This window comes from Luteimonas saliphila (genome assembly GCF_016774335.1).
Classification (GTDB): Bacteria; Pseudomonadota; Gammaproteobacteria; order Xanthomonadales; family Xanthomonadaceae; genus Luteimonas; species Luteimonas saliphila.
The window spans coordinates 1-57,671 of the sequence record NZ_JAETWA010000006.1; the positions used below are offsets into that span (position 1 = coordinate 1).

47 protein-coding genes and 4 tRNA genes (1 of these 51 running past the window's edge) are annotated in these 57,671 nt (G+C 68.7%); 38 read left to right on the forward strand and 13 right to left on the reverse strand.

The genetic code is table 11. The annotated features are described in order from the left end of the window. Positions 1–230 precede the first annotated feature (230 nt). The gene (locus JMO03_RS00230) at positions 231–884 is read left to right on the forward strand and encodes a phosphoribosylanthranilate isomerase (RefSeq protein ID WP_202839045.1); all 654 of its coding nucleotides are present in this window, start codon (positions 231–233) and stop codon (positions 882–884) included. A 3-nt stretch (positions 885–887) separates the two neighbouring features. Here the strand turns inward: JMO03_RS00230 and JMO03_RS00235 are convergent, their stop codons facing one another. Beyond that, positions 888–1,784 (reverse strand): LysR family transcriptional regulator, encoded by an 897-nt coding sequence (locus JMO03_RS00235; protein WP_425491748.1) that lies wholly within the window; start codon positions 1,782–1,784, stop codon positions 888–890. A gap of 94 nt (positions 1,785–1,878) precedes the next feature. Here JMO03_RS00235 and trpB point away from each other — a divergent pair, with 94 nt between their 5' ends. From trpB to JMO03_RS00260, 5 genes are all read left to right on the forward strand, one after another. Beyond that, positions 1,879–3,096, forward strand: a complete 1,218-nt coding sequence (gene trpB, locus JMO03_RS00240) for a tryptophan synthase subunit beta (protein WP_202839047.1) — start codon at positions 1,879–1,881, stop codon at positions 3,094–3,096. 86 nt (positions 3,097–3,182) lie between these two features. Then, positions 3,183–3,983 (forward strand): tryptophan synthase subunit alpha, encoded by an 801-nt coding sequence (trpA, locus tag JMO03_RS00245; RefSeq protein ID WP_202839049.1) that lies wholly within the window; start codon positions 3,183–3,185, stop codon positions 3,981–3,983. Between the two features lie 219 nt (positions 3,984–4,202). Further along, positions 4,203–5,084 carry an acetyl-CoA carboxylase, carboxyltransferase subunit beta gene (gene accD, locus JMO03_RS00250; RefSeq protein ID WP_202839051.1) on the forward strand — a complete coding sequence of 294 codons (882 nt, stop codon included), beginning with the start codon at positions 4,203–4,205 and terminating at the stop codon, positions 5,082–5,084. After that, entirely contained in the window at positions 5,081–6,448 is a 1,368-nt protein-coding gene (gene glmM, locus JMO03_RS00255) for a phosphoglucosamine mutase (protein ID WP_202839053.1), read from the forward strand. Before accD ends, glmM begins: the two co-directional genes overlap by 4 nt. A gap of 83 nt (positions 6,449–6,531) precedes the next feature. Then, positions 6,532–7,470, forward strand: coding sequence for an isopenicillin N synthase family dioxygenase (locus JMO03_RS00260; RefSeq protein ID WP_202839055.1), 939 nt, complete (start codon positions 6,532–6,534; stop codon positions 7,468–7,470). A gap of 151 nt (positions 7,471–7,621) precedes the next feature. Here JMO03_RS00260 and JMO03_RS00265 read toward each other — a convergent pair whose 3' ends face one another. From JMO03_RS00265 to JMO03_RS00275, 3 genes are all read right to left on the reverse strand, one after another. Beyond that, on the reverse strand, positions 7,622–7,909 hold the full coding sequence (locus tag JMO03_RS00265; protein WP_202839057.1) for a hypothetical protein: 288 nt from the start codon (positions 7,907–7,909) through the stop codon (positions 7,622–7,624). 155 nt (positions 7,910–8,064) lie between these two features. Further along, a complete protein-coding gene (locus JMO03_RS00270) occupies positions 8,065–9,243 on the reverse strand; it encodes a trypsin-like peptidase domain-containing protein (RefSeq protein WP_202839059.1) in 1,179 nt (392 codons plus the stop codon). A gap of 310 nt (positions 9,244–9,553) precedes the next feature. After that, a complete protein-coding gene (locus JMO03_RS00275) occupies positions 9,554–10,354 on the reverse strand; it encodes an SDR family NAD(P)-dependent oxidoreductase (protein WP_202839061.1) in 801 nt (266 codons plus the stop codon). A 65-nt stretch (positions 10,355–10,419) separates the two neighbouring features. On the opposite strand from JMO03_RS00275, the gene tpiA reads away from it, so the two are divergent. The 25 genes from tpiA (at position 10,420) to pnp (ending at position 37,125) form a co-directional block, all read left to right on the forward strand. After that, complete coding sequence (gene tpiA, locus JMO03_RS00280) at positions 10,420–11,172, forward strand: triose-phosphate isomerase (protein WP_202839063.1); 753 nt, start codon at positions 10,420–10,422, stop codon at positions 11,170–11,172. A gap of 36 nt (positions 11,173–11,208) precedes the next feature. Next, positions 11,209–11,676: a preprotein translocase subunit SecG gene (gene secG / locus JMO03_RS00285; protein ID WP_202839065.1), complete on the forward strand. Its 468-nt coding sequence runs from the start codon at positions 11,209–11,211 to the stop codon at positions 11,674–11,676. Positions 11,677–11,729: 53 nt separating this feature from the next. Beyond that, a tRNA-Leu gene (locus tag JMO03_RS00290) sits at positions 11,730–11,814 on the forward strand. 74 nt (positions 11,815–11,888) lie between these two features. Next, positions 11,889–12,245, forward strand: a complete 357-nt coding sequence (locus tag JMO03_RS00295; protein ID WP_202839067.1) for an NADH-quinone oxidoreductase subunit A — start codon at positions 11,889–11,891, stop codon at positions 12,243–12,245. Continuing rightward, on the forward strand, positions 12,236–12,820 hold the full coding sequence (locus tag JMO03_RS00300; protein WP_202839069.1) for a NuoB/complex I 20 kDa subunit family protein: 585 nt from the start codon (positions 12,236–12,238) through the stop codon (positions 12,818–12,820). The genes JMO03_RS00295 and JMO03_RS00300 overlap by 10 nt, the downstream gene beginning before the upstream one ends. Next, entirely contained in the window at positions 12,817–13,575 is a 759-nt protein-coding gene (locus JMO03_RS00305; protein ID WP_202839071.1) for an NADH-quinone oxidoreductase subunit C, read from the forward strand. Before JMO03_RS00300 ends, JMO03_RS00305 begins: the two co-directional genes overlap by 4 nt. A gap of 20 nt (positions 13,576–13,595) precedes the next feature. Continuing rightward, positions 13,596–14,894 carry an NADH-quinone oxidoreductase subunit D gene (locus JMO03_RS00310; protein WP_202839174.1) on the forward strand — a complete coding sequence of 433 codons (1,299 nt, stop codon included), beginning with the start codon at positions 13,596–13,598 and terminating at the stop codon, positions 14,892–14,894. A 175-nt stretch (positions 14,895–15,069) separates the two neighbouring features. Further along, a complete protein-coding gene (nuoE, locus tag JMO03_RS00315; protein WP_202839073.1) occupies positions 15,070–15,597 on the forward strand; it encodes an NADH-quinone oxidoreductase subunit NuoE in 528 nt (175 codons plus the stop codon). Beyond that, positions 15,597–16,964 carry an NADH-quinone oxidoreductase subunit NuoF gene (gene nuoF, locus JMO03_RS00320; protein ID WP_202839075.1) on the forward strand — a complete coding sequence of 456 codons (1,368 nt, stop codon included), beginning with the start codon at positions 15,597–15,599 and terminating at the stop codon, positions 16,962–16,964. Before nuoE ends, nuoF begins: the two co-directional genes overlap by 1 nt. Beyond that, positions 16,961–19,222 (forward strand): NADH-quinone oxidoreductase subunit NuoG, encoded by a 2,262-nt coding sequence (nuoG, locus tag JMO03_RS00325; protein WP_202839077.1) that lies wholly within the window; start codon positions 16,961–16,963, stop codon positions 19,220–19,222. The genes nuoF and nuoG overlap by 4 nt, the downstream gene beginning before the upstream one ends. Continuing rightward, a complete protein-coding gene (gene nuoH, locus JMO03_RS00330; RefSeq protein ID WP_202839079.1) occupies positions 19,219–20,322 on the forward strand; it encodes an NADH-quinone oxidoreductase subunit NuoH in 1,104 nt (367 codons plus the stop codon). Before nuoG ends, nuoH begins: the two co-directional genes overlap by 4 nt. Then, complete coding sequence (gene nuoI, locus JMO03_RS00335) at positions 20,322–20,810, forward strand: NADH-quinone oxidoreductase subunit NuoI (RefSeq protein ID WP_202839081.1); 489 nt, start codon at positions 20,322–20,324, stop codon at positions 20,808–20,810. Before nuoH ends, nuoI begins: the two co-directional genes overlap by 1 nt. A 10-nt stretch (positions 20,811–20,820) precedes the next feature. Then, complete coding sequence (locus JMO03_RS00340; protein WP_202839083.1) at positions 20,821–21,468, forward strand: NADH-quinone oxidoreductase subunit J; 648 nt, start codon at positions 20,821–20,823, stop codon at positions 21,466–21,468. Further along, positions 21,465–21,791, forward strand: a complete 327-nt coding sequence (nuoK, locus tag JMO03_RS00345) for an NADH-quinone oxidoreductase subunit NuoK (protein WP_202839085.1) — start codon at positions 21,465–21,467, stop codon at positions 21,789–21,791. The genes JMO03_RS00340 and nuoK overlap by 4 nt, the downstream gene beginning before the upstream one ends. Before the next feature lie 377 nt (positions 21,792–22,168). Beyond that, positions 22,169–24,283, forward strand: coding sequence for an NADH-quinone oxidoreductase subunit L (gene nuoL, locus JMO03_RS00350; protein WP_202839176.1), 2,115 nt, complete (start codon positions 22,169–22,171; stop codon positions 24,281–24,283). A gap of 4 nt (positions 24,284–24,287) precedes the next feature. After that, a complete protein-coding gene (locus JMO03_RS00355) occupies positions 24,288–25,802 on the forward strand; it encodes an NADH-quinone oxidoreductase subunit M (protein WP_202839087.1) in 1,515 nt (504 codons plus the stop codon). 178 nt (positions 25,803–25,980) lie between these two features. Continuing rightward, positions 25,981–27,438, forward strand: a complete 1,458-nt coding sequence (gene nuoN, locus JMO03_RS00360; RefSeq protein ID WP_202839177.1) for an NADH-quinone oxidoreductase subunit NuoN — start codon at positions 25,981–25,983, stop codon at positions 27,436–27,438. Positions 27,439–27,642: 204 nt separating this feature from the next. Then, positions 27,643–27,719, forward strand: a tRNA-Met gene (locus tag JMO03_RS00365). A 178-nt stretch (positions 27,720–27,897) separates the two neighbouring features. After that, positions 27,898–28,476 (forward strand): ribosome maturation factor RimP, encoded by a 579-nt coding sequence (rimP, locus tag JMO03_RS00370; protein ID WP_202839089.1) that lies wholly within the window; start codon positions 27,898–27,900, stop codon positions 28,474–28,476. 109 nt (positions 28,477–28,585) lie between these two features. After that, on the forward strand, positions 28,586–30,097 hold the full coding sequence (gene nusA / locus JMO03_RS00375; RefSeq protein WP_202839091.1) for a transcription termination factor NusA: 1,512 nt from the start codon (positions 28,586–28,588) through the stop codon (positions 30,095–30,097). A 95-nt stretch (positions 30,098–30,192) separates the two neighbouring features. After that, positions 30,193–32,799: a translation initiation factor IF-2 gene (gene infB, locus JMO03_RS00380; RefSeq protein WP_202839092.1), complete on the forward strand. Its 2,607-nt coding sequence runs from the start codon at positions 30,193–30,195 to the stop codon at positions 32,797–32,799. A gap of 125 nt (positions 32,800–32,924) precedes the next feature. After that, positions 32,925–33,296 (forward strand): 30S ribosome-binding factor RbfA, encoded by a 372-nt coding sequence (gene rbfA / locus JMO03_RS00385; protein ID WP_202839093.1) that lies wholly within the window; start codon positions 32,925–32,927, stop codon positions 33,294–33,296. Between the two features lie 132 nt (positions 33,297–33,428). Further along, complete coding sequence (gene truB / locus JMO03_RS00390) at positions 33,429–34,400, forward strand: tRNA pseudouridine(55) synthase TruB (RefSeq protein ID WP_202839094.1); 972 nt, start codon at positions 33,429–33,431, stop codon at positions 34,398–34,400. Positions 34,401–34,575: 175 nt separating this feature from the next. Then, positions 34,576–34,836, forward strand: a complete 261-nt coding sequence (gene rpsO, locus JMO03_RS00395; protein ID WP_149101653.1) for a 30S ribosomal protein S15 — start codon at positions 34,576–34,578, stop codon at positions 34,834–34,836. Between the two features lie 180 nt (positions 34,837–35,016). Further along, the gene (gene pnp, locus JMO03_RS00400; protein ID WP_202839095.1) at positions 35,017–37,125 is read left to right on the forward strand and encodes a polyribonucleotide nucleotidyltransferase; all 2,109 of its coding nucleotides are present in this window, start codon (positions 35,017–35,019) and stop codon (positions 37,123–37,125) included. 211 nt (positions 37,126–37,336) lie between these two features. On the opposite strand, the gene JMO03_RS00405 is transcribed toward pnp, so the two are convergent. From JMO03_RS00405 to JMO03_RS00420, 4 genes are all read right to left on the reverse strand, one after another. Then, the gene (locus tag JMO03_RS00405; RefSeq protein ID WP_202839180.1) at positions 37,337–38,869 is read right to left on the reverse strand and encodes a DUF1501 domain-containing protein; all 1,533 of its coding nucleotides are present in this window, start codon (positions 38,867–38,869) and stop codon (positions 37,337–37,339) included. Between the two features lie 10 nt (positions 38,870–38,879). Beyond that, entirely contained in the window at positions 38,880–40,649 is a 1,770-nt protein-coding gene (locus tag JMO03_RS00410) for a DUF1800 domain-containing protein (RefSeq protein ID WP_202839096.1), read from the reverse strand. A gap of 125 nt (positions 40,650–40,774) precedes the next feature. After that, complete coding sequence (gene asnB, locus JMO03_RS00415; RefSeq protein WP_337926327.1) at positions 40,775–42,736, reverse strand: asparagine synthase (glutamine-hydrolyzing); 1,962 nt, start codon at positions 42,734–42,736, stop codon at positions 40,775–40,777. A 137-nt stretch (positions 42,737–42,873) separates the two neighbouring features. Next, a complete protein-coding gene (locus JMO03_RS00420; RefSeq protein ID WP_202839100.1) occupies positions 42,874–44,277 on the reverse strand; it encodes a GntP family permease in 1,404 nt (467 codons plus the stop codon). A 223-nt stretch (positions 44,278–44,500) separates the two neighbouring features. Here JMO03_RS00420 and JMO03_RS00425 point away from each other — a divergent pair, with 223 nt between their 5' ends. After that, positions 44,501–46,657 (forward strand): TonB-dependent receptor, encoded by a 2,157-nt coding sequence (locus JMO03_RS00425; RefSeq protein WP_202839183.1) that lies wholly within the window; start codon positions 44,501–44,503, stop codon positions 46,655–46,657. 118 nt (positions 46,658–46,775) lie between these two features. After that, positions 46,776–50,108, forward strand: a complete 3,333-nt coding sequence (locus tag JMO03_RS00430) for a PAS domain-containing hybrid sensor histidine kinase/response regulator (protein WP_202839101.1) — start codon at positions 46,776–46,778, stop codon at positions 50,106–50,108. A 46-nt stretch (positions 50,109–50,154) separates the two neighbouring features. Here JMO03_RS00430 and JMO03_RS00435 read toward each other — a convergent pair whose 3' ends face one another. Beyond that, entirely contained in the window at positions 50,155–50,634 is a 480-nt protein-coding gene (locus JMO03_RS00435) for a DUF2721 domain-containing protein (protein ID WP_202839102.1), read from the reverse strand. Between the two features lie 61 nt (positions 50,635–50,695). On the opposite strand from JMO03_RS00435, the gene orn reads away from it, so the two are divergent. After that, a complete protein-coding gene (orn, locus tag JMO03_RS00440) occupies positions 50,696–51,277 on the forward strand; it encodes an oligoribonuclease (RefSeq protein WP_202839103.1) in 582 nt (193 codons plus the stop codon). 60 nt (positions 51,278–51,337) lie between these two features. Further along, a complete protein-coding gene (locus JMO03_RS00445) occupies positions 51,338–52,195 on the forward strand; it encodes an EcsC family protein (RefSeq protein ID WP_202839104.1) in 858 nt (285 codons plus the stop codon). Positions 52,196–52,255: 60 nt separating this feature from the next. Here the strand turns inward: JMO03_RS00445 and ppsA are convergent, their stop codons facing one another. Beyond that, a complete protein-coding gene (gene ppsA, locus JMO03_RS00450; protein ID WP_202839105.1) occupies positions 52,256–54,667 on the reverse strand; it encodes a phosphoenolpyruvate synthase in 2,412 nt (803 codons plus the stop codon). 111 nt (positions 54,668–54,778) lie between these two features. On the opposite strand from ppsA, the gene ppsR reads away from it, so the two are divergent. Together ppsR and JMO03_RS00460 are read left to right on the forward strand one after the other, a co-directional pair. Continuing rightward, on the forward strand, positions 54,779–55,600 hold the full coding sequence (ppsR, locus tag JMO03_RS00455; protein WP_149104619.1) for a posphoenolpyruvate synthetase regulatory kinase/phosphorylase PpsR: 822 nt from the start codon (positions 54,779–54,781) through the stop codon (positions 55,598–55,600). Positions 55,601–55,754: 154 nt separating this feature from the next. Next, a complete protein-coding gene (locus tag JMO03_RS00460) occupies positions 55,755–56,255 on the forward strand; it encodes a DUF1249 domain-containing protein (protein WP_202839107.1) in 501 nt (166 codons plus the stop codon). A gap of 45 nt (positions 56,256–56,300) precedes the next feature. On the opposite strand, the gene JMO03_RS00465 is transcribed toward JMO03_RS00460, so the two are convergent. The 3 genes from JMO03_RS00465 to JMO03_RS00475 all read right to left on the reverse strand — a co-directional run bounded on the left by JMO03_RS00465 (position 56,301) and on the right by JMO03_RS00475 (position 57,167). Beyond that, positions 56,301–56,513 carry a hypothetical protein gene (locus tag JMO03_RS00465; protein ID WP_202839114.1) on the reverse strand — a complete coding sequence of 71 codons (213 nt, stop codon included), beginning with the start codon at positions 56,511–56,513 and terminating at the stop codon, positions 56,301–56,303. A 440-nt stretch (positions 56,514–56,953) separates the two neighbouring features. Continuing rightward, positions 56,954–57,029, reverse strand: a tRNA-Glu gene (locus tag JMO03_RS00470). A gap of 62 nt (positions 57,030–57,091) precedes the next feature. Next, positions 57,092–57,167 (reverse strand) — tRNA-Ala (locus JMO03_RS00475). Between the two features lie 312 nt (positions 57,168–57,479). Here JMO03_RS00475 and JMO03_RS00480 point away from each other — a divergent pair. After that, positions 57,480–57,671 carry the 5' portion of a GlxA family transcriptional regulator gene (locus JMO03_RS00480; RefSeq protein ID WP_202839116.1) on the forward strand. Its footprint extends 795 nt past the window's final position, so 192 of the gene's 987 nt are visible here — the first part of the coding sequence; the start codon lies at positions 57,480–57,482; its stop codon lies beyond the right edge, outside the window.

The following is a 57,671-nucleotide window of genomic DNA, read 5'->3' on the forward strand; positions in this document are numbered from 1 at the left end:
ACGCCGCGGCGACCCGCGGCCGAGGCGGTTGCGCAGGCAAGGTTGCCGACCAGGCGGTCGCGCCTGAAGGCGCTCCTACGGTGGCGGGTGAGCCGCAGGCGGCAGACGCCGATATGCAGGAGGGGCTTCGGCCGCGGATGGGCCGCAGCCACCACGTCGCCTCGCCTGCACGGCCTGTTCAATCCACGGCGGCATCGTCCACAATGCGCGCCACCGCCGAGGCCCGCCGCATGTCCCCGCTATTCCGCACCCGCATCAAGTTCTGCGGCATGACCCGGCCGGGCGACGTCCGCCTTGCCGGCGAGCTCGGCGTCGACGCCGTCGGCTTCGTGTTCGCGGCGCCGAGTCCGCGCCGGCTCGAGCCCGACCAGGCGGCCGCGATGCGCGAGGCGCTGGCGCCGATGGTCGACGCGGTGGCCCTGTTCATGGACAACGACGCCGAAGAAGTGCGCCAGGTGGTCGGCGTGGTCCGGCCGTCGCTGCTGCAGTTCCACGGCGACGAGGACGAGGCGTTCTGCCGCACGTTCGGCCTGCCGTACCTGAAGGCGGTGGCGATGGGGGCGGGCGTCGCGCCCGATCCGCTGGCGCTGCACGCGCGCTATCCCTCGGCGGCGGGATTCCTGCTCGACGCCCACGCCCCGGGCGAGGCCGGCGGCACCGGCCGTTCCTTCGACTGGACCCTGGCGCCGCGCGGCCTCACCAAGCCGATCCTCGTTGCCGGCGGACTGACGCCGGACAACGTCCACGATGCGATCCTGGCCACCCGCCCCTGGGGCGTGGACGTGGCCAGCGGCGTGGAAGCGCCGGGCGAGGCGCCCGGCGTCAAGGACGGCGCACGCATGCGCAGGTTCGTCGAGGAAGTCCGGCGCGCGGACTGCGGCTGAGGCTCAGGCGTCGGCGGCAAACTCGACGCGCAACCAGCCGGCGAGCCGTTCGAGCTGCGCGTCCCCGGCGACCGGCGCGCACAGGCACCATTGCGCCCCGGTGTCGATGAAGCCCCAAGGCGCGGCCAGCCGGCCTGCGGCGACGTCCGCCGCGACCAGCGGTTCGGGCGCGATCGCGATGCCGAGGCCAGCCACTGCGGCTTCGAGCAGGTAGTACAAGTGTTCGAAGCCGGTGCCGAACCGGAGCCGCGCGGGATCGAGGCCCTGCCGCCGCGCCCATTGCGGCCAGGCCTGTGGTCGCGAGGCGGTGTGCAGCAGATCTTCCGCCGCCAGCGCCGCGGCCGGTTGACCGGACAGGCGCGCGAACGCGGGGTGGCCAGGATTGAGCACCGGGCCGATACGCTCCGGCGCCAGAGCATGCACGCGCCAGTGCGAAGGCCAGGGCGGCGCCCCGATCAGCAGTGCGGCGTCGAGGCCGGGCAGGGCAGGATCGAATTCGCCCTCGTGCGGCGACAGGTGCAGGTGCAGCCCGGGCAGGTCTGCATGCAGGCGCTCGAGGCGCGGGATCATCCAGCGTGCGAGCAGGCTGCCGGGGCAGCCGATGACGCGGGTGCCGGATGCCGTGCCCCGGCGCAGCGCACGTACGGTCGCCTGCAACTGGTCGAAGGCGGTGCGGGCCGCGTCGCTGAGCCGTTCCCCGGCATCGGTCAGGCGCAGGCCGCGACCCGCGCGCACGAACAGCTCGGTTCCGAGGTCCTCCTGCAGCAATCGCAGCTGGCGGCTGACCGCGCCGTGGGTGACGTGCAGTTCGCTGGCTGCGCGCGCCACGCTGCCCAGCCGCGCGGTCGCCTCGAAGGCGCGCAAGGCATTGAGCGGGGGCAGGCCACGGCTGGGCATCATTGAGTTTTCCTGACATTTTCGTCAGATACTATCGGTTTCCCGTGATGGATACGTGCGTTAAGGTGGATCCATACCTGCCCGGCGCGACGCCCCCATGCATGCCCAGACTCCCCTCGATTTCCACGCCTACCCGGATGCGGCCGGCCACTTCGGCCGCCATGGCGGCCGCTTCGTCGCCGAGACCCTGATCGGGCCGTTGCAGGAACTGGCCGCGGCCTACGACGCCGCGCGCGTCGATCCGGCCTTCGTCGCCGCCTACGACAAGGACCTCAAGCACTACGTCGGCCGGCCGAGCCCGATCTACCACGCCGAGCGATTGAGCCGCGAGGTCGGCGGCGCGCAGATCCTGCTCAAGCGCGAGGACCTCAACCACACCGGCGCGCACAAGGTGAACAACACCATCGGCCAGGCGCTGCTGGCCAGCCGCATGGGCAAGACCCGGATCATCGCCGAGACCGGCGCCGGCCAGCACGGCGTGGCCAGCGCCACCGTGGCCACGCGCCTGGGGCTGGAGTGCGTGGTCTACATGGGTGCGACCGACATCGAGCGCCAGAAGATCAATGTCTACCGCATGAAGCTGCTGGGCGCGACCGTGGTCCCGGTGACCAGCGGTTCGGCCACGCTCAAGGACGCGCTCAACGAGGCGATGCGCGACTGGGTCACCAACGTGCGCGACACCTTCTACATCATCGGTACCGTCGCCGGCCCCGACCCGTACCCGCGGATGGTGCGCGACTTCAATGCGGTGGTCGGCCGCGAGGCGCGCGCGCAGATGCTTGAGGATTACGGCCGCCTGCCCGATGCGATCACCGCCTGCGTCGGCGGCGGCAGCAACGCGATCGGCCTGTTCCATGCCTTCCTCAACGATCCGGGCGTGCGCATCGTCGGCGCCGAGGCGGCGGGCGAGGGCATCGAGACAGGCCGCCACGCGTCCTCGCTGGCGGCCGGCCGCGTCGGCGTACTGCACGGCAACCGCACCTACGTGATCTGCGACGACGACGGCCAGATCACCGAAACGCATTCGATTTCCGCCGGGCTCGACTATCCCGGCGTCGGCCCCGAGCACGCCTTCCTCAAGGACAGCGGCCGCGCCGAGTACGTCGGGGTCACCGACGACGAGGCGCTGGCGGCATTCCACAGGCTCACCCGTACGGAAGGCATCCTGCCGGCGCTTGAATCGAGCCACGCCGTCGCCCAGGCGATCAAGCTGGCGCGCGAACTGCCGAAGGATGCGCTGGTGCTGTGCAACCTTTCCGGCCGCGGCGACAAGGACGTGCACACCATCGCCGCGCGCGAAGGCATCGCGCTGTAGGAGCGGCTTCAGCCGCGACCCGTTCCAGTCCGAATGTCCCGCCGACCGCATCGCGCCTCAAGGCGCTCCTACCCGGATTTCCCGACATGAGCCGTCTCGACAGCAGATTCGCCTCGTTGCGTGGCATGGGCCGCAAGGCCCTGATCCCCTTCGTCACCGCCGGCGATCCTTCGCTGGAATCGACGGTGCCGGTCATGCACGCGCTGGTCGAGGCGGGCGCGGACGTGATCGAACTCGGGGTGCCGTTTTCCGACCCGATGGCCGACGGGCCCACGATCCAGCGCAGCTCGGAACGGGCATTGGCGCGCGGCGCCGGGCTTACCTGGGTGCTGGACGCGGTGCGGGCCTTCCGCGGACGCGATGCGGACACGCCAGTGGTGCTGATGGGCTACCTCAACCCGGTCGAGATCCGCGGCGCGGAGCGCTTCGCGCGGGAGGCGGCGGAGGCGGGCGTGGACGGCGTGCTGCTGGTCGACCTGCCGCCGGAGGAGGCGCCGGAGTTCCGCGACGCGTTCTCCGGACACGGGGTCGACCTGATCCTGCTGGCTTCGCCGACGACCACCGAGGCGCGCCTCGCAACCCTGCTGGCGAACGCACGGGGATACCTCTACTACGTCAGCTTCGCCGGAGTGACGGGCGCCTCCGAACGCCTGGACACGGCCGTGGCGACGGACCACCTAAGGCGGATCCGCGCCGGTGCCGCGGTGCCGGTGGTGGCCGGGTTCGGCATCCGCGACGCGGCCGGCGCGGCGGCGATGGCGGTGGATGCGGACGGCGTGGTGGTCGGCAGCGCACTGGTCTCGGCGCTGGCCGACGCAACCGGGGCCGCCGACGCGGCCGCCTGCGCCCGCAGCTTCCTCGCGCCACTGCGGGCCGCGCTGGACTGATCGCCACGCGCGCCGGCCGGCCGTCGCCCTGCGCAGGCGCGAGCGGCAACGTTCACTTCCGATTCAATGACTTGGACCGCCCGGACGGCCGTTGCGGCATTCGCTGATGCAGCGTCCCCGCGGGAAGCAGAGGTGTGGGGCTGCCGCCGGGGTGCTGCCGGACCTTGCGCTAAACTGCGCGCCTTCCGCGGCGCGACCGCGATCGGACTCGACCCTGGCATGAGCTGGTTGAAGAAACTGATGCCACCGCGCATCCGCACCGACAGCGGCGTGACCCGCAAGCGCAGCGTGCCCGAGGGGCTGTGGGAAAAATGCGAGCGCTGCGCCGCAGTGCTCTATGGTCCCGAACTGGAGGAGAACCTCGAGGTCTGCCCGAAGTGCGGCTTCCATCGCCCGATCCGCGCCCGCGCCCGGCTCAAGGCCTTCCTCGACCCGGGCGTGCTGCACGAGATCGGCGGCGAACTCGGCCCGACCGACGTGCTCAGGTTCCGCGACCAGAAGAAGTACGCCGACCGCATCAAGGCCGCGCAGAAGGCCACCGGCGAGCGCGATGCGTTGATCGTGATGGAAGGCAGGCTGCGGCAGATGCCGATGGTCGCCGCCGCCTTCGACTTCGCCTACATGGGCGGATCGATGGGATCGGTGGTGGGCGAACGCTTCGCCCTCGGCGCCGAGCGCGCGCTGGAGATCGGCTCGGGCTTCGTCTGCTTCTCCGCCAGCGGCGGCGCGCGCATGCAGGAGAGCCTGTTCTCGCTGATGCAGATGGCCAAGACCTCGGCCGCGCTGGGTCGCCTGCGCGCCGCGGGGCTGCCCTACATCTCGGTGATGACCCACCCGACCACCGGCGGCGTCTCGGCCTCGTTCGCGATGCTGGGCGACGTCAACATCGCCGAACCCGACGCGCTGATCGGCTTCGCCGGTCCGCGGGTGATCGAGCAGACCGTGCGCGAGACGTTGCCCGAAGGCTTCCAGCGCTCGGAGTTCCTGCTCGAGCACGGCGCGATCGACCAGATCTGCGACCGTCGCGAATTGCGCAACCGGATCGCGAGCCTGGTGGCGATGATGACCCGGCAGCCGGTGCCGCAGGACGTCGCCGCATGAGCCGGAAATACTTCGGCACCGACGGCATCCGTGGCCGCGTCGGCGAAGGCGCGATCTCGGCCGATTTCGTGCTGCGCCTGGGCAACGCCTACGGCCACGCCCTGCGTGCGGCGGCGGCGGCCGGGCAGGGTGGGGAGTGGCGCAAGCCGCAGGTGATCATCGGCAAGGACACCCGGATCTCGAACTACATGTTCGAGGCGGCGCTGGAGGCCGGGCTGGTGGCGGCGGGCGTGGACGTGCAGTTGATGGGGCCGATGCCGACGCCGGCTGTGGCGCATCTCACCCGCTCGATGCGCGCCGACGGCGGCATCGTGATTTCCGCCTCGCACAATCCGCACTACGACAACGGCATCAAGTTCTTCTCCGCCGACGGCGAGAAGCTCGACGACGCCACCGAGCTGGCGATCGAAGCGTCGCTGGAAACGCCGTTCAGCACGGTATCGTCGGAACAGCTGGGCAAGGCGGTGCGCACGCGCGATGCGGTGGGCCGCTACGTCGAGGCCTGCAAGGGATCGGTCTCCCGCAGTTTCGATCTGGGCGGGATGCGGATCGTGGTCGACTGCGCCAATGGCGCGACCTACCAGATCGGGCCGATGGTGCTGGCCGAGCTCGGCGCGCAGGTCGAGACGATCGGGGTCTCGCCCAACGGCACCAACATCAACGACGGCGTCGGCTCGATGCACCCGGAAGGCCTGGCGGCGCGCGTGCGCGAGACCGACGCCGAACTCGGCATCGCCTTCGACGGCGACGGCGACCGCCTGCTGTTCGTCGACAGCGACGGCACCGTGCGCGACGGCGACGACCTGCTGTACGTGCTCGCGCTGGACTGGCAGGCCAGCGGCCGCCTGCGCGGCCCGGTGGTCGGCACGGTGATGACCAACTACGGCTTCGAGCAGGCGCTGGCGAAGGCCGGGATCGGCTTCCTGCGCACAAAGGTCGGCGATCGCTACGTCCACCAGGCGCTGCTCGAGCATGGCGGCATCCTGGGCGGAGAAGCCTCCGGCCACCTGCTGTGCCTGGACCGCGCCACCACCGGCGACGGCATCATCAGCGCGCTGCAGGTGCTGGAGGTGCTGCGGCGCTGCGGCACCACCCTGCAGCAGGCGCTGGCCGGCGTGCGCAAGTTGCCGCAGAAGACGGTCAACGTGCGCTACGCCAATGGCGCGAAGCCGGCCGAGGCGGAGGGGGTGAAGGCCGCGCTCGCCGTCGCGCAGGCGGCGGTGGAAGGGCGGGGGCGCGCCTTCCTGCGCCCGTCGGGCACCGAGCCGGTGGTGCGGGTCACCGTCGAGGCCGACGACGAGGCCCTGGTGCTGTCCACGCTCGAGACCCTGGCCGGGGCGGTGCGTGCCGCGGCCGAGCGCTGAACCATGCCCTTGATCGGGATCACGGCGGCCCGCGCGTGCGCGTGGCCCAATGTCCCGATCCGCCAGATGTCCCGGAGCCCAAGATGAGTGCGCGTATCCCCACCCTCGACATCCGCCGTTTCGAAGGCGACCGCGACGCCTTCGTCGCCGAACTCGGCGCGGCCTACCGCGAATGGGGCTTCGCCGGCATCAGCCATCACGGCATCCCCCAGGCGCTGATCGACGACGCCTACGCGGCGTTCCGTGCCTTCTACGCACTGCCCGACGAAGTGAAGCGGCGCTACCACGTGCCGGGACAGGGCGGTGCGCGCGGCTATACGCCGTTCGGCATCGAGACCGCGAAGGGTTCGAAGCACTTCGACCTCAAGGAGTTCTACCACATCGGCCGCGAACTGCCGGAGGATTCGAAGTACCAAGACGTGATGCCGCCGAACGTGTGGCCGGAAGAAGTGCCCGGCTTCCGCGAGCATGGCCTGGCGCTGTACAACGCGCTCGACGCGCTGGGCTCGCGCGTGCTTTCGGCGCTGGCGCTGCACATCGGCCTGCCGGCCGACTTCTTCGCGGACAAGACCAATTTCGGCAACTCGATCCTGCGCCCGATCCACTACCCGCCGATCACCGCCGACGACATCCCCAACGTGCGCGCCGGCGCTCACGGCGACATCAACTTCATCACCCTGCTGGTGGGCGCCTCCACCGCGGGCCTGGAAGTCCAGTCGAAGAAGGGCGAGTGGGTGCCGTTCACCTCCGAGGGCGATACCATCGTGGTCAACATCGGCGACATGCTCGAGCGCCTGACCAACCACGTCTATCCCTCGACCATCCATCGCGTGGTCAACCCGCCCGGCGATGCCGCGCGCCAGCCGCGCTATTCGGTGCCGTTCTTCCTGCACCCGAACCCGGACTTCCTGATCGACGTCCTGCCTTCGTGCATCACGCCGGAGAACCCGAGCCGGTATCCCGAGCCGATCACCGCGCACGGATTCCTCGAGCAGCGCCTGCGCGAGATCAAACTGAAGTAGCCGCAGGCGTAACGTCGCTCAACGTCGGACCGGCGCTGCACCAATCGCCTGCATGAGGCTTCTTCTCCCATGGGATCGCCGATGAGAGAGTCCCTGTCAGGGCTCCGGATGGACGCCGCGTCCTGGCGCCCGGGGATCGCTTTCCGCTCGGTCAGGGCCGCTGCGCGGTCCGGCCCGGCGCAGCGCGCCGTGCGTTCGCGCGGATGCGCGGCATGCCGCGCAAGCGATCCGCGCTCACCCTGCCCTGACTCGCGCGCAAAACATCCATGTTTTGCTTGCCGCGATCCCCAGGCGGCAGGACGCGGCTCACCGTTGTTCTGGCCGCGATGGCCCGGTGGCCATTTCCTTTGAAGTCACGCCAATGATAGGCCGATGGGCGTTCCGGGTCGGGGGTTGCGGAAAGCAGCGCGGGGATGCGCTGCTGCGGCGAGTCAGCCATGGATGGCTGACCGAGCCGAGTAGCAATCCCCGACCCGGAACGCCCCCGGTCGTAAGCCCGGGTCCGAACCCCGACAACTTTGCCAGACGCCCTCGCTGAGAAAAAAAAAGGGAGCGGGCCGCTGGCCCGCCCCCTTCCTCAACGGTGGCTCGCGATCAGCAACCGGCGACGTTGCAAAGCGGCACGATGTTGGCGCTGCTGAAGCGCGGGCCGACGTAGCTGTTGCCGAAGTCGCCGATGTGCGGACCGCTGACCACGCCGTTGACGTGGTTGCCGCCGTGCGAGTTGGGCGTGTAGTTGCGCAACCAGCCGCCGCCGCTGCTGCCGTAGGTCATGTCGCAGCCCTGCACCAGCACGTCGGTGCCCTCCCAGCTCGAGCTGTAGCTCTGGCCTGCGCAGATGTGGGTGTACTGGGTGCTGAGGTTGCTCGCGTAGCCATGCGAGTAGATCGATTGCGAGTAGTCCCAGTCCCAGCTGCGTCCCAGCCAGCCGACGTAGTTGGTCACCGGTTGCCCGGTGGTGGCTTCCCCGGCCAGCCTGATCACGGCCACGTCCCAGCGCCTGCCGCCGTTGTTGATCCACTCGTTGAGCACCGTCGCCGACTGCCAGCCGTAGCGTCCGTACGGCGCGACGCCATAGCGGTCCGCCGGCACGAACACGAAGTTCCGGTTGAAGCCCTGGCCCCGGGTATAGACGCAGTGCGCGGCGGTGACGAGCACCGAGTTGCCGCTGGCCACGTTCGCCGTGCAGTACGAGCTGCCGCCACTGGGAGTGGTGAAATACAGCTTGCCGATCTTGTTCCAGGGTGCCGCCGTCCACTGGAAGGTGTAGTAGTTGCCGGGATAGCGGATGTAAGGATGGTGCGCGCCGTCTTTCTCGCCGCCGTCCTTCGCGCCCTGGAGGGCGTCGTCGTCCTGCATCGCCTCGATCTTGCGCCAGGCGTCGCCGAACTGCTGGCGGGCCAGGTACTCGGCGAAGGGCAGCGCCGCGCCGCCAGCGGCCGAGGTATCCAGGTATGGGCGGCGCGGCGCCGGCAGCGCGCTTTCCGGTGCCCCCTTGGGTGCGGCCGTGTCGCCCTCCGGCCATGCCAGCGGCGTGGCCGCGGCACGTTGCCTTTCCGTGGCGAATGGATGCGCGGAGGCGCCTGAGGGGATCTTCTGCTGCGCGCCCCCCGGTGCGGTCAGCACGGTGACGTCGCCTTCGGGGGTGCGCACCACCTTCTCGGACGCCTGCGTGGAGGTCGCTGCCAATGCGCCGAGAACGATCGCGGAGAAGGCGCCGGTACGAAGCGCTGCGCAGGTACGGTTGCTTGCGATGTTGGAACGGAGTGTCATTGCATGTGTACTCTTGCCGTGGGTCGTCGCGGCGGGAATTCGCCGCGACGGGACAGGCAGTACGACCCCTGCGATCCGCCGGGTGGCGGAGACGATGTCGTTGGCGGGAGCGGCGCGCGAATCGCGCCTTGCCGTCGTGTCCGTGGTTCCCTCGCGACCCCTTCCGGCGATGGGAACGTCGATCTCCGTGCTGCGTGTCCAGTGCTACCAACGCCCGTCGCGAGGGCGCGCGGACAGCGCGACGCGTGTCCTACACGCGAATCAGGGTTTTCCTACAGGGCGAGCGCGTCCGGACCGTGGACAACGCGGTTCAATCGATGCTGCGGATGCGCGCGGAATTGCGCGCCATCCGCCGCAACACGAAGCGGTCCGGCAGATGCTTGCTCGCGAAGCGCAGCAGCTTGTAGGCCGCGCCCGGCACCACCAGGACCTGGCCGCGCTCGACCGCATCGATCCCGGCGCGGGCAACGTCCTCCGCTTCCAGCCACATCCACTTCGGCAGCCTGGACATCATCGCGCGCGTGCCGGTGACGTCGTGGAACTCCGACCGGGTGAATCCCGGGCACAGCGCGGTAGCGTGCACGCCGGCATCGGCGTTTTCCAGCGCCAGCGATTCGGTGAACCTGAGCATGAACGCCTTCGCCGGTGCGTACAGCGTCTGCCCGTCCGCCGACGGCACCAGCGCGGCGAACGAGGCGACGTTGAGGATGCGGCCATTGCCACAGGCGCGCAGCGCCGGCAGCAGGCGCCAGGTCAGCTCCGAGACCGCACCGACCATCACCTGCAGGAAAGCGGCGTGGGTCGGCCAGTCGCTCCGCAGGTAGCGGCCGGGCACGCCGTAGCCGGCGTTGTTGACGAGCACGCGCAGCGGCACGCCGAGCGCCGAGACGTCGTCGGCCAGCCGCTGCGGCGCGGCAGGGTCGGCGAGGTCGGCGGCGACCACGTGTACATCGACCCGGCCGCCGAGTTCGTCCGCGAGCGCCTGCAGCCGGTCCGTGCGCCTGGCGGTCAGGATCAACGGCACCCCGCGCCGCGCGTACTCGCGGGCGATCGCCGCGCCGATGCCGCTGGAGGCGCCGGTGACGAGGGCGTGGCCGCTTGCCTGGGGCATGGGAGTCCTTCGGTCGTTCTGGCGATCGGCTATCCTGTGCGGCATCGCACGCAACGGGGCCGGTCATGCGCCGCAAGATCGTAGCCGGAAACTGGAAGCTGTACGGGACCCGCGAATTCGCGACGTCGCTGATGAACGCCGTGGTGGTGGAGCTGCCGCTGCCGGGTGTGGATGTCGTGGTGCTGCCGCCGCTGCCCTACCTCGGGGACCTGATCGAGGACTTCGAGGGCCATCCGGTGGCCTTCGGCGCGCAGGACGTCAGCCACAACGAGGAGGGTGCGTACACCGGCGAGGTGTCGGCGCGGATGCTGCTCGACGTGGGTGCACGCTACGGCCTGGTCGGGCACTCCGAACGCCGCCAGCACCATGCCGAGGACAGCGAGCTGGTCGCGAAGAAGTTCCTCGCGGCGTCCAATGCCGGGCTGGTCCCGATCCTGTGCCTGGGTGAGACCCTGGACGACAGGGAGTCGGGGCGGACCGAAGCGGTGATCGCCTCGCAGCTGCAGCCGGTGCTGCACCTGGCGGGCGTGGCGCGTTTCGCCGGGGCGGTGGTGGCCTACGAACCGGTCTGGGCGATCGGCACCGGCCGGACCGCGAGTCCGGAGCAGGCGCAGGAGGTGCACGCCTTCATCCGTGGCCAGGTCGCGGCGCAGGATGCTAGAATTGGCGATTCGCTGCCGATCCTGTACGGCGGCAGCGTCAAGCCGGCCAATGCCGCCGAACTGTTCGCCCAGGCGGACATCGACGGCGGACTGATCGGCGGCGCCTCGCTGGTAGCGGCGGATTTCCTCGCCATCGCCCGCGCGGCCGCCCGCTGAGCGGCCGGTCCAAGAAGACATCCCGAGTATGCCGCAATGCTGCTGTTGACCCTCAACATCCTGTTCGTCCTGGTCGCGATCGCAATGATCGCCCTGATCCTCATGCAGCGCGGCGCCGGCGCATCGGCCGGCTCGGGCTTCGGCGGCGGCGCTTCCGCCACGGTGTTCGGCGCGCGCGGTTCCGCCAATTTCCTCAGCAAGGCCACCAAATGGCTGGCGATCGCGTTCTTCGCGATCACCCTGTTCATGGCGTGGTACGCGACGCGCCAGGCGGTCGATCCGGCCGCGGACGCCGATCTCGGCGTGATGTCGCAGGTGCCGGCGGCGCCGGCCGCCCCGGGCGCCGTGAGCGTACCCGCCGCGCCTGCCGCCACGTCGAGCGTCCCCACCGCGCCGGACGTGCAGCCGTCGGCCACGCAGGCGCAGGATTCGACCGTGCCTGCTGCGCCTGCGGAATCGGCGCCGGTGGCGGAAGACGCCGACCCGCCTGCGCAAACGCAGTAGGAAGGCTTACAATTGCTGCAATGCCGCGGCGGTCTTCGCGGCAGCTTGAATTTGCCCAGGTGGCGGAATTGGTAGACGCACTACCTTGAGGTGGTAGCGGCTTCGGTCGTGGGGGTTCGAGTCCCCCCTTGGGCACCACTCATCGATTGCGCGCGTTCCGGCGCGCCGAGCAACGGCCGCGGCGACGCGGCAAGTAGCCGAGAGAACAACGCGTGCTGGCCGAATACCTGCCGACCCTGCTGTTCCTGATCGTGGCCACCGGTATCGGCATCGCGTTGCTGATCATCGGCAACCTGCTGGGACCCAAGCGGCCCTCGCCGGAAAAGCTGTCGCCGTACGAATGCGGCTTCTCCGCGTTCGAGGACGCGCGCATGCAGTTCGACGTGCGCTACTACCTGATCGCGATCCAGTTCATCATCTTCGACCTGGAGATCATCTTCATCGTGCCGTGGGCCACGGTATTCCGCGAGCTCGGGCCGCTCGGCCTGGTGGAGATGGGCATCTTCGCGGGCATGCTGCTGCTCGGATTCATCTACGTGTGGAAGAAGGGAGCGCTGGAATGGGAGTGATCCAGGCGATCCGCGGCCTCGCGGATTCGGCCAGCAACCCGCTGCCCGAGGGCCGGCTCGACGACATCCTGCGTCCCGAGGGCGAGAATCCGCTGCTCGAGCGCGGCTTCGTCACCACAAGCTCCGACGTGCTGCTCAACTGGGCACGCACCGGCTCGATGTGGCCGATGACCTTCGGCCTGGCCTGCTGCGCGGTGGAAATGATGCACGCCGGCGCGGCGCGCCTGGACCTCGACCGCTACGGCGTGGTGTTCCGCCCGTCGCCGCGCCAGTCCGACGTGATGATCGTGGCAGGCACCCTGGTCAACAAGATGGCGCCGGCGCTGCGCAAGGTCTACGACCAGATGCCCAGCCCGAAGTGGGTCATCTCGATGGGCAGCTGCGCCAACGGCGGCGGCTACTACCATTATTCCTACGCGGTGGTGCGCGGCTGCGACCGCATCGTGCCGGTCGACGTCTACGTCCCCGGCTGCCCGCCCACCGCCGAGGCGCTGGTCTACGGCATCCTGCAGCTGCAGAAGAAGATCCGCCGCGCCAGCAACTTCGGCGACGACAAGACGGGGCTGCGCGAATGAGCGAGCCGTTGTCCGCGTTCGTCGAGCGCCTGCGCGCGCGCTTCCCCGATGGCGTGGTCTCCGTGGCGATGCCGCGGGGCGAAGTCGGCATCGTCACCTCCGGCGACTGGCTGGAGGCCTGCGCAGCGCTGCGCGACGAGTTCGGCTTCGAGTCTCTGGTCGACCTGTGCGGCGCCGATTACCTGGGCTACGGCGCCGACGAATGGGACACCGACGCTTCCTCGGAAGGCTTCAGCCGCGGCGTCGAGGGGCGCGGGCCTGGGCGCTTCGGCTTCGGCGAGGCGACGACGCAGCAACTGGCGCAGCCCGACGGTATCGGCGCGATCCCGGTGCCGCAGCGCCGCTTCGCCGCCGTCGCGCAACTGCTGTCGGTCCAGCACAACCGCCGGGTGCGCGTGACCTGTTTCGCGCCCAGCGACGACCTGCCGGTGGTCTCGTCGCTGACCGGCCTGTGGCCGGTCGCCAACTGGTTCGAGCGCGAAGCGTTCGACCTGTTCGGCATCATCTTCCAGGGCCATCCCGACCTGCGCCGGATCCTGACCGACTACGGTTTCATCGGCCACCCGTTCCGCAAGGACTTCCCCCTGATCGGCAACGTCGAGGTCCGCTACGACGCCGAGAAGAAGCGCGTGATCTACGAGCCGGTGACCTCGGTCGAGCCGCGCGTCAACGTGCCGCGCGTGATCCGCGACGATGCGCGTTACCAGACCGCGGTCGGCGAACAGATGGCGCGGCGTACCGGAGACGCGAAGTGAGCGCCGTTCCGCATGTCCCCGTGCCGCAGTCGAGCGAAGGCTTCGCCAGCAGCGCTGCCGAGGGCCGCCAGGAGATCCGCAACTACACCCTGAACTTCGGCCCGCAGCACCCGGCCGCGCACGGCGTGCTGCGCCTGATCCTGGAGATGGACGGCGAGACCGTGGTCCGCGCCGATCCGCACATCGGCCTGCTGCACCGCGGCACCGAGAAGCTGGCCGAGTCCAAGCCGTTCAACCAGTCGATCGGCTACATGGACCGGCTCGACTACGTGTCGATGATGTGCAACGAGCACGCCTACGTGCTCGGAATCGAGACCCTGATGGGGATCGAGGCGCCGGAGCGCGCGCAGTACATCCGCACGCTGTTCGACGAGATCACCCGCATCCTCAACCACCTGATGTGGATCGGTTCGAACGCGCTCGACCTGGGCGCGATGGCGGTGTTCCTGTACGCGTTCCGCGAGCGCGAGGAACTGATGGATGTCTACGAGGCGGTGTCGGGTGCGCGCATGCACGCGACCTACTACCGTCCCGGCGGCGTCTACCGCGACCTGCCGGACCGCATGCCGCAGTACCGCGAGTCGCCGTGGCGCAAGGGCGACAAGCTCAAGCGCTTCAACGCCTGGCGCGAAGGTTCGATGCTCGACTATCTGGAAGCGTTCGCGAAGGACTTCCCGGCGCGCATCGACGAGTACGAGACGCTGCTGACCGACAACCGGATCTGGAAGCAGCGCACGGTCGGCATCGGCGTGATCCCGCCGGAGCAGGCGCTGGCCTGGGGCATGACCGGGCCGATGCTGCGCGGCTCGGGTGTGGCCTGGGACCTGCGAAAGAAGCAGCCCTACGCGAAGTACGACGCGGTCGATTTCGACATCCCGGTCGGCGTCAACGGCGACTGCTACGACCGTTACCTGGTGCGCGTGGCCGAGATGCGCCAGTCCACCCGGATCGTCGAGCAGTGCGTGCGCTGGCTGCGCGCGAATCCCGGCCCGGTGATGATCGACAACTACAAGGTCGCGCCTCCCTCCCGCGAGGAGATGAAGGACGACATGGAAGCGCTGATCCACCACTTCAAGCTGTTCACCGAGGGCTACTGCGTGCCCGCCGGCGAGACCTACTGCGCGGTCGAGGCGCCGAAGGGCGAGTTCGGCTGCTACCTGGTCAGCGACGGCGCAAACAAGCCGTTCCGAGTGCACCTGCGCGCGCCCGGATTCGCCCACCTGTCGTCGATGGACGAGATCGTGAAGGGCCACATGCTGGCCGACGTGGTGGCGATGATCGGCACCTACGACATCGTGTTCGGCGAGATCGATCGATGAAGCAGGGAATCGGGAATCGGGAATCGGGGATGGCAGGAGCGGAGTCGACGCGCAGCCGGACCGTGCTCGTCCTGCGCGATTCGCTGGCCGCCAGGCAGAACCTGGTGGTTTCCGCGTCCCGCTCTTTGGCTATTCGATTCCCCATTCCCCATTCCCCATTCCCGGCTCCACCCGCATGAAAGCCACCGGCAACTTCGAGAATGCGCGCAACGTCGACCCGATGGTCGTGCTGAGCGATGCCACGCGTTCGCACATCGACCACTGGCTGGCGAAATTCCCGCCGGACCGCAAGCGCTCGGCCGTGCTGCAGGGTCTGCATGCGGCGCAGGAGCAGAACGGCGGCTGGCTGAGCGACGAGTTGATCGCGGGCGTCGCGAAGTATCTGGACCTGCCGCCGGTGTGGGCCTACGAGGTGGCGACCTTCTATTCGATGTTCGAGACCGAGCGGGTGGGGCGCAACAACGTCGCCTTCTGCACCAACATCAGTTGCTGGCTCAACGGCGCCGAGGAGATGGTCGCGCACGCCGAGAAGAAGCTCGGCTGCAAGCTGGGCGAGTCCACCGCCGACGGCCGCGTCTACCTCAAGCGCGAGGAAGAATGCGTCGCCGCCTGCTGCGGCGCGCCGGTGGTCGTGATCAACGGGCACTACCACGAAAAGCTCACGCCCGAGCGTGTGGACGAGCTGCTGGACGGGCTGAAGTGATGGCCGGACATTCGCATTATTCGGAAGGCTACGGCCCCGTCGGCCCCGCGCCGAAGGAGCACCAGGTCGTCTACACCACGCTGCATTTCGACAAGCCGTGGTCGTACGAGAACTACCTCAAGACCGGCGGCTACAGCGCGCTGCGCAGGATCCTCGAAGAGAAGATCGCGCCCGCGGACGTGATCGAGATGGTCAAGCAGTCCGGCCTGCGCGGCCGCGGCGGCGCGGGCTTCCCCACGGGCCTGAAATGGAGCTTCATGCCCAAGGGCGAGATGCAGAAGTACATCCTCTGCAACTCCGACGAATCCGAGCCCGGCACCGCCAAGGACCGCGACATCCTGCGCTACAACCCGCACGCGGTGATCGAGGGCATGGCGATCGCCTGCTACGCGACCGGTGCCAGCGTGGGCTACAACTACCTGCGCGGCGAGTTCCACCACGAGCCGTTCGAGCACCTCGAGGAAGCCACGCGCGAGGCTTACGCCAACGGCTGGCTGGGCAGGGACATCCTCGGCTCGGGCATCGACATCGACCTGTACAACGCGCTCGGCGCCGGCGCCTACATCTGCGGCGAAGAGACCGCGCTGATGGAGTCGCTGGAGGGAAAGAAAGGCCAGCCGCGGTTCAAGCCGCCGTTCCCGGCCAATTTCGGCCTGTACGGCAGGCCGACCACGATCAACAACACCGAGACCTTCGCCTCGGTGCCGGCGATCGTGCGCAACGGCGCCGAGTGGTTCCTCAATCTCGGCAAGCCCAACAACGGTGGTTGCAAGATCTTCTCGGTATCCGGGCATGTGACCAGGCCCGGCAACTACGAGCTGCGCCTGGGCACGCCATTCGCGGAACTGCTGGAGATCGCCGGCGGTCTGCGCCCGGGGCGCAAGCTCAAGGGCGTGATCCCGGGCGGTTCGTCGATGCCGGTGTTGCCGGCGGAAACGATCATGGGCCTGACCATGGACTACGACGCGCTGCAGAAGGCCGGTTCCGGACTGGGCTCCGCGGCGGTGATCGTGATGGACGACAGCACGTGCATGGTCCGCGCGTGCCAGCGCATCGCGCGCTTCTACTTCAAGGAAAGCTGCGGCCAGTGCACGCCGTGCCGCGAGGGCACCGGCTGGATGTACCGGATGCTGACCCGCATCGCGAACATGGAGGCCACGCTCGACGACCTGCACATGCTGCGTGCGGCCGCGGGCCAGATCGAGGGCCACACCATCTGCGCGTTCGGCGAGGCCGCGGCGTGGCCGGTGCAGGGTTTCCTGCGCCATTTCTGGCATGAGTTCGAGTACGCCATCGTGAACAGGCGCTTCTACGTCGACGACGCGCTGGCCGGCACCCTGGTCCAGGCCGAGCAGGTGGCCGCGTGAGCGCACAGCCCGTCAACCCGAACCTGCCGCCGGACCACGTCACCGTCTTCATCGACGGCGTGGAGCTGGCCGCCCCCAAGGGCTCGATGATCATCCATGCCGCCGACAAGGCCGGCATCCCGATCCCGCGCTTCTGCTACCACGACAAGCTGTCGATCGCCGCCAACTGCCGGATGTGCCTGGTCGACACCGAGGTCGGCGGGCGGTCCGCGCCGAAGCCCTCGCCGGCCTGCGCCACGCCGGTGATGGACGGGCTGAAGGTCTTCACGCGCAACGAGAAGGCGCTCAAGGCGCAGCGCAACGTGATGGAGTTCCTGCTGATCAACCATCCGCTCGACTGCCCGATCTGCGACCAGGGCGGCGAGTGCGAACTGCAGGACCTCTCGCTCGGCTACGGCCGCTCGGTGAGCCGTTTCGTCGAGCGCAAGCGCGTGATCGCCGACGAGGACATGGGACCGCTGGTCGCGACCGAGATGACGCGCTGCATCCAGTGCACGCGCTGCGTCCGGTTCACCGCGGAGATCGCCGGCACCTACGAGCTGGGCGGGATGCAGCGCGGCGAGAACCTGCAGATCGGCACCTACGACGGCAAGCCGCTGACCACCGAGCTGTCCGGCAACGTGATCGACGTGTGTCCGGTGGGCGCGCTGACCAACAAGGTGTTCCGCTTCCGCGCGCGCCCGTGGGAACTGATCGCGAAGGAATCCCTGGGCTTCCACGACGCGCTCGGCAGCAACCTGTTCCTCCACCTGCGCCGCGGCGACGTGATGCGCGCGGTGCCGCGAGACAACGAGGCGGTCAACGAGTGCTGGCTGTCGGACCGCGACCGCTATTCGCACCAGGGCCTGTACGCCGACGATCGCGCCGTGCAGCCGCTGGTGCGCGTGGCGTCCAACGGCGACGAAGGCGACTGGCGCGAAGCGACGTGGGACGAGGCGCTGGCGAAGGCCGCGCAGATCCTGCGCGACAACGCCGCCGACAACCTCGGCGTGCTGGTGCATCCGGCGACCTCGAACGAGGAGGGCGCGCTGCTGGCAAGGCTCGCCGAGGGCCTGGGGACCGGCAACCTCGATCACCGCATCGCCCAGCGCGACCTGTCCGACGGCGCGGTGGCCGAACCCTTCGCGGTGCCGGCAGCGGAGATCGAACTGGCCGACGCGATCGTGATCGTGGGCTGCAACCTGCGCCACGAGGTGCCTCTGCTGCACCAGCGCGTGCGCAAGGCGTTCCTGCGCGGGGCGAAGGTGCACGTGGTCGGCCCGGTCGATTTCGAGTTCGCGTTCGACATCGCCTCGAAGGCGATCGTCGCGCCGTCGCAGGTGCCCGCCGCGCTCGGCTCCGCGGAACTGGCGGAGGCGGTGAAGGGCGCGGAACGCATCGCCGTGATCGTGGGCGCCGTCGCCGAGAACGGCATGCATGCCGCTGCGATCCGTGCGGCTGCTGCCGACTTCGCCCGTACCGCCAACGCGTCGCTGTGCCGGATCCCGCAGGGCGCGAACGCGGTCGGCCTGGCGCGCCATGGCGTGCTGCCTTCCGCACTCGATGCAGGCGCGATGCTGGCGCAGCCGCGCAGCGCGTACGTGCTCTACGGCATCGAACCGGGCCTCGACTTCGCGGACCAGGCCGCCGCGCTCAAGGCGCTGGGCGGGGCGCAGGTGGTGACGTTCAGCCATTTCGCCTGCCAGTCGACGCGTCGCGTCGCCGACGTGATCCTGCCGATCGCGACGCTGTTCGAGAACGATGCGACGCTCACCAACCTCGATGGCCGCGACCAGCGTGCGGTTGCCGCCGGCAAGCTCCCCGGCGCGGCCCGACAGGGCTGGACGGTGTTGCGTGCGCTCGCGGCCGCCCTCGACCTGCCGAACTTCGCGTTCACCGACCTTGCCGGCCTGCGCAGCGGGTTGCAGACGACGCAACCGGCTGCTCCGCGCGGCGGGGCTGCCCCCGCGTCTTCGGGCGAAGGATTCGAACTGGCGGTCTCGCAGGCGATCTACCGTGTCGATGGGCTCACGCGGCGCGCGCAGGCGCTGCAGGCGCATCCGCTCAACGTCGGTCCGCGCATCAGCCTGCATCCGGGCGACGCGCTTGCGGCGAAACTGGAAAACGGCGCGATGGCGAAGGTCGTCAACGCCGCCGGCACCGCGACGTTGCAGGTCAACGTCAGCGAGGCCGTCGCCCCGGGCTGCGCCTGGATCGAATCCGGCCATGGCGCGACCGCGGCACTGGGTGCCGGCAACGTCACGGTGGTGGCCGCATGAGCGCGACCAATACCGCCACGCTGCTCTCGGGCTGGACCGCGCCGCTGCACGACTGGCTGTTGTCGCTGGGCGCGATCGGCGTGATCGTGTGGATCGTGCTCAAGGTACTCGCGATCGCGGTGCCGGTGATCCTCGCGGTCGCGTTCTACGTGGTCTGGGAGCGCAAGCTGATCGGCTGGATGCACGTGCGCCACGGGCCGATGTACGTGGGCTGGGGAGTGCTGCAGGCCTTCGCCGACGTGTTCAAGCTGCTGTTCAAGGAAGTCATCCAGCCGACCAACGCGCAGAAGGCGCTGTACATCCTGGCGCCGCTGCTCACGCTGGCGCCCGCGTTCGCGGCCTGGGCGGTGGTGCCGTTCGATGCGCAGCTGGTGCTGTCCAACGCGAATGCGGGACTGCTCTACCTGCTGGCGATGACTTCGCTGGGCGTGTACGGCATCATCCTGGCGGGCTGGGCGTCGAACTCGAAGTACGCCTTCCTCGGCGCGATGCGTTCGGCCGCGCAGGTGGTCAGCTACGAGATCGCGATGGGCTTCGCCCTGGTGGGCGTGATGGTCGGCGCGGGCAGCCTGAACCTGTCGCAGATCGTGATGGCGCAGTCGGGCGATGCCGGCCTGTTCGAATGGTTCTGGTTGCCGATGCTGCCGCTGTTCGTCGTCTACTTCATCTCCGGCGTTGCCGAGACCAACCGCGCGCCGTTCGACGTGGTCGAGGGCGAGTCCGAGATCGTCGCCGGCCACATGGTCGAGTATTCGGGCTCGGCGTTCGCGCTGTTTTTCCTGGCCGAGTACGCGAACATGATCCTGGTCAGCTTCCTGACCCCGATCTTCTTCCTCGGCGGCTGGCTCTCGCCGATCCCGGCGGCCTGGATCCCGGACATCCCCGTGCTGGGCGTGGTCCTGGGCGACGGCTGGTGGTGGCTGTTCGCGAAGGTGTTCTTCTTCGCCAGCTGTTTCATCTGGTTCCGCGCCTCGTTCCCGCGCTACCGCTACGACCAGATCATGCGGCTGGGCTGGAAGGTGTTCATCCCGCTGAGCATCGGCTGGATCGTGGTGGTGGCGTTGATGGCGTATTTCGGCGTGTTCGAGGCGGGCGTCTGATGGACAAGCTGGTTTCCTGGTTCCGTAGCCTGCTGCTGCTCGAGCTGCTCGGCGGCCTGTGGCTGACGCTGAAGTACCTGTTCCGTCCCAAGTACACGCTGATGTACCCGATGGAGAAGACGCCGCAATCGCCGCGCTTCCGCGGCCTGCACGCGCTGCGCCGCTATCCGAACGGCGAGGAGCGCTGCATCGCCTGCAAGCTGTGCGAGGCGGTGTGCCCCGCGCTGGCGATCACCATCGATTCGGAACCGCGCGAGGACGGCACCCGCCGCACCACGCGCTACGACATCGACCTGTTCAAGTGCATCTACTGCGGCTTCTGCGAGGAATCGTGCCCGGTGGACTCGATCGTCGAGACCCACGTGCACGAATACCACTTCGAGAACCGGGGCGAGAACATTCTCACCAAGCCCAAGCTGCTGGCGATCGGCGACCGGCTCGAGGCCGAGATCGCCGAGCGCCGCGCCGCCGACGCCGCCTTCCGATAAGCGACCGACCATGGATTTCGCCCTTCTCGCCTTCCTCGCCTTCGCCGCCGTGGCCGTCGCCTCGGCCGGTGCGGTGATCAGCGTCAGGAACCCGGTGCATGCCGCGCTGTTCCTGGTGCTGACCTTCTTCACCGTGGCCTGCACCTGGATCCTCGCCGGGGCCGAATTCCTGGGGGTGGCGCTGATCCTGGTCTATGTCGGCGCGGTGATGGTGCTGTTCCTGTTCGTGGTGATGATGCTCGACATCGACGTCGTGCCGTTGCGCGAGGGGTACGTGCGCTACCTCCCGGTGGGATTGCTGGTGGCGGTGGTGATGCTGGTCGAGATGCTCACCCTGATCGGGGTCAGGGGGCGGTTTGCGCCGTTCGGCGCCGACCCGGTCGATGCCGCGGGGGTGAACAACGTCAGCTGGATCGCGCGCCGCCTGTTCACCGAGTTCCTGCTGCCGTTCGAGGTCGCCGCCCTGATCCTGACCGTGGCCGTCATCGCCGCGGTCACCCTGACCCTGCGCCGTCGCCCGGGCACCAAGCACCAGAACCCGGGCGAGCAGTCGCGGGTGCAGGCGAAGGACCGTTTCCGCATGGTCAGCATGCCCGCCGAGAAGCGGCCCGATGCTTCCGCGCAGGACGCCGTTATGGGCGAGGGAGAAGCCAAATGACCGAATTCTTCGGCCAGGGCCTGGCCCTGGGCCACTACCTCGCGCTGGGCGCCGCGCTGTTCTGCATCAGCGTCGCCGGCATCTTCCTCAACCGCAAGAACGTCATCATCCTGCTGATGTCGATCGAGTTGATGCTGCTCGCGGTCAACATCAACTTCATCGCGTTCTCGCGCCATTTCGGCGACGAGGCGGGGCAGATCTTCGTGTTCTTCATCCTGACCGTCGCCGCGGCCGAGGCCGCGATCGGTCTGGCGATCCTGGTCACGCTGTTCCGCAACCGGCGCACGATCAACGTCGCCGAAATCGATTCGCTGAAGGGGTGAGCCGCAGCGCTTGCGAGCCACCGGCTCGCGCTGCGGCGAACGCCCGGCCATGGATGGCCGGGCAGGGTCTCCCCGGGCCCAACGCGGTACCGCCATGGATGGCTGCGGTGCAAACGTGATGCAACGCAGCGCTTGCGAGCCACCGGCTCGCGCTGCGGCGAACGCCCGGCCAAGGATGGCCGGGCCGGGTTTCTCCGGAGCCCGTGCGGTACCGCCATGGATGGCGAAGGAAACACCGAGGCGCGGGGACGAGCCACCGGCTCGCGCCGCGGCGAGCGCCCGGCCATGGGTGGCCGGGCCGGGCTCTCCGGAGCCCATGCTGCATCGCCATGGACGGCAACAATGAAGGCTGGTACGACCTGGACACTGGACGAGAAATGGCGATATCGACGACCCACCTGCTGATCATCGTGCTGGCACCACTGCTGGGCGCGATCGTGGCCGGGTTCTTCGGCCGCCAGATCGGGCGTGCGGGCGCGCACTGGGTCACGATCCTCGGCGTCGCGCTCAGCTGCGCGCTGTCGTCGTACGTGCTGTACCAGCTGGTCGGGCAGGGCGCGGCGCCGTTCAACGAGAACGTCTACACGTTCTTCGAGGTCGGCAACTACTCCGCGCATATCGGATTCATGATCGACAAGTTGACCGCGATGATGATGGTCGTGGTGACCTTCGTGTCGCTGCTGGTGCACGTCTACACCATCGGCTACATGGCCGAGGATCCCGGCTACCAGCGTTTCTTCAGCTACATCAGCCTGTTCACCTTCTCCATGCTGATGCTGGTGATGGGCAACAACTTCCTCCAGCTGTTCTTCGGCTGGGAAGCGGTGGGCCTGGTGTCCTACCTGCTGATCGGCTTCTGGTTCAAGCGGCCGAGCGCGGTGTTCGCCAACCTCAAGGCGTTCCTGGTCAACCGCGTGGGCGACTTCGGCTTCCTGCTCGGCATCGCCGCGGTGCTGTACTGGTTCGGCACGCTCGACTACGCCACCGTGTTCGCCAACGCCGGCGACGTGCTCGACGGGCGCACGGTGGAGATCCTCGCCGGCCACGAGTGGTCGGTCGCCACGCTGATCTGCATCTGCCTGTTCATCGGGGCGATGGGCAAGTCCGCGCAGGTTCCGCTGCATGTCTGGCTGCCCGACTCCATGGAGGGCCCGACCCCGATCTCGGCGCTGATCCATGCGGCGACGATGGTCACCGCGGGCATCTTCATGGTCGCGCGCATGTCGCCGATCTTCGAGCTGAGCGTGACCGCACTCAACTTCGTGCTGTTCATCGGCGCCACCACTGCGTTCTTCACCGGCCTGATCGGCATGGTGCAGAACGACATCAAGCGCGTGGTCGCCTATTCGACCCTGTCGCAGCTGGGCTACATGACGGTGGCGCTGGGCTTGTCCGCGTACTCCGCGGCCGTCTACCACCTGATGACGCACGCCTTCTTCAAGGCGTTGCTGTTCCTGGCCGCCGGCAGCGTGATCATCGGCATGCACCACGAGCAGGACATGCGCAAGATGGGTGGCCTGCGCAAGTACATGCCCATCACCTTCTGGACCAGCGTGATCGGCACCCTGGCCCTGGTCGGCACGCCGTTCTTCAGCGGCTTCTACTCGAAGGACTCGATCATCGAGGCGGCGAAGTTCGGTGTCGAGCGTGGCGGCTGGATCGGGACCTACGCCTACTGGGCGGTGCTGCTGGGCGCATTCGTGACCTCGTTCTACAGCTTCCGCCTGCTGTACCTGACCTACTTCGGCGAGGAGCGTTTCCGCCACGCGACGCCTTCGCATCCGCACGCGACGCACGACGAGCATGGGCAGGAAACACGCCACGAGCCGCTGCACGAGGACGGTCACGGCCACCATGCCGATGATCCGCATCACGGCGCGCACGAGCCGCACGAGTCGCCCTGGGTGGTGACGCTGCCGCTGATCCTGCTGGCGATCCCGTCGATCGCGGTCGGTTTCTTCACCGTCGGCCCGATGCTGTTCGGCACCGACTGGAGCGGTCATCGCGAGACCGCCCCGTTCTTCGCCGGTGCGATCGAGGTGCTGTCGGGCAACGATGTCATGGCGCGGCTCAAGGAAGAGCTCTGGCACGGCCCTGTCGCGTTCGCGCTGCACGGATTCGTCGCCCCGGCGTTCTGGCTGGTGCTGGCCGGATTCCTGCTCGCGACGCTGATGTACCTGTGGAAGCCGCAGCTGCCGGCGAAGGTCGCGCACGTGCTGCGCCTGCCGATCCGCGTGCTCGAGAACAAGTACGGCATGGACGACCTCTGGATCAAGGGCTTCGCCGGCGGCGGGCTGCTGCTCGGCCGCGGTTCTCGCGAGGTCGACGGCAGGCTGATCGACGGGCTGTTCGTCAACGGCGCCGCGCGGCTGGTCGATTTCACAGCCGGCCTCGTCCGCCGCATGCAGACCGGTTACCTCTACCACTACGCGTTCGCGATGATCGTCGGCCTGATCGTGCTGCTGGCCGTCCTGATCCGCCTCTGGACCTGATCCCGTGCAGAACTGGCCCCTCCTGAGTCTCCTGATCTGGTTGCCGATCCTCGGCGGCGCCGCCGTTCTCGCCCTTGGCGACAGACGCGCGCACCTCGCACGCTGGGTGTCGCTGGCGATCGCCGTGCTCGTGTTCCTGCTGAGCCTGCCGTTGTTCACGGGCTTCGACTATGCGGCCACGGCCATGCAGTTCGTCGAGCGCCGGGCGTGGATCCCGGCCTACGACATCCAGTACCACCTCGGCGTGGACGGCATCTCGGTCGCGCTCATCATCCTGACCACGCTGACCACGAGCCTGGTGCTGGTCGGCGCCTGGACCGCGATCGACCGTCGCGTGAACCAGTACTACGCGGCGATGCTGATCCTGGAAGGGCTGATGGTCGGCGTGTTCTCGGCCGTGGACGCATTGCTGTTCTACGTGTTCTTCGAGGGCATGCTGATCCCGATGTTCATCATCATCGGCGTCTGGGGCGGCCCGCGCCGGGTGTACGCGTCGATCAAGTTCTTTCTCTACACCTTCCTCGGCTCGGTGTTCATGCTGGTCGGGCTGGTGTATCTGTACCTCAAGGCCGGCAGCTGGCAGCTTCCCGACCTGTACGCGCTGCCGTTGAGCGTGAGCGAACAGATGTGGCTGTTCTTCGCCTTCCTCGCGGCGTTCGCGGTCAAGGTGCCGATGTTCCCGGTGCATACGTGGTTGCCGGACGCGCACGTGGAGGCGCCCACCGGAGGCTCGGTGATCCTGGCTGCGATCATGCTCAAGATCGGCGGCTACGGTTTCCTGCGCTTCAGCCTGCCGATCACACCGGACGCAGGCCACGAATGGGCCTGGCTGGTGATCGCGCTGTCGCTGATCGCAGTTGTCTACGTCGGTCTGGTCGCGCTGGCACAGGAGGACATGAAGAAGCTGATCGCTTACTCGTCCGTGTCGCACATGGGCTTCGTCACGCTGGGCACGTTCATCGCCTTCGCGTTGATGCGGGACGTTCCCGGCGGCGAGGATGCGGCACGGCTCGGCCTGCAGGGCGCGATGGTGCAGATGATCTCGCACGGCTTCATCTCCGGCGCGATGTTCTCCTGCGTGGGCGTGCTCTACGACCGCATGCACACGCGGCAGATCCGCGACTACGGCGGCGTCGCCAACGTGATGCCGTGGTTCACCTTCTTCATGGTGCTGTTCGCGATGGCCAACGCCGGCCTGCCGGGCACGTCCGGCTTCGTCGGCGAGTTCATGGTGATCCTGGCCAGCTTCCAGCACCATCCGCTGATCGCCTTCGCGGCGGCGCTGACGCTGATCATCGGCGCTGCGTACACGCTGTGGCTGGTCAAGCGGGTCATGTTCGGCGAGGTGGCCAACGCCCATGTCGCCGAGCTGCAGGATATCAACTACCGCGAGTGGATCGTGCTCGGCGTGTTCGCTGCCGGCACGCTGCTGATCGGCGTGTATCCCAAGCCGCTGACCGACCTGATGGAGCCGGCCATCGCGCAGCTGGCCGGCCAGCTCGCTGCGAGCAAGCTGTGAGCAGGGATGGGCAGGCCGCGAGATGCGGGCCGCATGAAAGCGTGCATGCGGACGCGCGCATCGCGGCGCACGGCGACAGGACGGTGCCGGCGGCGATCGCATGCGGCGCCAGGCGTGGAAGTGCAGTGTTACGAGCATGGGCGGTCCGCGGGATTGCCGAGGGATGTTTGAAGTGATGATGACCGCCATGACGCCGCCTCCCGTCCGCTCCTTCGCCGAGCTCGCGCCGTTGGCGCCCGAGCTGGTCGTGGTATTCGGTGCGTTCGCGTTGCTGATGCTCGACCTGTTCCTCGACGACCGCCGCCGGGTGGTCACGCACGCGCTGGCGATCGCGACCCTGCTGGTCGCTGCGGCGATGGTCTGGTTCGACATCGGCGGGCAGGGCACCACGCTGACCGGCATGTTCGTGCGCGACGAGGGCGCCGATGTCCTCAAGCTGGTCACGCTCCTGGTCAGCGCCGGAGCGCTGGCCTACATCTGGCCCTTCCTGCGCGAGCGCGGACTGTACAAGGGCGAGGTCGCGGTGCTGGTGCTGTTCGCCGTGGTCGGCATGATGCTGCTGGTGTCGGCGGGGAACCTGACCATGGTCTACGTCGGGCTGGAACTGCTGGCGCTGTGTTCGTATGCGCTGGTCGCCACCGATCGCGACAGTCCGCTGGCGTCGGAAGCGGCGATGAAGTACTTCGTGCTCGGCTCGCTGGCCTCGGGTCTGCTGCTGTACGGCATGACCCTGGTGTACGGCGCGACCGGCACGCTCGACCTGGTCGCGATCCGCGACGCGGCCTACGGCGTTTCCGGCGAAGACCGGACCCTGCTGCTGACCGGTGCCGTGTTCGTGCTGGTCGGCATCGCCTTCAAGTTCGGCGCGGCACCGTTCCACATGTGGCTGCCCGACACCTACCACGGCGCGCCGACTCCGATCACGCTGTTCATCGGCTCGGCGCCGAAGCTCGCGGCCTTCGGCATGACCTGGCGCCTGCTCGACGGCGGGCTGGGTCCGCTCCACGAGCAGACCCAGTTGCTGCTTGCGGCACTCGCGGCGCTGTCGCTGGCCGTCGGCAACGTGTTCGCGATCGCGCAGACCAACCTCAAGCGCATGCTCGCGTACTCCACCATCTCGCACGTGGGCTTCCTGTTCCTCGGCCTCGCCGCCGGTGGCAGCGGTGGCTACGCGGCGGCGATGTTCTATGCGATCAGCTACGCGATCATGTCGGCCGCGGCGTTCGGCGCCATCGTCATGCTTTCGCGCCGCGGTTTCGAGGCCGACCGGATCGACGACTTCCGCGGGCTGGGCTCCCGCAGTCCGTGGATGGCGGGCCTGGTGCTGCTGGTGATGGCGTCGCTGGCCGGGGTGCCGCCGCTGCTGGGCTTCTGGGCCAAGCTGGCGGTGCTGCGCGCGGCGCTGGAGGGAGACCTGCTGTGGCTGGCGATCGTCGGCATCGTGTTCGCGGTGATCGGCGCGTTCTACTACCTGCGCGTGATCAAGGTGATGTACTTCGACCAGCCCGCGGGCGAACCGATCACGGTGCGCGGCGGCGCGCTGCAGGTCGTCTTCGCGGTGAACGCGCTCGGCCTGCTGGGCCTGGGGCTGTTCTGGAGCCCGATCATGGCCTGGTGCCAGCAGGCGTTCGCCTGACCGAACGGAGCGGGTGCGGGTGCGCCTCCGGGCGCGATGCTTTTCGTTCCGAATCGGGGGTCATCCAGAGAACGGTCGCGCCTGAAGGCGCTCCTACAGGGTTGGACCGGCCAACGGGTCGGAAGGGCGTCGGCCCGGCGTTCAGCGCGGGCGAGCGCCCGGGGTTGTAAAAAAATCCGCACATCCCCATAATTCCGCGTCTGCTGCGGGGTGGAGCAGTCTGGCAGCTCGTCGGGCTCATAACCCGAAGGTCGCAGGTTCAAATCCTGCCCCCGCTACCAGTTTCGCCGGGTCGTGGAAGGCGCTGAAGCCTTCCTCGGACGCCGGGAAACCGGGCTTCATCGAGGCAACTGCCGCCTCGATGCCGAAATCCGGCCACGCGGCCGGACATTCAGGACAAGGGGCCCATTGGGCCCCTTGTCGTTTTCGAAGATTGCATGACGCGGTACGGACGAGGACGTGACGGAAAAGGCGACACAGCTCTCGGCACTGCTCGCGCCCACGGTGGAATCGCTGGGCCTGCAACTGCTGGGCATCGAATACCTGCCTGCGCCGGGCGGTTCGGTGGTGCGTGTGTACCTCGACGTGCCGGAGCCGGAGTCCGAAACGCGGCACGTGACGATCGAGGACTGCGAGGCGGTGAGCCGCGAGATATCGGCGCAACTCGACGTCGAGGATCCGATCTCCGGCAACTACACGCTGGAGGTGTCCTCGCCGGGCGTCGACCGGCCGCTGTTCGCGCCGGCGCAGTTCGCGCGCTTCGTCGGCGAACGCGCGAAGGTCGGGTTGAAGCTGCCGCAGGACGGGCGCCGGCGGTTGACCGGCACGATCGTCTCGGTGGAAGGCGGGTCGATCGCGTTCGATGTCGATGGCCAGCTGCTGACGGTGGCCTTCGACAACATCGACAAGGCGCGTCTGGTACCGGACTGGGCCGCGCTCGGGCTCGCGCCCGCCCGCGACGGCGCTGGTGGCGACGCGCGACCGGGCAAGCCGGGTCGCAAGTCGGCGGCGGGAAAACGGCCGCCGAAAGCGGGGTGAGTTTCAGGTGCCACGTTCGCCGGTCGCGTGCGGACGGGGCGTAGTGGAGCCGGGCGGTTGGCCTGGCGTGGATGACGAATCGAGCCGGTTTTCCTGAGGTCTGACAGAGATGAGCAAAGAGTTGTTGCTGGTGGTGGACGCGGTCGCCAACGAGAAGGGCGTGCCGGAGTCTGTGATCCTCGAAGCGATCGAGGCCGCGCTGGCCACGGCGGCGAAGAAGCGCTACGCCGAAGAGGACGTGCTGACACGGGTCGCGATCGACGCGAAGGACGGCAGCTACGAGACCTTCCGCCGCTGGGAAGTGGTCGCCGACGACGTGGTCATGGAATCGCCCGACCGCCAGATCCGGCTGATGGACGCGGTCGACGAGGTCGAGGGCGTGGAGGTCGGCGACTACATCGAGGAGCAGATCGAGAACGTCGACTTCGGCCGCATCGCCGCGCAGGCCGCCAAGCAGGTGATCGTGCAGCGCGTGCGCGAGGCCGAGCGCCAGCAGGTGGTCGACGCCTGGAAGGACCGCATCGGTGAACTGGTGACGGGCGTGGTCAAGCGCGTGGAGCGCGGCAACGTCTACGTCGACCTCGGCGGCAACGCCGAGGCCTTCATTCCCAAGGACAAGGCGATCCCGCGCGACATCGTGCGCGCCGGCGACCGCATCCGCGGTTACCTGTACGACGTGCGCAGCGAGCCGCGCGGCCCGCAGCTGTTCATCAGCCGCGCCGCGCCCGAATTCATGATGGAACTGTTCAAGCTCGAGGTGCCGGAAGTCGGCCAGGGCCTGGTCGAGATCAAGGCCTGCGCGCGCGATCCGGGCGATCGGGCCAAGATCGCCGTCATCGCCTACGACACCCGCACCGATCCGATCGGCGCCTGCATCGGCATGCGCGGTTCGCGCGTTCAGGCGGTATCGAACGAGCTCAACGGCGAACGCGTCGACATCGTGCTGTGGTCGGACAACCCGGCGCAGTTCGTGATCAACGCGATGGCGCCGGCCGAGGTGCAGTCGATCGTGGTCGACGAGGACAAGCACTCGATGGACCTGGCCGTGGCCGAGGACAAGCTGGCCCAGGCGATCGGCAAGGGCGGGCAGAACGTGCGCCTGGCCAGCCGCCTGTCGGGCTGGCAGCTGAACGTGATGACCCAGGACCAGGTGGCTGCGAAGTCGGAGGCCGAACAGGCCGCCGCGCGTGCGCTGTTCCAGGAGAAGCTGGAAGTCGACGAGGAAATCGCCGGCATCCTGGTCGCGGAAGGTTTCAACACGGTCGAGGAAATCGCCTACGTGCCGGTCGGCGAACTGTTGGCGGTCGAGGGCTTCGACGAGGACATCGTCGAGGAACTGCGCGCCCGCGCCCGCGACGCGCTGCTCAACGACGCGCTCGCGGTCGAGGAGGAACTCGACGAGAACGCCCCGAGCGAGGATCTGCTGGCGCTCGAGGGCATGGACGACGAGACCGCCTACGCGCTGGCCTCGCACGGGGTGCGCACCAGCGAGGACCTGTCCGACCTGGGCGCGGACGAAGTGGTCGAGTTCGGCATCGACGGGCTCGACGAAGCGCGCGCCGCCGCGCTGATCCTCGCCGCCCGCGCCGAAGAGATCGCACGCCTGGAGCGCGGCGAATGACCAGGCGATGAACGCCGCCCTGCACCGCCCAGGGCGTAGAATCCGCGTTTCCCTTGCTTCTGGCGGGGGGGCGCCAAACAGAGCATAGGATCCGAATGTCGCAACAAACCACCATCCGCAAGCTTGCCGCCCTGGTCAACACCCCGGTGGAGAAGCTGCTCGAGCAGTTGTCCGAAGCGGGCATGGCGTTCAGCGACCCCGACCAGGTCGTCACCAGCACCGAGAAGGTCAAGCTGCTGGGCTTCCTGCGCCGCACCCACGGCAAGGCCGACAAGCCGGCCGAGGATGCGGTCGCGCCGAAGAAGATCACGCTCAACCGCACGCGCAAGCAGGAGATCACCGTCGGTGGCGGCAAGAACCGCGCCACGGTCGACGTGGTGGTGCGCAAGAAGGTCACGCTGGTCAAGCCGAGCGAGGCTACGGAGAGCGCCGGATCGGCCGCTGCGCCGGTGGACGACGAGCAGGCCGAGATCCTGCGCAAGCTCGAGGAATCGCGCCAGCGCAACCTCTCCGAGCAGCAGCGCCTGGCCGAGGAAGACAAGCGTCGCGCCGACGAGGCCGCCGAGCGCAAACGCCAGGCGGACGCCGAGGCCGAGCGCCTGCGTCAGGAAGCCGAGCTCGCGGCCGTGGTGCCGCCGCCGGGCGAAGACGCCGCGGCCCGCAAGCCGGTCGGCCACGGGCATGGGCATCCCAAGCCCGCGCCGCCGCGCAGCGAGGAGCGCGGCACCGGCCCCAAGCACAAGGGCAACCGCGGCTCGCACGTGATGGTCGCCGGCGTCGAGGACGACGAGAGCACCGCGCGCTTCGCCGGCCAGCTGCACCTGAGCGCCTCCGAGCGCGCGCGTCGCAGCAGCACGCGCGGCAAGCCCAAGTCGCGTCGCCATGTCGAGCAGTCGCGCAGCGGCGCCGGTCCGCACGGCTTCGAGCGCCCGACCGCGCCGGTGGTGCGCGAAGTCGCGATCGGCGAGGCGATCACCGTCGCCGACCTGGCGCAGAAGCTCGCGCTCAAGGGCGGCGACGTGGTCAAGGCGCTGTTCAAGATGGGCGTCATGGCGACGATCACCCAGAGCATCGACCACGACACTGCGGTGCTGGTGGTCGAGGAGCTCGGCCACAAGGCCGTCGCCGCCGAGAGCGACGATGCCGAGTCGGAACTGCTGGCGCATGCCGAACAGGTGCAGGGCGACCGGGTCGCGCGTCCGCCGGTGGTCACGATCATGGGCCATGTCGACCACGGCAAGACCTCGCTGCTGGACTACATCCGCCGCACCAAGGTGGCCTCGGGCGAGGCGGGTGGCATCACCCAGCACATCGGCGCCTACCACGTCGAGACCGACAAGGGCGTCATCAGCTTCCTCGACACTCCGGGCCACGCCGCGTTCACCTCGATGCGCGCGCGCGGGGCGAAGCTGACCGACATCGTGATCCTGGTGGTGGCGGCCGACGACGGCGTGATGCCGCAGACGATCGAGGCGATCCAGCACGCGAAGGCGGCCAAGGTGCCGCTGATCGTGGCGATCAACAAGGTCGACAAGTCCGGAGCCGATCCGGAGCGGATCAAGAACGAGCTGCTCGCGCACGACATCGTCGCCGAGTCGTTCGGCGGCGACACCCAGATGGTAGAACTGTCGGCCAAGACCGGGCAGGGCGTGGACGAACTGCTCGACGCGATCTCGCTGCAGGCCGAGGTGCTGGAACTCAGGGCGGTGGCCACGGGTCGCGCCACGGGTACGGTGATCGAGTCCTCGCTCGACAAGGGCCGCGGTCCGGTCGCGACCGTGCTGGTGCAGCAGGGCCTGCTGGAGAAGGGCGATTACCTGGTCTGCGGCGTGCAGTACGGCCGCGTGCGCGCGCTGTTCGACGAAACCGGCTCGCAGGTCCCCGCGGCCGGCCCCTCGATTCCGGTGCAGGTACTGGGCCTGTCTGGGGTGCCCGACGCCGGCGACGATTTCGTCGTGGTCGAGGACGAGCGCCTGGCCAAGGAAGTCGCGCAACAGCGCGAGGCCAAGCGTCGCGAGATGCGGCTGGTGCAGGCGGCCGGCAACCGCATGGAGGACATCATGGCCCAGATGGGCCAGGGCGAGGCGCAGCAGCAGCTCAACCTGGTCATCAAGGCCGATGTGCAGGGTTCGGTCGAGGCGTTGCGCCAGGCGCTCACCGCGCTGTCGAACGAGCAGATCCGCATCAACGTCATCGTCTCGGGCGTGGGCGGCATCACCGAGTCCGACGCCAATGCCGCGGCCACCGCCAAGGCCACGATCATCGGCTTCAACGTCCGCGCCGACGCTTCGGCGCGCAGGGTGATCGAGAACAGCGGCCTGGACCTGCGCTACTTCTCGATCATCTACGACGTGATCGACCAGGTGAAGCAGGTGGCGTCCGGCCTGCTGGGCGTGGAGATCCGCGAGGAGATCATCGGCATCGCCGAGGTCCGCGACGTGTTCCGCAGCTCGAAGTTCGGCGCGGTGGCCGGCAGCATGGTGATCGAGGGCGTGGTCAAGCGCTCCAAGCCGATCCGTGTGCTGCGCGACAACACGGTGGTGTTCGAGGGCGAGCTGGAGTCGTTGCGCCGCTTCAAGGAGAACGTCGACGAGGTGCGCAACGGCACCGAATGCGGCATCGCCGTGAAGGCCTACAACGACGTGCAGCCGGGCGACCAGATCGAATGCTTCGAGCGCATCGAGGTGCAGCGGACGCTGTAGCGCGCGCTGGCGCGCGTGATTCGTGGATTCGTGATTCGTGATTCGTAAAGGCGGGTCACGATCACGATCCGGCGGCTGCCGCTTCTTCGAATCACCAATCACTAATCACTAATTCACGAGTTCACGTGCCCACGAAATCCTTCCATCGCACCGACCGTGTCGCCGCACAGCTCCGCCGTGAGCTGGGCACGCTGGTGCGCGCCGCGGTCGCCGAGCACGGGCTGCCGTCGGTGAGCGTGTCGGATGTCGAGGTGACTCGCGACATGGCGCACGCCAAGGTGTTCGTGACTGCGTTGCAGGCCGAGCGAGCGGACGAGGCCATGAAGGGCCTGCGCGCGGCGGCGCCCGAAATCCGCTACCGGCTCGCGCGCGCGGTCAAGCTCCGGCACGTGCCGGAGCTGCATTTCCACTACGACGATTCGGTCGATCGGGGCGAGCGCATCGACAACCTGCTCCGCGACCTGCCCGATGTGGGCGAGGGCGAACCTTCGCCGTAGGGCGCTGTCCATGGCACGCCGCCTCCAGTGGCGTGGCCGCACCGTCCGCGATTCGTCCCCACCGCCTGCTGTTCCGTGCGGCCGCTGGGGCCGACGGACGGCCGGCCCGAGCCGGCCCTATACAATCGACCGATGACGGCCCGCCCACGCACGAAGTTCAGGAAGCTCGACGGCATCCTGCTGCTCGACAAGCCGCGCGGGCTCAGCTCGAACCAGGCGCTGCAGCGCGTGCGCCACCTGTTCCGCGCGGAGAAGGCGGGCCACACCGGCAGCCTCGATCCCCTTGCCACCGGCCTGCTGCCGGTCTGCTTCGGCGAGGCGACGAAAATCGCGGGCGGGCTGCTCGGCGCGCGCAAGGCCTACGACACCGTCGCGCGGCTCGGCATCGTGATGGATACCGACGACGCCGAGGGTCAGCCGATCCGCGAGCGACCGGTGCCACCCCTGCGCATCCCGCAGATCGACCAGGCGCTCGCCGCGCTGACCGGCCGCATCCGCCAGCGCCCCCCGATCTATTCGGCGCTCAAGCGCGGCGGCGAACCGCTGTACGCGAAGGCGCGCCGCGGCGAGGTGGTGGAGGTGGAAGAACGCGATGCCGACGTGCACGAGTTCAGCCTGCAATCGGCCGGCGACCTGCTCGACGACCTGCACGGCGTGTCACCGCAACTCCGGCTCCACGTAGAGTGCGGTTCGGGCACCTACGTGCGCAGCCTGGTGCGCGACCTGGGCGAGGCATTGGGCTGTGGCGCCCATGTCGCCGAGTTGCGACGACTGTGGGTCGACCCGTTCAGGGATCCCAGGATGTGGACGCTGGATGAGCTCCAGGTCCTCGCGACGCGCGGCGATCGCAGCCTGCTCGCCTGCCTGCTGCCGCTGGAGCGGGGGATGGCGTCGTGGCCACCGGTCGACCTGGACGAAGCCCAGGCCCGGCGCCTGGGGCGGGGCCAGCCGGTCGAGGGCGAATTCCATCCGTGCGGAGCCGTGGCCGTGTACGGGCCGGGGGGGCGTGCACTGGGGCTGGGCGAGGTGGCCGAGGGCCGCCTGCGGGCCCGCCGCCTGTTCAGTTGGGCCAGCGCCCAGGCCGCGGCGGGCGCCGGTGGCTGAACTTGTCCGGTCCGCCGCGGACAGCTATAATTTCGCGGCTTTTTTCAAGCACTTCCGTTCGTTCCAGGGAACCCCGTCCGGGGCCTCCCGATCACCCTTGACGAACCTGGCGGTACGCCGCACGCGTCGACGACGCTGCGCCGGGATCTGCAGGTTTCGCGACTACGAGGCAATCATGTCCATCGACAACAGCAAGATCATCGAAGAACACGCGCGCGCCGCCAACGATACCGGTTCCCCGGAAGTCCAGGTCGCCCTGCTCACCGCCCGCATCGTGCATCTCACCGAGCACTTCAAGACCCACAAGAAGGATCACCACAGCCGGCGCGGCCTGCTGCAGATGGTCAACCGTCGGCGCAGCCTGCTCGACTACCTGCACCGGAAGGATGCGAACCGCTACAAGGCGCTGATCGAGAAACTCGGTCTGCGGCGCTAGAACCGACCCCCGCCGCGGCGCAGCGATGCGCCGCGGCGTTGTTTTTTGGGTGCGCCGATTTGCGGCGGTCGCGCCCGGGCAGGACGCCCGTCCGCAAGCAAGCGGCCACGCAAACGTGGCCACCCGTCCGGGGCATGGGCTCCGTCCGGTTTCATCGATCAAGACTCAAGGACATCCAACGTGGCGAAAGTGACCAAGACCTTCCAGTACGGCAACCAGACCGTGACCCTCGAGACCGGCGAGATCGCGCGCCAGGCAGGCGGCGCGGTGATGGTGTCGTGCGAAGGCACCGTGCTGCTGGTGAGCGCGGTGGCCAACCGGACCGCGCGCGAAGGGCAGGACTTCTTCCCGTTGACCGTGGACTACCAGGAGAAGTTCTATGCCGGTGGACGCATTCCCGGCGGCTTCTTCAAGCGCGAGGGTCGCCAGACCGAGAAGGAAACTCTGATCTCGCGCCTGATCGACCGCCCGATCCGTCCGCTGTTCCCGGAAGGGTTCCGCAACGAAGTGCAGATCATCGCCACCGTGATGTCGATGAACCCCGAGGTCGACGGCGACATCCTCGCCCTGATCGGCGCTTCGGCCGCGCTGTCCCTTTCGGGCGCGCCTTTCGACGGCCCGATCGGCGCCGCCAAGGTCGGCTACAAGGGCGGCCAGTACCTGCTCAACCCGACCGTCAGCGAGCTGAAGGACTCGGAGCTGGAGCTGGTGGTCGCCGGTACCGCCGCCGCGGTGCTGATGGTCGAATCCGAGGCCCGTGAACTGTCCGAGGACGTGATGCTGGGTGCGGTGATGTTCGGCCACCAGCAGATGCAGGTCGCGATCGACGTGATCAACGAACTGGTCGCCGAAGCCGGCAAGCCGAAGTGGGACTGGCAGCCGCCGGCCGCCAACGAAGGCCTCGTCTCGGCGATCCGCCACGCGGTCGGCGAGCAGCTCGCCAGCGCCTTCCAGGTGCGCGACAAGCTCGAGCGCCGCGACGCGATCTCCAAGGTGAAGAAGGCGATCATCGAGACACTGAGCCCGCAGGCCGAAGCCAACGCCTGGTCGACCGGCGAGCTGTCGAAGGAGTTCGGGGAGCAGGAATACCAGACCATGCGCGACTCGGTCCTCAAGACCAAGGTCCGCATCGACGGCCGCGCGCTGGACACGGTGCGCCCGATCAGCGCCAAGGTCGGCATCCTGCCGCGCGTGCACGGCTCGTCGCTGTTCACCCGTGGCGAGACCCAGGCGATCGTCGCGGTCACCCTGGGCACCGCGCGCGACGGCCAGATCATCGACGCCGTCGCCGGCGAGTACAAGGAACACTTCCTGTTCCACTACAACTTCCCCCCGTACTCGGTGGGCGAAGCCGGCCGCATGATGGGCCCGAAGCGCCGCGAGATCGGCCACGGCCGCCTGGCCAAGCGCGGCGTGCTCGCGGTGATGCCGACGATGGAGGAGTTCCCCTACACGATCCGCGTGGTCTCCGAGATCACCGAGTCGAACGGTTCCTCGTCCATGGCCTCGGTCTGCGGCTCGTCGCTGGCGCTGATGGACGCGGGCGTGCCGATCAAGGCGCCGGTCGCGGGCATCGCGATGGGCCTGGTGAAGGAGGGCGACGACTTTGTCGTGCTGTCCGACATCCTCGGCGATGAGGACCACCTCGGCGACATGGACTTCAAGGTCGCGGGCACCACCAGGGGCATCTCCGCGCTGCAGATGGACATCAAGATCCAGGGCATCACCGAGGAGATCATGAAGGTCGCCCTGGCCCAGGCGAAGCAGGGCCGGCTGCACATCCTCAAGGAGATGGAGGCCGCCCTCAGCGCGCCGCGTGCCGAGCTCAGCGAGTTCGCGCCGCGCCTGATCACGATCAAGATCCATCCCGACAAGATCCGCGAAGTGATCGGCAAGGGCGGTTCGGTGATCCAGGCGATCACCAAGGAAACCGGCACCCAGATCGACATCCAGGACGACGGCACCATCACCATCGCCTCGGTCGACGCCGCTGCCGGGCGCGCCGCCAAGGAACGCATCGAGCAGATCACCTCGGACGTCGAGCCGGGCCGGATCTACGAAGGCAAGGTCGCCAAGATCATGGACTTCGGCGCGTTCGTCACGATCTCGCCCGGGAAGGACGGCCTGGTGCACGTCTCGCAGATCTCGAGCGAGCGCGTGGAGAAGGTCTCCGACAAGCTCAAGGAAGGCGACCTGGTCAAGGTCAAGGTGCTGGAAGTCGACAAGCAGGGCCGCATCCGCCTGTCGATCAAGGCCGTGGAAGAAGGCGAGGGCGTGTCCGGCGAGTGATGGTCGCCGCTGAATCGAGCTGGAGAAAAGCGGGCTTCGGCCCGTTTTTCTTTTTTCCAGCGGAAGAAAGAACTGTTGCGAAAAGCCGCCGCGCCCGCAGCCAGGACTCGCTGCGGGCGCGGCGGGTGCCGAGTCGGCAGTACGCCGCGGCCTTCGTTGGCGGCATCGCCGAACATCCCGTGCCCCGCAACGGCGCACGGAACGTGGATCGCTACAGCCGGTGCTGCTGCATCAGCCGGTAGAGCTTCAGGCGCAGGCGCAGCAGCGGCTGGGAGAGGCGCTCGGGCATGCGCACCGTGCCGCGGCTGTGGCGGATCGGTACTCCGGATGACGACGTCACCGCGTCGACCGTCGTCGTCGGCTGCGGCTGGCTGCTGATATTGATCAGCGGTGCCTGCGCCGCAGGCTGGGCAGAGGCGGACGCGCCGCTGGCGCTTGCGAACAGGCCCAGCGCGCTGTAACCGGCGTAACCTGGGAACACCTCCGCGGTCCGGGTGTGGCCCATGCGCGCCCGCAGCAGTTCGGTGAACACCCGTCGGAAATCCGTGGTTACCGGGACGTCGCCGAAGTAGGGCGACAGAATCTCCGGGTGCAGGCCGGGCCAGTTGCCGTAGAAGCGCCGCCCGTTCACCGGTCCGCCCAGGACCAGCAGCGGATTGCCGTAGCCGTGGTCGGTGCCGCCGCTGCCGTTCTCGCGGACGCGACGGCCGAACTCCGACTGCACCACCACCGTCACCCTCGCACCCTCGCCACCGCTGTTCATTTCGGCATAGAAGGCGGCGAGTGCCTGCGACAGCTCGCCCACCCGGCCGTGGTAGTAGCCGCCACCGCCATTGCCCTGACCCTCGTGCGTGTCCCAGCCGCCGAGATCGACGGCCGCATAACGCAGGCCGAGGTTGAAGCGGATGGACTGCGCCACGCTCCACAGCTGCCGGGCGAAGTTCGAGGTCGGCCAGCCGGCGGGCAGGGTCGAGGTGAAGGGCTGCTGCGCCACCGTACGCAGCGCGCCATCCGCGGCACGGCCGCTGTGTTCGAGGCCGACGTTGCCCTGCCACATGCTGGCGAGGGTCTCGTTGACGCCGCGGTAGCCGGCAGGCGAGTTGTCGCGCGCCCGCTGCCAGGCATAGGACCCGGAATTGAGCTGGAAGTCGGTCGGGCTGCCCATCGTCAGCGCCTGGGTGGCGCCGAGGAGGTTGGCCGGCATGCGGCTGTTGACCGCCAGTGCCGGCATGACCACCGACGAAGAGTTCCCGGGTTGCGTGCTCCAGGCACGCGCGATCCAACCGGTGCCGTTGCCCTTGCTGCCGGGCGTGCCGAAATCCAGGTATTGCTGGGCGTCGAAATGGCTGCGAGTGACCGTGGTCTGCATGCCGCAGCAATGCACGATCGCGAGCTTGCCGTCGACCCAGATGTCGCGCAGCCCGCTCGCGGCTGCGTGCAGACCGAATCCGGTCGCGCTGCCATTGGCCAGCGTGAGCGGCAGCGCGGCGTTGTCGCCGCTGAGCGGAACCCGGAGGTCGGGTCGCGCCTGCTCGTAGAAATCGCGGTCGTTGCCGGAGACCGGCACGACGAGGTTGAGCCCGTCGATGCCGCCGCGCAGGAACACGTGGACGATGGTGTCGTAGCTGTTGACTGCGGCTTCGGCGGGGCTGGCGAAGAACAGTGCCGGCCCCGCGGCGCCGACCGCGGCGGTGGCGCAGCAGCCTTTCAGGAATTCACGGCGATCGAGTTCGATCCTGGTCATGGTCTCGTCCTCAGCGGCTCAGGAATTCGGGGGACATCAGGATCAGCGACACCATGCTGCGGATGCGTTCGTGGTTGTAATGCCGTTTGAGGTCGTTCTGGGCCCAACTGTTGGTGTCCTCGATCACGTAGCTGGCCCGGTCGCCGTTCTGGGCGAGGAAAGCACGCAACGCCGAGACCCGCTGGGACTTGGGCATGTAGCCCAGGATGCGCCCGCACCAGAACTCGACCAGCCGGTTCGTGGTCCACTGGCCGACCGGCACGCCGGCGCGGGTCGTCTCGATGATCGGCAGGAGCTTGCCGTTACCGGCGACGTTGTCGGTTTCGGTGAGCCAGTTGAGGAGTTTCCAGGTCATGCCGAAGGTGCTGGCGCCGGACCAGGCGGTGGCGACGTCGGGATAGCCATTCGGCGCCGGCCAGTCGTAGGGCTGGTGGCCGGTGAAGCCCATGCGCCAGTTCAGGTCGTTGCTGCGGTTCTCGTCGAAGGTGTAGGTCCATTCGCAGCCGAGCACGCGCAAGGAAGCCGCGACCGCCTCGAACGGACGTCGCACCTTGCGTCCCCAGGCATGCTGCGCCTCGTCCGACAGCAGAATGTGCCGGAGCGTTTTCCTGATCTGGTCCGGCGCCTGCCAATTAGCGCGGAACACCGCTGCGGCACTGTCCACCAGCGCCTGTGGCGGGTCGTCGCCGAGGAAGCGGCGGACCAGCTTCCTGCAGACGAACCGGGCGACGCGCGGGTGGCTGGCGATGCGGTCGAGGATGTCGCGCCCGTCCTGCAGCGCTGGCCGCTCCGGGTAGATGAAGGTGCCGAGTACGAACTTCGGCCCGGAGTCGTGCCAGTCGGCGTGGTAGTAGAAGGTACCGTCGTCCTTGTTGGCGTGCTGGAACTCCCAGTGGTTGTTGTTGATCGACCAGCCGGTGAACGCCGCGGCGGTCTCGTAGACGTCGATGTCGGTGTAGCCGATCGGATAGTTGCGGTCTTCGGGACAGGGCGGTACTTCGAACGGGTCCATGAAGCCCAGGTAGTTTTCCGCGCCGAAGGTGTGCAGCTCCAGCAGTTCCCGCGCGAAGTTCTCGTTCGGTCCCGAGCGGCGGTTCGATTTGTTGTCGAGGTAGATCATCATCGCCGTGCTCCTGGCCACCGCCTCGAGCATGGTGCGGAAATTGCCGAGCGCGTTGGCGCGGATCACGTCGCGGTCGTAGTGGCCGTAGACCGGGCAGCAGTCGTAGTCGCTGACCATCACGTTGAAATGGTCGTGCCAGAATCCGGTCACGACCTCGAACAGCTGCCGCTTCGAGTAGACCGCGCGCACCAGGGCCTCGCGCTGCACTTCCCAGCCCGGGCGCATGCGCACGGACCAGTCGACGTCGGCACGCACGTGCTGCGACCACTGCTGGGCCAGGGTCTTGGAGAGGGTGTTGTAGCCGGCGGCGGCGAGCCGGGTGGCGACGGCGCCGTCGTCGATGGCGGCCGGGTTGAGCTGGCGATCGACCCAGGCCGTGAGCCGCGCCAGGTCGCTGCTGCCCAGCGCGTTGAACTCGGCGATCGACGCTGCGGTCGCGCCGTAGCTCATGTTGTTGAGCACCCGCACGGCGAACGGCGGCTTGGCCAGCGTCAGCAGGCGGCGACGCGAGGACTTCTCCATTGCGGGCACAGCGGGGGCGTGCGCCGCGTGGTCCTCGGGAAGGGGCTGGAAACGGGGTGCGCGGGCAAGCTTGTAGCGCTGGCGGTGCGCGCGCTCGAGCATGGCGCGCTCCGCCTGTGAAAGGCCTGGAGTCATGGCGGCGTCCTGGAAGTCCCCTGTCGGACAGAGTATCGGTCGGAAGGCGGCGCCAGCTGTGATCCTGCCCACAATCCGGGTGTCGCGTCCGGCACGGTGGTACGTACTGGGGACCGCCGGCCCGCTCAGGCGCCGACGGAGTACCTGCGCCAGTCGGCGATGGAGGTGTCGAAGTACTGGCGGAACCAGGTTTCGGTCGACAGCCACGTCCACAGGCCGGGCAGGGCGGCCCGGCCATCGCGCCAACGCTCGAACGCGGCGCCCGCGGCTGCGGCGTCGAAGACCCCGCGTTCGCGGAACGAGCGCGAGCCGATGGTGTCGCCGGCGTATTCGACGCCGAAACGACGCAGCCAGTCGTTGGCCGGCGTCGGGTAGCCCTGCTTGTCCCGGCGGTCGAGGATGTCGTCGGGCACGATGCCGCGCATCGATTCGCGCAGCACGACCTTGGTGACGCCGCCATCGATCTTCTGTTCCGGTGGCAGCGCGACGCCGAATTCGACGAATGCCCGGTCCAGGAACGGCACCCGGCTCTCGATCGAGAAGGCCATGCTGAAGCGGTCCTCGGCCTGCAGCAGTTCCGGCAGCCGGGTCGTGGTCAGGTCGCTGAGGAGGTGGGCGTCCAGGTCCGAGAAGGCGCGCCTGGCCAGCGCCTCCGCGGCCGGCGAGACCGCCGCCCGCAACTGCGGGTCCAGGAAGCCGTCGTCGAATGCGGCGGCGCGACCGGCCAGCCGCGCCGCCCGGCGCATCCAGTCGGGCCAGAACGGTGTCGCCAGCTCGCGCCACAGGCCCGACCGGGACAGGTCGCCCTGCTGCGCCCGGAAGGCCGCGAAATTGCGACGGAAGGTGGGCCAACGGCCCGCCAGCAGCTGGCGCAGGTAGGTCGGGTAGTAGCGCGGATAGCCGGCGAGCAGCTCGTCGGCGCCCTGGCCGTTGAGCACCACCTTGATGCCGCCGGCGCGGACCGACTTCATCACCTGCCACCACGAATACACGCTGCCGCCCCACACAGGTTCCTCGTAGTGCCAGGTGGAGCGCTCCAGGACATCGACCAGATCGCTGCCGTCGGGCGAGGTCTCGCTGCCGTCGAGGTTGTCGACGCGCTCGTGCAGGGCCCGGATGTAGCGCGACTCGTCGTAGGCGGTCCCGGGATAGGTGACCGAGAAGGTGCGCAGCGGCGCGGCGTTCTCCCGCGCGGCCAGGGCGACCAGGGTGCCCGAGTCGAGCCCGCCGCTGAGGCAGGCGCCGACCGGGACGTCGCTGCGCAGGTGCGAGCGTACGGCCTGGCCGATCAGCTCTCGGAAGCGCGCGGCAGGGTCGCCGCGGCCGCGCTCGCGGGTGGCGAGCGCGTCCTCGGCGTTCCAGTAGCGGCTGTGCACCAGGCGTCCGCCCGCGAACACGGCGTTGTGCGCCGGCGGAAGCTGCAGCACGCCGTCGAAGCAGGTCGTCTCGCTGCTGGCCCGGGCGCGGTAGACCAGTTGCAGGCGCAGCGCCTCCGGGTTGTGCCTGACCGGCACCAGTCCGCTGGCGAGCACCGCCTTGATCTCCGAGGCGAAGGCGAGGCCGGTCGATGTCAGCGCATAGTAGAACGGCTTGATCCCGAGCCGGTCGCGCGAGCAGAACAGCCGTTGCCGCGTGCGATCCCAGATCGCGAACGCCCACATCCCCTCGAACCGCTGCACGCAGGCCTCGCCCCACTGGCGGTAGGCGGCGAGGATCACCTCGGTATCGGTGGTGGAACGGAACCCGTGGCCGAGCGCGACCAGCTCCGCGCGCAGCGACGCGTGGTTGTAGATCTCGCCGTTGAACACGATCCACAGCGAGCCATCGGCGCAGGACATGGGCTGGTGGCCGGCCGGGCTCAGGTCGACGATGCTCAGCCGGCGGTGGCCGAGGCCCACGGGACCATCGACGTGCACCCCCGCGTCGTCAGGGCCCCGGTGTGCGATCAGGTCGGTGAGCTGTCCGATCTGGTCCGCGCTGACGTGGACGCCGTCCAGACGCACGATTCCGGCGATTCCACACACAGGCGGTCCTTTGAACGGGGAAGCCGGCGTGTCGCGACGCATCGCGACGCCGTTCAGGGGCATCCGCGGCGGCCGCAGCGCGAGGTCGGCGGGCGATTCAGGAAAAACGAACGGCAACCGGGCTGCGATCCGGTCACGAGCCGGCTTCGGGGCATCCACCGCGCCTGTTGTCCGACGCCGCGGGTGCCCGGCGGCGGCCTTCAGACCAGCCCGGTCGCGTAGAACACACCGACGATCACGAACACCGCGGCGGTCTTGATCAGGGTGATCGCGAAGATGTCCTTGTAGGACTGGCGATGGCTCAGCCCGGTGACCGCGAGCAGGGTGATCACCGCGCCATTGTGGGGCAGGGTGTCCATGCCGCCCGAGGCCATCGAGGCCACCCGGTGCAGCACCTCCATCGGGATGCCCGCCGCCTCGGCGTTGGCGATGAAGGTCTCGGCCATCGCCGCCAGCGCGATGCTCATGCCGCCCGAGGCCGAGCCGGTGATGCCGGCCAGCGCGGTCACGGTCACGGCCTGGTTGACCAGCGGGTCCGGGATCGCGCCGAGCGCATTGGCCACCACCAGGAAACCCGGCAGCGCCGCGATCACCGCGCCGAAGCCGTACTCCGAGGCGGTGTTCATCGACGCCAGCAGGGCGCCACCGATCGCGCTCCGGGTGCCCTCGGCGAAGCTGGCGAACACCGGCCTCCAGGCGAACACCAGGATCGTGGCGATGCCGACCAGCAGCGCGCCCTGGACCGCCCAGATGGCCGCGATCTTCGGCACTTCCTGCACCACCGGGGCGGCATTGCCAACCACAGACGGTACGAACTCGTGGGTCGCGCCATAGGCCTTCGGGATCCAGCGCGTGAACAGCAGGTTGCTCAGGCCCACCAGCAGTAACGGCAGCAGCGACACCAGCGGGTTGGCGAGGCGGTCGCCGGCGAACGGCGCCGGCTCGTTGAGCAGGGTGGCCGGATCGCCGTAGCCCTCGCCCGCGTGCTGCGCGGCACGCCGGCGCCACTCGAGGTAGCTCATGCCCACGAGCAGGATGAACACGCCACCCACCGTGCCGAGCACCGGCGCGGCCCAGGCGGTGGTGCCGAAGAACGCGGTCGGGATGATGTTCTGGATCTGCGGCGTGCCCGGCAGGGCATCCATCGTGAAGGTGAACGCCCCCAGTGCGATCGTGCCGGGAATGAGGCGTTTGGGGATGTCGCCCTGGCGGAACAGTTCGGCCGCGAACGGGTAGACCGCGAACACCACCACGAACAGCGACACGCCGCCGTAGGTCAGCAGGGCGCAGACCAGCACGATCGCGAGCATCGCCCGCTGCGCGCCGACCACCCGGATGGTCGCGGCGACGATCGATTTGGAGAACCCCGAGATCTCGATCAGCTTGCCGAACACCGCGCCCAGCAGGAACACCGGGAAGTACAGCTTCAGGAAACCGACCATCTTGTCCATGAACAGGCCGGTGAACATCGGCGCCACCAGCGACGGGTCGGTCAACAGCACCGCGCCCAGCGCCGCGATCGGCGCGAACAGGATCACGCTGTAGCCGCGGTAGGCCACCAGCATCAGGAAGCACAGCGCCGCCAGGACGATCAGGAAATCCATTCGCTATGCCTCGGGCGTGGTGCCGACGGAACCGGCCGCCAGTGTCCGGACCCCCGCCGGCCCGTCCCATTGTCCGAAGGTACGATGCCGCCGCATCGGAGCGGTCCTTAACCTCTGCGCCATGTGGCCGTCCGGCCGCACGCCATGCATCCCGTGGGAGGGGTCGACCGTGAAGCGCAGCAATCCGAAGTACAGCACCCTGAGCCTGGCCATCGCGCTGGGCATGGCCGCGCCCGCCGCGTTCGCGCAGGATCCCGGTCCGGATCCCGTGGTCCCGCGCACCTCCGCCACCACCCTGGACGCGGTGACGGTGACCGCGCGCAAGCGCGAGGAAACGCTGCAGGACGTGCCGGTCGCGGTCACCGCGTTCACCGCGGAGACCATCGACAAGCTCAACATCAAGGACATCGGCGATCTCGACGCCCAGGTCCCGAACCTGACGATCTACGCCGCCCGCGGCTCGACCAGCACGGTGACCGCCTACATCCGCGGTGTCGGCCAGGCCGACCCGCTGTGGGGCGTGGACCCGGGCGTGGGCATCTACCTGGACGACGTCTACATCGCCCGCCCGCAGGGCGCACTGCTGGACGTGTTCGACGTCGAGCGGATCGAGGTGCTGCGCGGCCCGCAGGGCACGCTGTACGGCAAGAACACCATCGGCGGCGCGATCAAGTACATCTCCCGCGGGTTGCCGACGCAAACCACGGGCTTCGGCTCGATCACCGTCGGCAACTACAACCAGCTCGACGCCAAGGCCGCGATCGGCGGCGCGATCGGCGGCGAGGACAGCGGCCTGCGCGGCCGGGTGGCGGTGGCCAGCATGAACCGCGACGGCTTCGGCACCAACCTGCGCAACGGCCAGGAGGTCAGCGACAAGGAGATCAACGCCCTGCGCATGCAACTGGGCGCGTACTCGCACGAGGACTTCGACGTGCAGTTCGCCTTCGACTGGATCGACGACCAGTCCGGCGTGCGCGGCGCGAAGATGCTGGCGCCCAACACCAACCCGCTGGTGCCGGTGACCGGGGGCGCGCCGATGGACAGCCGCTACGACATCCGCAGCGGCATGCCCAACGTCAACGACACCGAGATGAAGGGGATTTCGGCCACGGTCAACTGGCGTCCGAACGACGACTGGGCGCTCAAGTACGTGGTCGCCAAGCGCGAATCCGACACCGAGACCAACATCGACTTCGACACGCTGCCCGAGCGGATCGCCGACGTGAAGGCGTTCTACAGCGATCAGCAGCTCAGCCACGAACTGCAGGCCAACTACGACGCCGGCGGTCGCGGTCGCGGCGTGGTCGGCCTGTACGCGTTCAACGGCGATGCCGGCGGCCAGGTGCTCAACAACTTCTTCGACCTGTCCTTCGGCGACACCCAGGGCTACGTCAACACCAAGAGCGTCGCGCTCTACGGCGACTGGACCTTCGACCTGACCGACCGGCTGAAGCTGGACGTCGGCGCGCGCTACACCGACGAGGACAAGCACGCGGTCGCCTACAACATCGGCTACACCGACGACAGCTTCAGCGTGCCCAACGGCGTGGTCGCCGCGAACTTCGACAAGACCGTCAACTTCAAGAACGTCTCGCCCAAGGTTTCGCTCGACTTCCAGCTCACCCCCGACATCATGGTCTACGGCCTGGCCTCGCGCGGCTTCAAGTCCGGCGGCTACAACATCCGTGCCAATACCACCGCGGTGCCGCGCTCGGGCGAGCCGTTCGACGACGAGAGCGTGGACAGCTTCGAGATCGGCACCAAGATGGGCCTGCTCGACCAGCGCCTGTTCCTCAACCTGGCCGCGTTCCACAACGTCTACGAGGACATCCAGCTGTCGGTGTTCACGGCGCTACCGGGCGGCGGCTTCTTCGGCGACTTCACCAACGCCGGCAAGGGCACGGTGACCGGCGTCGAGGCCGAGTACCAGTTCATGCCGACCCCCAACTGGCTGCTCAGCGGCAACCTGGCGTGGCTGGACGCGAAGTACGACGAGTTCATCAGCGGCGGCGTCAACATCGCCGACAGCCAGTACTTCACCAACGCCCCCGAGTTTTCCGGCGCGATCAACCTCGAGTACCGCACCGACCTGGCCAACGGCGGTAACCTTTCGGCGCGCGTGGGCTATTCCTACCAGTCGGAAGTGTGGCCGACCACCGACCTGAGCCCGGTGATCCGCCAGGACGGTTACGGCCTGATCAACGCCGGCGTGATCTGGCGCGCCAACGACGCCTGGTCGTTCTCGCTCCAGGGCACGAACCTGGCCGACGAGGAGTACCGCACCACCGGCTACAACCTGGTCAGTGCGGGACTGGGCGTGCTCACCGGTTTCTACGGGCCGCCGCGCCAGTACAGCCTGACCGCCCGCTACGATTTCTGAGAGGGGAACCCGTGAGGTCGCGGGCCGCGGCTGGTCCGCGGCCCGTCGCGCTATCCTCGTCGCCCGGTAGAGGCAGGGCGATGGCGGCATCCATGACGAACCCGCAGGCGCAGGCGCGATGCTGAGCATCGGCGCGGTCGTGGTCGCTGCCACGCTGTGGCTTGCGGTGCTGTTCGCGACCGCGGTCTACGCCGAGCGCCACTCCGGGGTGCTGGCGCGGTACTGGCGGCACGTCTACGCGCTCTCGCTGGCGGTGCACTGCACCTCGTGGACCTTCTACGGCACCGTGACCCAGGCCGCGCGCTACGGCTGGCCGTTGCCGCCGACCTTCGTCGGGGCGATCCTGTTCTACGCCTTCGCCGTGTTCTTCCTGATCCGCCTGGTGCGGCTGGCACGCGAGACCAACGCCACCTCGCTGGCCGACCTGATCGCCACGCGGCTGGGGAAAGATCCGTGGCTGGCCGCCACCGTGACCCTGGTCGCCGCACTCGGCCTGATCCCGTACATCGCGCTGCAACTGCAGGCGATCACCCAGAGCTTCGCCACGCTGACCGCGGGTGCGGTGGATGGCGGCGACGTAGCACCGCCGCCGTGGCGCGACGGCGCGCTGTACGTGGCGCTGGCGATGGCGCTGTTCGCGATGCTGTTCGGCACGCGCCGTGCCAGCGCCACCGAGCACAACCCGGGGCTGGTGCTGGCGATCGCGTTCGAGTCGCTGTTCAAGCTGGTGGCGATGCTGGCGCTGGGCGCCTTCGTATGGTTCGGGCTGCAGGGCGCGATGACATCGGCGTCGCCACCACCACCGGCGCCTGCGTCGGCGTCGGCGGGCGGCTTCATGCCGCTGGTGCTGCTCGGCGCGCTCGCCATGTTCATCATGCCGCACCAGTTCCACGTCGGGGTCGTGGAATGCCGCGACGATCGCGACATCCGCACCGCGCGCTGGCTGTTCCCGATGTACCTGCTGCTGATCGCGATCCCGGCACTGCCGCTGGCGCGCGCGGGCGAAGCGTTGCTGGGCGACCGAGTGCCTTCGGACATGTACGCGCTGGCGTTGCCGCTGGCCGCTGGCAGCGACGGCATCGCGCTGCTGGTATTCCTGGGCGGGCTGAGCGCGGCGACCGGCATGGTGATCGTCAGCACGCTCACCCTGAGCCTGATGATCGGCAACCACTGGTTCGCGCCGGGCCTGTTGCGCGGCGCCTGGTCGCGCGGACGCGGGGACGATCACCGCGGCGCGTTGCTGGCGCTGCGCCGGGGCGGGATCGTCGCGATCATGCTGCTGGGCTGGGTCTACAGCCGGCGGGTGGGAAGCAACGAGGCGCTGGCGGACGTCGGTGCGGTGTCGTTCTCGGCACTGGCCACGCTGGCGCCGGCGCTGGGCTTCGCGGTCTGGCGACCACAGACGCCGGCACGCGCGGCGGTGGCGGGGGTGCTCGCTGGATTCGCCGCATGGGCCTGGGTGATGTTGCCGCCGATGCTGGCGCCGGGACAGGCGTGGCTTCAGGCCGGGCCGTGGGGGCTGTCGTGGCTGGCGCCCGAATCCCTGTTCGGCCTGACCGGCTGGAGCCGGCTCGGCCGCGCGGTCGGGGTGAGCCTGTTCGCCGGCACTGCGCTCACCCTGCTGGTGGCCGGCTTGCGCAGCACGCCGCATCGCAGCGAGGCGCGCGGCTCCGACCGGCAGACGCTGCGCAACGCCGGTCGCCGCTTCCTGCCGGCGCCGCGCGTCGACCAACTGCTGCGCGAAGCGCCCGCGGACGGGCCGGTGCCGGCCCCGATCGAGCTCGGGCTGGAACGCGAACTCGCGGCGGTGCTGGGCAGCGCATCCGCGCGCCTGCTGCTCGATGCCGCGCGGCGCGACGCCGGTCCCGACCTCGATACGGTGGCCGCGATCGTCGGCGAGGCCTCGCAGGACCTGCGCTTCAACCAGCGCGTGCTCGAGGCCGCGCTGGAGAACATGAGCCAGGGCATCAGCGTGGTCGACAGCGACCTGCGGCTGGTGGCCTGGAACCGGCGCTACCTCGAGCTGTTCCACTATCCGGAAGAACTGATGCATGTCGGCGTGCCGGTGGAGCGCCTGGTGCGGCACAACCTGCGGGGCGGGCTGATCGGCGCGGTGGACGTCGACCGTGAGGTCGAGCGGCGCGCGCGGCACATGCGTGCCGGTACGCCCTACATCGCCGAGCGCCGTTTCCCGGATGGCACGATGGTCGAGATCCGCGGCAACCCGATGCCGAACGGCGGTTTCGTCGCGACCTTCACCGACGTGACCGCGTTCCGCGACGCCGAGGCCGAGCTCAAGCGCAGCAACGAGACGCTGGAACTGCGCGTGGCGGAGCGTACCGAAAGCCTCGACCAGGCGCGGCGCGAAGCCGAGCGCGCGAACGACGCCAAGACCCGGTTCCTCGCCGCGGTCGGCCACGACCTGTTGCAGCCGCTGCATGCCGCGCAGCTGTTCACCGATTCGCTGGCCCGGCAACTCGCGCCGCCGCAGCGTGCTGCGCTGTCGCAGGTACGCGGCGCGCTCGATTCCACCACCGACCTGCTGACCGGGCTGTTCGACATGTCGCGGCTGGAGGCGGGCGGGCTGGTGCCGCAGCCGCGGGATTTCCCGCTGGCGGAGGTGCTGGAACCGCTCGCCTCCGAGTTCCGCGCACTGGCGGCGGAGCGGGGGCTGGTGTTGCGCGATGTCGCCACGGCCGCATGGGCGCACGGCGATCCGCAACTGCTGCGGCGCGTGCTGCAGAACTTCCTCGCCAACGCCGTTCGTTACACGATCGCGGGCGGTGTCCTGATCGGCGTGCGTCGCGAAGGCAGCGGGCTGCGCGTGGAGGTACACGACACCGGTCCCGGCATCGAGGCCGCCCAGCAAGGGCCGATCTTCGAGGAATTCCGGCGCGGCGACGGCGCCCCCGGACAGGGGCTGGGGCTCGGGCTGGCGATCGCCGACCGCATCGCGCGCCTGATGCGGGCAAGCATCGGGCTACGCAGCGAGGTAGGGCGCGGCACCGTGTTCTCGCTGCACCTGCAGCGGGTCGCCGCCGCGCCGCGCAGCGAGGCAGGCGCCGCGCGGACCGGATTGTCGGGATGCAGGGTGCTGGTGGTCGACAACGATCCAGCCGCGGTGGCGGCGTTGCGCGCGCTGCTCGAAGGCTGGGGCTGCCTGGTCGACGCCGCCGTCGACGGCGCCAGTGCGCAGGCGTTGTTGCAGCGGCATCCAGCCGCATTGTGGCTGTTCGACTATCACCTGGACGATGGCGACACCGGAATCGCCCTGCACGCCCGCCTGGCCGCGCGCTTCGGCCCGTGCCCGACACTGATCCTCAGCGCCGACGACAGCGGCGACGTGCGCCGCGCCGCACTCGAGCACGATCTGGCGCTGCTGCGCAAACCGGTACGGCCGCTGGCGCTCAAGTCCACCCTCGACCGGCTGCGCGCGATGCGCATGGGCTGAGACTGGCTGCGCGAGGCCCAAGGGCGCACGACCGCCCACGTCGAGGTCACAGCAACGGGCTGCGCCGGTTCGCGAAGCGGTGGCCGTCGTCCATCTCGTCGTTGACCGCGCGCACCGCCAGCGAGGCCTCGCTGGCCAGCAGCAGGCTCGAGCCGAACATGGCCAGCACGCCCAACACCGCCATGATCGTCGGCCAGGGACCGAAGACGTGGTCGAAGAACGAGTCGCCGGCGACCAGCAGGCTGGTGGCGACGAAGCAGCTGATCGCCACGTACAGCAACTGGCTGGCGCGCAGGATGGTCAGGCTGCGGCGGCGCTGCACGGCGATCCGTCGTTCCAGCAGCGCGCGTTCCTCGACGTCCTCGCTGTCGGCCAGGTCCTTGAGCAGGGTCCGCGCGCGGTCGATGATGCGGGCCAGGCGCGCATTGGCCGATGCCAGCAGCGCCGCAGTCGCGGTCAGGAAGAACGCCGGCGCGAGCATGGCGGTCAGGATCGCGTAGTGGGCCAGGGAGGCGTTCGGGGGCATGGGGGTCGGGGCGGATGGGCGCCGGGGTATGATGCCGCGTCCCGGCAACGACTGCGAGCGCATGGCACTGCACGACACCGCACAGGGCGAGGGTCGCCTGGTCTGGATCGACCTGGAGATGACGGGTCTCGACACCGACCGCGACTCGATCCTCGAACTCGCCACCGTGGTCACCGATTCGGCGCTCAACGTGCTGGCGGAAGGTCCGGTGTTCGCGATCGCGCATCCGATGTCCGCGCTCGAGGCGATGGACGACTGGAACCGCACCCAGCACGGTCGGTCGGGTCTGTGGCGGCGGGTGCTGGAGGAGGGCGTGTCGGCGGCGGACGCCGAGGCCGGCACGCTCGAGTTCCTGGCGCGCTGGATCGGACCGGGCCAGTCGCCGATGTGCGGCAATTCGATCTGCCAGGACCGGCGCTTCCTGCATCGCGAGATGCCGGCGCTGGAGCGGTACTTCCACTACCGCAACCTCGATGTCAGCACGCTCAAGGAGCTGGCGCGGCGCTGGGCACCGCAGGTGCTGGCGGGGGTGAAGAAGAGTGCCGCGCACACCGCGCTCAGCGACGTGCGCGATTCGATCGAGGAACTGCGCCACTACCGTCGTTTCATGGGCGAACTGGCGGGGTCCGCGGCCGTCTCGTGAACCGGGCTGCGTCCACGTTCCGGTGTGCACCGGCGGTGTCGTGAGACGGCGGGCGCTGGCATGACGCGCACGATCGCACACGCGAGCGGCATCGAGGCGGACAGCCTCGACCATGCGAACCTGCGGCGCGCCGTCGAACTGCTCGAGGCGCCGACGATCACCGCGCGCATGGCCAACCTGGTCGGCGCACCGCTCGAGTTCGCGGTGCGGGCACTGCCGGAGAGGGTGTCCGCGCGGATCCACGGCGCGGTCGAGGCGGCCCTGTACAAGTCGGCGCAGGCCGCGTTGTGGAGCATGGCCAACGTTCCCGGCCGCGCCGCCTCGACGCGCTGGCACAAGCTGGCCGCGGCCGGCACCGGTGCGGTGGGCGGTGCGTTCGGCTTCGCCGCGCTGTTCCTGGAGCTTCCGGTGTCGACCACGATCATGATGCGCGCGGTGGCCGACGTGGCGCGCAGCGAAGGCTTCGACCTCGCCGACCCGTCCACCCGGCACTCGTGCCTGGAAGTGTTCGCCCTCGGCGGCCCCTCCGGCCAGGACGACGCCAGCGAAACCGGCTACTACCTCGCGCGCGGCTTCACCGCCGACGTCATGCGCCACCTGTCGGCGGAACTGGCCGGGCGCACTGTGGCGGGGCGGGGAATGACCACCGGACTGGGATCCAAGGAGGCCGGCAAATGGCTGGCCAAGCTGGTCGAGCGCGTGGCCACCCGCTTCGGCGTGGTGGTGACGGAGAAGTTCGCGGCACAGGCGGTGCCGATCGTGGGCGCCGCCACCGGCGCGGCGCTGAACACGATGTTCACCGACTACTACCAGGACGTGGCGCGCGGCCACTTCATCGTCCGCCGGCTCGAGCAGCGCTACGGCGAGGCGGTGGTGCAGGAGGCCTACGCCGAGATGGCGCTGCACCGGCACGGTTGATTGCGGCGGGTGCGACACCTTCCCCGGAGGTTGGGGAAGGCGCCTGCAGGAATCGCGGCATCAACCCGCGGCTTTCGCCTTCGACTTCGCCAGCCTCAGCCAGGTGTCGACCACGGTGTCGGGATTGAGCGACACCGATTCGATGCCTTCCTCCATCAGCCACTGCGCGAGGTCGGGATGGTCGCTCGGTCCCTGGCCGCAGATGCCGATGTACTTGCCCTTGGCGCGCGCCGACTTGATCGCCATCGACAGCAATTTCTTCACCGCCGGATCGCGCTCGTCGAACAGGTGGGCGACGACCGCCGAATCGCGGTCCAGGCCCAGGGTGAGCTGGGTCAGGTCGTTGGAGCCGATCGAGAAGCCGTCGAAGATCTCGAGGAACTCGTCCGCGAGCAAGGCGTTCGAGGGGACTTCACACATCATGATGACCTTCAGCGCGTCCTCGCCCTGCTTCAGACCGTTGGCGGCCAGTACCTCGATCACCTTGCGTCCTTCATCGAGCGTGCGCACGAACGGGATCATGACCCACAGGTTGTCCATCCCCATCTCGTTGCGCACCTTGCGCACCGCCCGGCACTCGAGCGCGAACGCGGCCGCAAAGGACGGATCGACGTAGCGGCTGGCGCCGCGGAATCCGATCATCGGGTTCTCTTCGTGCGGCTCGTAGGCCTGGCCGCCGATCAGGTTCGCGTACTCGTTCGACTTGAAATCCGACAGTCGCACGATCACCGGATTCGGCGCGACCGACGCGGTCAGCGTGGCGATGCCTTCGGCGAGGCGGTCGACGTAGAAATCGACCGGGGAGGCGTAGCCGGCGGTCTTCTCGTCGATCTTCTTCTTCGTCTCCGCGTCCTGCCGGTCGTATTCGAGCAGCGCGTTGGGGTGCACGCCGATGTGCGCGGCGATGATCATCTCCAGCCGCGCCAGGCCGATGCCGGCGTTGGGCAACTGGCCGAAATCGAACGCGCGCTCGGGGTTCGCGACGTTCATCATGATCTTGAGCGGCGCCTCGGGCATCGAGGTCAGGTCGGTGGTGATGCGCTCGAAGGGCAGGGTGCCGGCGTAGATGAAGCCGGTGTCGCCTTCGGCGCAGCTGACCGTGACCTGCGCGCCGTCCTCGATCGCGTCGAGCGCATTGCCGGTACCGACCACCGCGGGCACGCCCAGCTCGCGCGCGATGATCGCGGCGTGGCAGGTGCGGCCACCGCGATTGGTCACGATCGCCGCGGCACGCTTCATCACCGGCTCCCAGTCGGGATCGGTCATGTCCGCCACCAGCACGTCGCCGGGCTGCACGCGGGCCATGTCCTCAAGCCGGCGCACCACGCGCGCCACGCCGCTGCCGATCTTCTGGCCGATGGCGCGGCCCTCGGCGATCACCGTGCCGCGCTGTTCCAGCGCGTAGCGCTCGATCTGGGTGGCACGCGCGCGCGACCTCACCGTTTCCGGTCGCGCCTGGACGATGAACAGCTTGCCGCTGACCCCGTCCTTCGCCCACTCGATGTCCATCGGACGGTCGTAGTGGCGTTCGATCACCAGCGCCTGCTTCGCCAGTTCGTGCACGTCGGCATCGTCGATCGAGAACCTCGAGCGCAGTTCCGCCGGCGTGTCCTCGTTGCGCACGCGCTCGCCATCCGCGTCCGAATACACCATGCGTATCTGCTTGGATCCGAGCGAACGGCGCAGGATCGCCGGCTTGCCCCTGGCCAGGATGGGCTTGTAGACGTAGAACTCGTCGGGATTCACCGCGCCCTGGACGACGTTCTCGCCCAGGCCGTAGCTCGAGGTGATGAACACCACGTCGCGGAAACCCGACTCGGTATCGAGCGTGAACAGCACGCCGGACGCACCGACGTCCGAGCGCACCATCAGCTGCACGCCGGCGGAGAGGAACACGTCCTCGTGCTTGAAGCCGTTGTGCACGCGGTAGGCGATCGCGCGGTCGTTGTAGAGGCTGGCGAAGACTTCCTTGACCTTGCGCACGACGTCGTCGGCGCCGGTGACATTGAGGAAGGTTTCCTGCTGGCCGGCGAAGGAGGCATCCGGCAGGTCTTCGGCCGTGGCCGAGGAACGCACCGCCACCGCGACGTCGCCGCCCCCGTTCTCGTCGCAGAGGCGGGTGTAGGCCTTGCGGATGTCGGCGTCGAGTTCGGGGTGGAGCGGGGCGTCGATGACCCAGCCGCGGATCTCGCCGCCGGCCGCGGTCAGCGCGCCGACATCCTCCACGTCGAGCGTGGCGAGCCGGTCGAAGATGCGCTGGTGCAGCGTGTTGTGGGCGATGAAGGCCCTGAACGCGTCGGCCGTGGTCGCGAAGCCGCCAGGTACCGAGACCCCGAGCCCGGACAGTTCCCCGATCATCTCGCCCAGCGAGGAATTCTTGCCGCCGACCTGGGCCAGGTCGGCCAGTCGCAGGTCGTGGAGCCACAGGATGTTCGCCGTCGTGGCCGACGGCTGCGGGGCAGGCTGGTTCAAGGTGGACACTCCAAAGGAAGAACGACGCAAGGATCGGGCGTTGCCCGACCGAAAACGCTATTTTAGCCCCTACATCGGCCACGGCATCCGCCAGGGGCCCGGGAGACAGCGTTGTCAACGATCAGACCGGTGTTCTACGTCTCCGATGGAACCGGTATCACTGCCGAGACCATCGGCCACAGCCTGCTCACGCAGTTCGCGGGCACCAAGTTCAGCACCAACCGCATCCCGTTCGTCGACAGCGTGGAGCGTGCGCTCGAAGTCGCCGACCGCATCCGCGCCACCGGAGAGGCGCAGGGCGTGCGTCCGATCGTGGTCAATTCCTCGGTCGATCCGGACATTTCGGCGGCGATCGCCCGGAGCGGTGCGCTGATGCTGGACGTGTTCGCGCCCTTCATCGATCCGCTCGAGGCCGAACTCGGCGAGAAGCGGCAGCCGAAGGTGGGGCAGGCGCACGGCATGGTCGACTTCGAGACCTACCACCGGCGCATCAACGCCATGAACTTCGCGCTGACGCACGACGACGGCATGTCGATCAACTACGACCACGCCGACGTGATCCTGGTCGCGGTCTCGCGCGCCGGCAAGACGCCCACCTGCATCTATCTCGCGCTCCACCACGGCGTGGCCGCGGCCAACTATCCGCTCACCGACGAGGATCTGGAGCACGACCGCCTGCCGCCGCGCCTGCGCGCGCACCGGTCGAAGCTGTTCGGCCTGACGATCGACCCCGTGCGCCTGCAGCAGATCCGTCAGGAGCGCCGTCCCGACTCGCGCTATGCGCGGCTGGATACCTGCCAGCGCGAGGTGAGCGCGGCGGAGAAGCTGTTCCGCGCGGAGCGCATTCCCGTGCTCAGCACCACGCACGTGTCGATCGAGGAAATCTCGAGCAAGGTGATGTCCACGCTGGGCATCCAGCGGGTCATGTACTGAGGCCTGCGACCGCAGGGCCGGGCGGGCACGCAGCCCCGCGATCGGGACGGTACGGTACCGATCCATGAATGCATCGCAGGAACACTTAACGTAGGCGCTCGCAGCGGATCCGTCAATGCTGCACGCGCGCGATTCCAGCGTGTAGGATCGGGCCATGCACGAAGTCGTCGCCCGCACTCCCGTCATCCCCAGGCTGGGCCGTTTCGGCTGGCTGATGGCGCTGTACGCGGAGAACTTCCGGCGCATGACCCGCCTGTTCGAACCCGCCGACCTCGAGGCCGGGCGCTATGTCTCGACCATCGGCGACGGGCTCGACATCCAGCTCGATGTCCTGCATCAGCACGTCTACACGACGGAACTCCGGCTGACCTACGGCGTGATCGACCCGGTGACCGGGGAGCCGGACCCGTCCGCGTTCCTGCGCCTGTATCGCGACGCCAAACAGGCCGAGGCCACCCACTGCTACGTCGGAAGGCGCTGGCAGGACGTGATCGGCATGTATCCGCCGCCGGCCGAGGTGCTCGACCATCGCATGCGCATGAACACCTTCCTGGGCAAGTGGCTGCAGTACCTGGCCGAGAGCGGCCATGGGGTGGCCACGCTGCGGCACAGCCCGGATGCGCTGGAGGCGGGAGCGGGTTCGGCCGCCCGCTAGATCCCGCGGCCGCTGGCCGGGGGCGAGAACGACCTGACGGATCGTTCAGCCGCAGGCACCGACCAGCACGTTGTCTCCGCAGCGCATGCGCACCCGTACTCCGGTGGGGACGCCGATCGAGGCGTGGCAGTCGCGCGCCATCTCGATGGCGCATTCGATCGCGATCGCCCGCTCCACGTTGCGCGCGACCTGATAGTGGTCGATCCGGACCTGCCAGCCCGGCCCGTCCGGCTCCACGGCGATCAACGTGCGTTCCATGTGGCGACTCCCGATCACGCTGCCTTCCGGCCTGATCGGCCGTGGTGACAGCATCCGCCGGCGGCGGCCGCGGCGCAGTCGGACGATGGGGCGGGTCGCTGTAGGAAAAACCTGACCTGCCGGAACCGGGACGGGCCCTCGGATGAATGGCGGGGTGCGAGGCCGGTCCCGCAGCGGGCCTGACGCGATGCGGGCGCACAGCGAGCCGCGGTCATGGCATGGGGCGAGCGGACGCCAGGCAGGCTGGCGCGGCGTGGCCAGCCGGAGCGTCTCCCGACGTCCCGCCACACCCGTGTCGACAGAAGCCGCCGCGTCGCTGGCGCGAAGAAGAAGAGGCCGAGGCGCAGGAGGCGCCGACGGCCCCTGATCGGCCCGGCCGCCATGCCGATCCCGACAGCCACGAAAAACAAGGGCCCGGTTGCCCGGGCCCCTGCATGAATTGGCGTCCCCACGGGGATTCGAACCCCGGTCGCTACCGTGAAAGGGTAATGTCCTAGGCCTCTAGACGATGGGGACGCGGTGAAGCTGATGTCCGGCTTCCACGCGGCCTGTGCGCGGAAACTTGTCGACGGAAAATCTGGTGGAGCCAGGCGGGATCGAACCGCCGACCTCCTGCATGCCATGCAGGCGCTCTCCCAGCTGAGCTATGGCCCCACGGCTGGAAAGCGCGGAATTGTAGTGGTGCCACGCTGTCACCGTCAACAGTGACCCGGTTGGCGACGCACGGAAGTTCAGGGGATTTCGCACCGTTGCCGCTCTCGGCTCGCGGTAGCTCTGGGCTTGGCACTAGGCTCGGCCCGGTTACTGGCCGACGGTGCCGGCATCGCGATCGTATTCGGGGCGATGAACCGCGATCTGGTTGTGAGCGCATTCGTCGGCGGGAAATGGGCTCGCGTCGGGTCCGCCGTCGTGGCTGCTCCGACGCCGGAGGTAGGATGCTGCATCCCGTGTCGTATCCCCACCGCGATGTCCAGACTCGTCTGCATGCTGATCTTCGACGGCGCCCAGTCGCTGGACATCAGCGGCCCGCTGGAGGTGTTCGCGCTTGCCAGCCGCCAGACGCAGGAGGATGCGCCCGGCGCGCTGCCGCCGTATGCGCTGCGCGTGGTAGCCCGCGATGCCGGCGCGGTGACGCTGGCCTCCGGAATGCGCCTGCTG

Bases quoted from the DNA above. Each gene is read 5' to 3' on its own strand.
- JMO03_RS00410 (WP_202839096.1), bottom strand. From the start codon at position 40,649: ATGACTCCAGGCCTTTCACAGGCGGAGCGCGCCATGCTCGAGCGCGCG.
- nuoN (WP_202839177.1), top strand. From the start codon at position 25,981: ATGACCGCCATGACGCCGCCTCCCGTCCGCTCCTTCGCCGAGCTCGCG.
- trpB (WP_202839047.1), top strand. From the start codon at position 1,879: ATGCATGCCCAGACTCCCCTCGATTTCCACGCCTACCCGGATGCGGCC.
- JMO03_RS00430 (WP_202839101.1), top strand. From the start codon at position 46,776: ATGCTGAGCATCGGCGCGGTCGTGGTCGCTGCCACGCTGTGGCTTGCG.
- JMO03_RS00420 (WP_202839100.1), bottom strand. From the start codon at position 44,277: ATGGATTTCCTGATCGTCCTGGCGGCGCTGTGCTTCCTGATGCTGGTG.
- trpA (WP_202839049.1), top strand. From the start codon at position 3,183: ATGAGCCGTCTCGACAGCAGATTCGCCTCGTTGCGTGGCATGGGCCGC.
- JMO03_RS00275 (WP_202839061.1), bottom strand. From the start codon at position 10,354: ATGCCCCAGGCAAGCGGCCACGCCCTCGTCACCGGCGCCTCCAGCGGC.
- nuoE (WP_202839073.1), top strand. From the start codon at position 15,070: ATGAAAGCCACCGGCAACTTCGAGAATGCGCGCAACGTCGACCCGATG.
- JMO03_RS00460 (WP_202839107.1), top strand. From the start codon at position 55,755: ATGCACGAAGTCGTCGCCCGCACTCCCGTCATCCCCAGGCTGGGCCGT.
- JMO03_RS00305 (WP_202839071.1), top strand. From the start codon at position 12,817: ATGAGCGAGCCGTTGTCCGCGTTCGTCGAGCGCCTGCGCGCGCGCTTC.
- orn (WP_202839103.1), top strand. From the start codon at position 50,696: ATGGCACTGCACGACACCGCACAGGGCGAGGGTCGCCTGGTCTGGATC.
- nuoK (WP_202839085.1), top strand. From the start codon at position 21,465: ATGACCGAATTCTTCGGCCAGGGCCTGGCCCTGGGCCACTACCTCGCG.
- JMO03_RS00265 (WP_202839057.1), bottom strand. From the start codon at position 7,909: ATGGCTGACTCGCCGCAGCAGCGCATCCCCGCGCTGCTTTCCGCAACC.
- asnB (WP_337926327.1), bottom strand. From the start codon at position 42,736: ATGCCCCTGAACGGCGTCGCGATGCGTCGCGACACGCCGGCTTCCCCG.
- JMO03_RS00340 (WP_202839083.1), top strand. From the start codon at position 20,821: ATGGATTTCGCCCTTCTCGCCTTCCTCGCCTTCGCCGCCGTGGCCGTC.
- JMO03_RS00465 (WP_202839114.1), bottom strand. From the start codon at position 56,513: ATGGAACGCACGTTGATCGCCGTGGAGCCGGACGGGCCGGGCTGGCAG.
- nuoH (WP_202839079.1), top strand. From the start codon at position 19,219: ATGAGCGCGACCAATACCGCCACGCTGCTCTCGGGCTGGACCGCGCCG.
- JMO03_RS00270 (WP_202839059.1), bottom strand. From the start codon at position 9,243: ATGACACTCCGTTCCAACATCGCAAGCAACCGTACCTGCGCAGCGCTT.
- accD (WP_202839051.1), top strand. From the start codon at position 4,203: ATGAGCTGGTTGAAGAAACTGATGCCACCGCGCATCCGCACCGACAGC.
- infB (WP_202839092.1), top strand. From the start codon at position 30,193: ATGTCGCAACAAACCACCATCCGCAAGCTTGCCGCCCTGGTCAACACC.
- glmM (WP_202839053.1), top strand. From the start codon at position 5,081: ATGAGCCGGAAATACTTCGGCACCGACGGCATCCGTGGCCGCGTCGGC.
- JMO03_RS00300 (WP_202839069.1), top strand. From the start codon at position 12,236: ATGGGAGTGATCCAGGCGATCCGCGGCCTCGCGGATTCGGCCAGCAAC.
- nuoI (WP_202839081.1), top strand. From the start codon at position 20,322: ATGGACAAGCTGGTTTCCTGGTTCCGTAGCCTGCTGCTGCTCGAGCTG.
- truB (WP_202839094.1), top strand. From the start codon at position 33,429: ATGACGGCCCGCCCACGCACGAAGTTCAGGAAGCTCGACGGCATCCTG.
- JMO03_RS00405 (WP_202839180.1), bottom strand. From the start codon at position 38,869: ATGACCAGGATCGAACTCGATCGCCGTGAATTCCTGAAAGGCTGCTGC.
- nusA (WP_202839091.1), top strand. From the start codon at position 28,586: ATGAGCAAAGAGTTGTTGCTGGTGGTGGACGCGGTCGCCAACGAGAAG.
- rpsO (WP_149101653.1), top strand. From the start codon at position 34,576: ATGTCCATCGACAACAGCAAGATCATCGAAGAACACGCGCGCGCCGCC.
- JMO03_RS00425 (WP_202839183.1), top strand. From the start codon at position 44,501: ATGGCCGCGCCCGCCGCGTTCGCGCAGGATCCCGGTCCGGATCCCGTG.
- JMO03_RS00230 (WP_202839045.1), top strand. From the start codon at position 231: ATGTCCCCGCTATTCCGCACCCGCATCAAGTTCTGCGGCATGACCCGG.
- JMO03_RS00445 (WP_202839104.1), top strand. From the start codon at position 51,338: ATGACGCGCACGATCGCACACGCGAGCGGCATCGAGGCGGACAGCCTC.
- JMO03_RS00260 (WP_202839055.1), top strand. From the start codon at position 6,532: ATGAGTGCGCGTATCCCCACCCTCGACATCCGCCGTTTCGAAGGCGAC.
- JMO03_RS00435 (WP_202839102.1), bottom strand. From the start codon at position 50,634: ATGCCCCCGAACGCCTCCCTGGCCCACTACGCGATCCTGACCGCCATG.
- secG (WP_202839065.1), top strand. From the start codon at position 11,209: ATGCTGCTGTTGACCCTCAACATCCTGTTCGTCCTGGTCGCGATCGCA.
- tpiA (WP_202839063.1), top strand. From the start codon at position 10,420: ATGCGCCGCAAGATCGTAGCCGGAAACTGGAAGCTGTACGGGACCCGC.
- nuoF (WP_202839075.1), top strand. From the start codon at position 15,597: ATGGCCGGACATTCGCATTATTCGGAAGGCTACGGCCCCGTCGGCCCC.
- nuoL (WP_202839176.1), top strand. From the start codon at position 22,169: ATGGCGATATCGACGACCCACCTGCTGATCATCGTGCTGGCACCACTG.
- JMO03_RS00235 (WP_425491748.1), bottom strand. From the start codon at position 1,784: ATGATGCCCAGCCGTGGCCTGCCCCCGCTCAATGCCTTGCGCGCCTTC.